The sequence below is a fragment of the Tenacibaculum amylolyticum genome (assembly GCF_964511145.1).
In the GTDB taxonomy this organism is placed as follows: domain Bacteria; phylum Bacteroidota; class Bacteroidia; order Flavobacteriales; family Flavobacteriaceae; genus Polaribacter; species Polaribacter amylolyticum.
In genome coordinates this window covers 115,343-173,013 of sequence record NZ_CAZEFZ010000066.1, presented here as the reverse complement: position 1 = coordinate 173,013, position 57,671 = coordinate 115,343, and the positions used below count along the sequence as shown (strand labels likewise).

Genomic DNA, 57,671 nt, shown 5'->3' with positions numbered 1-57,671 from the left:
GTTCATGGGAATTATAGGTGTATTCATGTCAATGTTATTCCGTTTACAACTTGCGTGGCCAGAAAAGTCATTCTCTATTATTGAGGCTTTCTTAGGAGATCACCAACAAACTGATGGAATAATGAATCCAGATACCTATTTAGCATTAGTTACTATTCACGGTACAATCATGGTATTCTTTGTACTTACAGCTGGATTAAGTGGTACATTCTCTAACTTATTAATTCCATTACAAATTGGAGCAAGAGATATGGCGTCAGGATTCATGAATATGATTTCATACTGGTTATTCTTTATATCTTCTATCGTAATGGTAATTTCTTTATTCGTTGAAGCAGGGCCTGCATCAGCTGGATGGACAATTTACCCACCGTTATCTGCTTTACCACAAGCAATTCCAGGTTCAGGTATGGGAATGACATTATGGTTAGTTTCGATGGCTATATTTATCGCATCTTCTTTAATTGGTTCATTAAACTATATCGTAACGGTATTAAACTTAAGAACAAAAGGAATGAAGATGACAAGATTGCCATTAACAATGTGGGCATTCTTTGTAACAGCAATTATCGGTGTAATCTCTTTCCCAGTATTATTATCTGCGGCTTTATTATTAATTTTCGATAGAAGCTTTGGAACATCGTTCTATTTATCAGACATATTCATTTCTGGAGAAGTATTACATTATCAAGGTGGTTCACCAGTATTATTTGAGCACTTATTCTGGTTCTTAGGACACCCTGAAGTATATATTATCTTATTACCTGCATTAGGTATTTCATCTGAAGTAATTTCAACTAACGCTCGTAAACCAATTTTTGGTTACCGTGCAATGATTGGGTCTATTTTAGGAATTGCATTCTTATCAACAATTGTATGGGGACACCACATGTTCGTTTCAGGAATGAATCCTTTCTTAGGTTCTGTGTTTACATTTACAACAGTATTAATTGCAATTCCGTCTGCAGTAAAGGCATTTAACTATGTAACTACTTTATGGAAAGGTAATCTACAATTAAATCCAGCAATGTTATTCTCTATAGGATTAGTTTCTACATTCGTTTCAGGAGGTTTAACAGGATTAGTACTAGGAGATTCTGCATTAGATATTAATATTCACGATACATATTTTGTAGTGGCACACTTCCACTTAGTAATGGGGGTTTCTGCATTATTAGGAATGTTTGCTGGTGTTTATCATTGGTATCCTAAGATGTATGGAAGAATGATGAATAAAGTTATGGGGTACTGGCATTTCTGGTTAACAATTATTGCTGCTTATGGAGTATTCTTCCCAATGCACTTTATTGGATTAGCTGGTTTACCACGTCGTTATTATACAAACTCAAACTTCCCAATGTTTGATGACTTAGTAGATATTAATGTATTTATTACAGTAATGGCAATCATTGGAGGTTTAGCACAGTTAATATTCTTAGCAAACTTCTTTATTTCGATGTATAGAGGACCAAAGGCTTCGCAAAACCCATGGAGATCAAATACATTAGAATGGACTACACCAGTTGAGCATATTCACGGTAACTGGCCAGGAAAAATACCAGAAGTTCATCGTTGGGCGTACGATTATAGTAAAACAGATGAAAATGGAAATTATATTCACGGACAAGATTTTGTTTTACAAACAACACCTTTAAAAGACGGAGAAGAGCCTTCTTAAGGAAACATAGCATAAAAAATTAAAAGCCTTTCATTTAGAAAGGCTTTTTTATTTATATTGATGCTACTTAAAAACAATATTCAAATGAACCGACCTTTAAATTATGTAGTACTATTTTGCTTTTTTGTTTGTTTGCTAAGTTGCCATACAAATAAAAAGGTTTCAGATAAAGAAAACTCACTTAGTAGTATATCTGAGAATTTGACTAAAAAAGGCTTTAAAAAGGCTGTTATAATCAAAAATAAGGGGGAATCTAATTGTGCTTTATTAGTAAGCTTAACAGATTCAAAAGAAATGCTAGACCCTATAGGTATCGATCAAAATAACTTTACAAATGAAGAAAAAATCTGGTTAAAATTTACTTCTCTAAGAATGAAAAATAGATGTAAAGAAGCTAGACCTGTAAATGTTATAGAAATAAAAAAAAGAGATGATTAATTCATCTCTTTTTTTTATTTAAAAGGAATAAACTAGATAGTTATGAATTAATCAGATAAATAGAGGCAGTCATACAGAAAAAGAGAATTAAAAGTATCTATAAAGAATAAAAAAAGGGGACTAAAAGTCCCCAATATAAATTAACTTCAATACTTAAAGTATCAAGTGTAGTTTGTTACTGATAAATTATTTAATGATTAATTTAACTGTTTTAAACTTTCTTGTACCACCCATTCTCACGATATATACACCTGGATCAGCATAAGACATATCTAATGAATAGTTGTATTTGTTACCTTGCTTTTCTATGTTATTAAAAACAACTTGTTTCCCAAGTATATCATAAACTCTAAAGCTTATCATATCTTCATAATCTGTCGTTAATTCAATTTGGAATTGCTTATTAGCAAGTGTAAGTACTTTGATTTGGGCATTATCTAAAATAATATCATCAGTACTTAAAGTACCATCTACAACTTTAACAGTATAATCATGTACTTCACCATAATCAAAGTTAGAACAAGCATCATTAATATCTCCATTAGATGTATTATCTATTGCTTTTAATCTTAGAATATGATTACCAAGTGGAGCAGTTTGAGGAATATCTAAATTAAAGTCTTGTAAAGCATTTGCTACATTAAATGTTTCTCCGGTAATTAATTGTTCATTAGCTTCAAATGTACCATTGTCATTAAAATCAATCCATGCAGAAATACTCTCACCATCAGGATCATCAGTCCAGTTATGCTGTGCTTTTAAAACATAAGGTTCGGTAAGTGATCTGTCTAAATCTGTTGATAAGTTTCTTCTATCTACATAACCACTCACATTTCCTGTTGAATTACAACCATTATTTCCATCGTCAGTGTCTATAGTTCCTAAAACAAATCTTTTAATACCATCTAAGTTACATCCTTCAGTAGCAGCTGGAGTACATAAATTTAAAGAGTTTGTTACCTGAATTGTAGCTTTATCATTTGATGTATTGGCGTCATCAACTAACGCGGTAGCAACTTCAATAGAATACGTTTGATTTGTAATAGATAAATCAGCTGTTGTAGCAAAAGTATAAGTAGCTATTTGAGCTTGGTTTAACGTACCAGTATATGTTTCTGTAATAGTAGTTCCCCCATCTATAGTGTAACTTACAGGGAAGTTAGATTGACTTTCCTTACCAAAGTTTTTAATAGATATTGTAATGTTTTCAGAATTAGTTAATTCTCCACTAGTTGGATTTTGAAGAGTAATAATACCAACATCTTTATTAGGAGGAGCAGTTAATTGAAATACTCCCACCATATTACTTCTTGCTCCATTATTAAAATATTCACTAACAAACCAGAAATCTGCATTGTTAGAAGGATCAACAGTAAGATGAGAATAATCTGCATATCTATTAGCTGTATTGTCACTATTACTTTGAACAATTAATTCTTCTACAGCAGTCATTGCATTTAAAGGATCGTCTTTAAACCTTCCTGTGTATCTAAGAGAAATACTTTCTGTAGAACTAACAGATGAGTATCCCATACCAATATTTCCTTCGCCATCCATTGCCATACTAGCACCAAATGCATGTCTACCATCTGGAGCAATGTAAGTTCCTTCTTGATAAATAGACCATGGCTGACCATCACCATTTTGTCTTAATTCATACCACCTTACTCCTGCTAATTTATTTTCAGTATCTGTATTTACAACAAAGTTAAATACAACAGAGTTATGAGTTGGGAATTTTCTGAATTGCGCTTGGTTCATTATAGTAGCCTGCATTGCGTCAATATTTGGTCCACTAGGTTGAGGAAGATTAGAAAAACCACCTCCGTCAAATACTCCTGTAAAAGGAGCTGTTGGTATTTCAGTAGCCGCAGAAATAGTTGAGTTAGCAGGTGTAGCCCAATCAACATCAATTGTCCATAATTTTAAATGATCTGAACTTACTCCAGACCATGCGTCATCTTGCATGTAAACAATAGTTGCATTTCCAGTAGCAGGTAAATTGCCATCAGTAACATTAAAAGCTTGAGGACTATAGAATCCATTTGTAGCCATGCCAGGAAGAGAAAATGCTTGAATACTAGCAGAAGCGTCCCCAGCTAACATTTTATCTCTTTCAAGTGCCCAAACTTGGCCATTTCGTACATTTCCACTTAGATCTGTAGCGCTAATATTTGCAGTCACATAATATCCATCAGACCAAATAGAAAATTTAGTATAATCTGGGAAAGTACCTGTTTGAAAAGAATTAGCACTATAAATATGCCATCCTCCATTAATAGGATCGTTGGTTTGTGAAATTGCAACGTGAAATCCATTAGGATCGTCTTCAAATTCAGTAACAATATAGCGGTCAGCTTGTGCATCATAAAGCACAATAGGATCCCCGTCTGCTCCTCCAGGGAAAAGAGTTGCTAAACTAGCAGCAGGAGTAGCAGGAGTACCATCTTTATTAAAGATTCTAAAAGCGGTGTTCCATGAAGCAATATAATAGTCTCTACCAACTGCACCTGTTGGGTCAGATGGAGTAGAAGTACTATTTGTTGTTTCAAAAGTTAAGCTAGTAGATTTGACACGTCTGCTAATAGCATTTTTTTGGGCATTAAGTAACGGATCAAGTCTTTTAGGTAATCCTTTACCCGGAACTACTTTATTTCCTTTAGTTCTTTTATCTCTCCCGTAAAAATTATCCTTGTTAATTGAGGCAGGAATAAAAGTTCCTTTAGAAATTTGTTCTTTTATACTAGGTACAAATTGATAATTTAATTTTCCTTTCCAAATTGATTTTTGAGCTTGATTAGGTACTTTATCTTGTCCATAAATATTCGTTATAAAACAAAATGATAGTACGTAAAATAGTTTTTTTAGTTTTGGTTCCATATGATTTTGGGAATGATTAAGTCAGTAAATATACAGTATAGAAATGACATTTAACAGATTAGGTTTTTTTTGTTTAATTTTAAACAAATTGATTGAAATTAAAGAAAAATTTTTAGCATGTAGTTGAGTGTTAAAAACGTTTATATTTGTTGTTGAGATGAATGAACATTTAAACCCAGAAAATACAAACTATTCCAAAGATGAAATGGATGTAGAAAAAAAACTACGTCCGCTTTCTTTTGATGATTTTACTGGACAAGATCAGGCGATTGAGAACTTAAAAATATTTGTTGAAGCAGCAAATCAGAGGGATGAAGCTTTAGATCACGCGTTATTCCATGGACCTCCAGGTTTAGGAAAAACAACACTTGCAAATATTCTAGCAAATGAATTAGGAGTTGGTATAAAAATAACTTCAGGACCAGTTTTAGATAAACCAGGAGATTTAGCAGGTTTACTAACAAACTTAGATGAAAGAGATGTACTGTTTATAGATGAGATTCATAGATTGAGTCCAGTAGTTGAAGAGTATTTATATTCTGCAATGGAAGATTATAAGATCGATATTATGATTGAATCTGGGCCAAATGCAAGAACTGTACAAATCAATTTAGAGCCATTTACTTTAGTTGGAGCAACAACGAGATCAGGACTTTTAACAGCTCCAATGAGAGCGCGTTTTGGGATTAGTAGTCGTTTACATTATTATTCAACAGAGTTACTAACAACAATTATTCAACGTAGTGCGATGATTTTAGGAGTGCCTATTTCTATGGAAGCAGCAATAGAAATTGCGGGTAGAAGTAGAGGAACACCTAGGATTGCCAATGCATTATTACGTAGAGTACGAGATTTTGCGCAAATAAAAGGAAATGGAAGCATTACTTTAGAGATAGCAAGATATGCGTTAAAAGCATTAAATGTAGATGCACATGGGTTAGATGAAATGGATAATAAAATCCTAATTACAATTATAGAAAAATTTAAAGGAGGCCCAGTTGGACTTACAACTTTAGCTACAGCTGTTGCTGAAAATGCAGAAACTATTGAAGAAGTATATGAACCATTTTTAATCCAACAAGGGTTCATCATGAGAACTCCACGCGGTAGAGAAGTGACAGATTTAGCTTATAAACATTTAGGAAAAATTAAAGGAAGTAGTCAAGGAGAATTATTTTAAGTGGGAATTCAAAAACACATACCGTTATTAGAATGGCTGCCAAAGTATAAAAAGAATCAGCTAAGAGGAGATGTTATTGCAGGGCTTACTGTAGCTACTGTGTTAATACCTCAAGGGATTGCTTATGCTTTAATTGCAGGTTTGCCTCCTATATATGGTTTGTATTCAGCACTAATTCCGCAAGTAATTTATGCCATTTTTGGTTCTTCAAGACAAGTAGCGATAGGACCAGTAGCTATGGATTCTTTAATCGTAGCAACAGGAGTTTCTACAATAGCTTTAACAGGATCCGAAAGTTATATTGCCATTGCAATTTTCTTAGCATTTTTAGTTGGAGTAATTCAATTATTAATGGGGATTTTTAGATTAGGTTTTATAGTGAATTTCCTATCAAGACCAGTAATTACTGGTTTTACTTCTGCAGTAGCATTAACTATTGGGTTAAATCAATTAAGAAATCTTTTCGGAGTAGATTTTTTACAAAGCGATCAAATACATATTTTGTTAGAAGATGTATTTTCTAGAATAACAGAACTAAATGTACACACTACACTTATTGGATTAATTACCTGTGCAATAATTTTAATTCTTAGAAAAGTAAACAAGAAAATCCCGAATGCTCTAGTTGTAGTTACTTTGGGGATTTTGATAATGTATTTCTTCGGAAAACAATTTTCAGATGTGGCTATTGTAAATAGTATTCCGTCAGGATTACCATCGTTTTCTGTACCAGAACTAGATTTTGGTTTAGCAAAAGATTTATTATCTATTGCTTTTACACTAGTTATGGTAGGGTATTTAGAAACAATTTCCATAGGAAAATCATTAGAAGCACATCAAGATGAGTATAGAATAGAACCCAATCAAGAATTAATAGCTTTAGGTTTGAGTAATATTGCAGGTTCGTTTTTTAAATCGTATCCATCTACTTCTAGTTTTTCCCGATCTGCAATCAACGCAGAAACAGGAGGAACTACAGGAATATCAGCAATTATATCTGCTATTATGGTAGTTTTAACACTACTTTTTTTAACGCCCGTTTTTTATTTCTTGCCTAAAACAGTATTAGCAGCAATTATTATCGTAGCTGTTTTTAGATTGGTAAATGTAAAAGATGCGAATTTTCTATGGAGAGCAAATAATTTAGACTTTTGGCTTTTAATAGCTACTTTTCTTTCTACACTTATTTTAGGAATTGAGTATGGAATTTTAGTAGGAGTAGGTTTGTCTTTAGTTGTACTAATTTATAGAACTTCTAGACCACACGTAGCAGAGTTAGGAAAAGTACCAAATTCTGATTTTTATAGAAATAAAAATAGATTTAGTGAAGTTATTTTAGAAGAAGATGTTTTAGTTTTCCGTTTTGATGCGCAATTGTTTTACGCAAATGCAAGTTACTTTAGAGAGCAATTAGAAAACATGGTAGCTGCAAAAGGAAATTCTTTAAAATTGATAGTTTTAGATGGGGAAAGTATTAATAGAGTAGATAGTACAGGAGTAGAGATGCTAAAACAGCAAATAATATACTATCATAAGCGAGGAATTATTTTTTACTTTGCAGGTATAAAAGGTCCGGTAAGAGATGCATTGTTTAAAGCAGGAATGTTAGATATAGTAACAATTCATCATTTCTTTATGCGAGCAAATGGAGCCGTAACATTTTATAAAACAGGAGATAATAAAAATCAAATAAAATACGCACAATATATTCACCAAGCGTACAATTAAGAATAGAAATATGAAGATAGAGCAAATTTACACTGGCTGTTTATCACAAGGAGCTTACTATATAGAAAGTAACGGAGAAGTTGCCATCATAGATCCTTTAAGAGAAGTGCAACCTTATTTAGATAGAGCAAAAGAAGATGATGCGAAAATAACTTATATTTTCGAAACACATTTTCATGCTGATTTTGTAAGTGGACATATTACATTGGCTGAAAAAACAGGAGCAAAAATTGTATATGGTCCAAATGCAGAGATGAATTATGATGCTTATATAGCAAAAGATGGAGAGTCTTTTAAAATTGGAAATATAGAAATAGTAGCTTTACATACACCTGGTCATACGATGGAAAGTACTACGTATTTACTAAAAGATGAACAAGGTAAAGATCATGCTATTTTTAGTGGAGATACATTATTTATAGGTGATGTAGGTAGGCCAGATTTAGCGCAAAAAGGAAGCATTACACAAGACGATTTAGCAGGCTTTTTATTTGATAGCTTACGAAATAAAATCATGAATTTAAATGATGATGTTATTGTATATCCAGCACATGGAGCAGGTTCTGCATGTGGTAAAAAACTAAGTAAAGAAACCTTTAGTACTATTGGAGAGCAAAAGCAAACAAACTATGCTTTAAGAGCAGATATGACGAAAGAAGAGTTTGTTAAAGAAGTAACTGATGGGTTATTACCTCCACCAGATTATTTCCCTTTAAATGTTAAATTAAATAAAGAAGGATACGATTCAATAGATGCTATTATAGAGAAAGGGACTAAAGCTTTGTCTGTAGAGGATTTTATAACAAAGTATGAAACTCATAATGCATTAATTTTAGATGTACGCCATCAATTCGACTTTATAAAAGGATTTATACCAAATGCAATGTTTATTGGTTTAAACGGAACGTTTGCACCATGGGTAGGAGCATTGATAAAAGATATTAATCAGCCAATTCTTTTAATAACTCCAGAAGGAAAAGAAGAGGAAACAATTACAAGATTGGCAAGAGTTGGTTTTGATAATGTTCTTGGGTATTTAGCAGGAGGTTTTGAAAGCTGGAAACAAGCAAACAAAGAAATAGATACATTAACATCTGTTTCTGCAGAAGCTTTAGAAAAAGCGATTCAAGAAAATGCTATTGTTTTCGATGTTAGAAAGCCAGGAGAATATGAAAATGAACATATAAAAGATGTAGAAAATACACCTTTAGATTATTTAAATGATTATCTTAGTGTATTCCCTCATAATAATACAAACTTCTATATTCATTGTGCGGGAGGTTACAGATCTGTAATTGCTGCATCAATCTTAAAACGTAATGGAATTCATAATGTCATCGATGTAGCAGGAGGATATGGCGCTATTAAAAAGACAGGTATTGTAAGAACAATGCCAACCTGTCTTTCATCGTAGAATAATACATAATGAAGAGAATAATTTTAAGTTTGATAGTATTAATAAGCTTAGCTTCTTGCGTAACAGAGGACAAACGAGTTACGAATATTACTGTTGAAGACTTAAAATCGATTTTAAAAGAAAATAAAAACATTCAATTGTTAGATGTTCGTACTTCTACAGAAGCCAAAGACGGTATTATCTTTGATGCTATGCAAGTAAATCTTATTTCTAATGATTTTGAAACTAGAGCTATTGAAATACTAGATAAAACAAAACCAGTGTATGTGTATTGTAGGTCTGGAGGAAGAAGTAAAATAGCTTCTTCTGTTTTGGTAGATAATGGTTTTAGAGTTTATAACGTAAAAGGCGGATATAAAGAATGGATTAAGAAAACTAAAGTAAGTGAATAAAGAGAAATTTATTAAAAAATTAGAAGCTCTCTTATTTTAGGCTGTTAAATCAAAGCCTCTTAATTATACAATATAGCATAAAAAAACCGAGTTTAATAACTCGGTTTTTTTATTTAACTAGATTAAAACTTCAGGGTGACTCCTGCTAAGAAATTTATAGTTGCTTGTGGATAAAAACCAGCGCCATCTACAGTTGTAGTTACACCAGGATTTGTCCAAGTATCATCAAAGAAGAAATAATAACCTCTATCTACATATTCTCTATTAAAAATGTTATTAATTAACCCTGTAAATACAATAGAATCGAAGATTTTCTTCGTTTTTAATTCGTAAACAATATTTAAATCACTTGTAAAATAGCTGTCTAATTTTTCTATTGAAGAAATACGACCGCTTAAGTTCCCCATAAATTGCTCTCCAACATATTTTGATAAAAACGCAATTTGTAAATTATCTATAGGAGCATAAATTAAAGAATTCCCTACAATAACATTTGGAGAAAAAGAAATATCTGTATTTCCTAGGTTTTCAATAACTCCATCAATTGGAACTTTAAAATCACGGTTTTTATTTGTACTGAAAGCAGCATTTGGTCGTAAAGAGATTTTTTCAGTAAGTTTAATATCAGCGTCAATTTCTAATCCTAATCTAAAACTACTTCCACTCGTTTCTCTTAAAGGTTCACCTACATTATTAATAGCACCAGATAATACTAACTGATTTTTATAATCCATGTAAAATACATTGGTGTTTAATTTTATATTATCTGTAAGTAAACGCCAACCTAATTCAAAATCATCTAAAGTTTCATGTTGTGTATTTCCTCCCTCAAAATCATTTCTGTTAGGCTCCCTATTTGCTCTTGCATATGAAAGATATAGGCTATTTACATCATTTACTTGATATGTTAGTCCAGCTTTAGGATTAAAGAAGTTAAAATCTTTATTTATATCTAAAGGATTTCTATCAGAAGTTAATCCATTCGTTCTATAATTTACAAACCTTCCTTGTAAATCAACATACGCATTCATTTTATCATTTAATCTAATGTTTGCTTTTATAAATGAACTTAAATCGTGCTTTTTAGCATCACTAAAATAATAACGATCTCTAATATTTGTATTAGGAGCTAAATCGCTTCCCCAAATTACTTCTCCATAATGATCGTTTGTGTAGTTACTATAAGATCCACCAGCAATAACTTCTAATCCATCTATTGTATAGGTCGCAGCAGCATTAAAAACATAAAAATGATTGTCTAACCAACGACGTACAATTACATCACTACCATCAACTATTAAACCATCGTAATCGGCAGCAGATTCACCTTGTTTAAATTGCTCAAAATATCCTTTTCCTCTTGTATAATTTAAACCAATATTAGTTGAAAGTTTATCACTAAACTTTTCATTCCAGTGTAATTGATAATGATCTTGCCAATAATTGTCTGTTTCATTATCGTATAAGTAGTGGTTGTATCTTCTGTCAGAATTTCTAAGATTTTCAGCTTGTTCTGGAGTTAAACCATTATTAACGATAAAATCTTCAATTCCTTGAGCATCTCCAGTTAAACGAGCAAGTGGAGTACCAAACCAAGCTTGATACGTTTTCTCAGAACCACCAAAAACTAATGCTTTAATTAAGGTGTTTTCATCAGTATAACTTCCTTGTAAGAAATATGATTTTAAATCCGTAGAAGCTCTATCTATGTAGCCATCAGAATAAATATTCGATAAACGACCAGATAATTCAAAATGATCGTGTAATTTACCTGTTGTGAATTTTACAGTGTGCTTACGAGTTCCAAAAGAACCAAAAGCATTAGAAATTTCTCCACCAGCTTCTTCTGAAATAGCATCAGTTAAAATATTTAAACTAGCACCAAAAGCTCCAGAACCATTAGTAGAAGTTCCAACTCCACGTTGTAATTGTAAACTTTGTGTAGAAGAAGCGAAATCTCCTAAGTTTACCCAAAAAGTACCTTGACTTTCAGCATCGTTGTATGGAATTCCATTAATAGTAACATTAATTCTAGAAGCATCAGAACCACGAACACGCATGTATGTATATCCAACACCAGCTCCTGCATCTGAAGAAGAAATAACCGAAGGTAAGTAGTTTAAAAGTACAGGAATATCTTGTCCTAAATTACGTTTAGCGATTTCCTTTTTAGATAAATTTGAGTGCGTTACAGGAGCGTCTGCTTTTACACGTACAGATGAAACTAATACTTCATCTAATACATTGTCTTCAGAAACTAATGTAATTACTAAATCTTTAGCATTAGAAGAAACTTCCTTTTTTATAGTATTATAACCAACATAAGAAACCTCTAGAAGATGTTTTCCTTCAGACACTCTTATTTTAAAGTTTCCTTCGGCATCAGTTGTAGAACCTTTTTTAAGATCTCGAATAACTACAGTAGCACCAATTAAAGGTTTTTTATTATTATCTACTACTTTTCCAGATAAAATCACCGATTGTGCCTGAATAGATAATGAGATTGCAAAAAATAAAAGAGATACTAATATCTTCACTCTTTTAAAAGTGTTTAAAAACGTCATTAAAAGTAAATGAATAAAAAGAGGTAATTATTCGTATGTAATTTGAATAATTAATAATTATGAAACTTTCATGTGCGAAAGTTTAACATACAATTCCCTAAACAGCATTACCTGTTCTAGGTTCAATGGGTATGATCTCAGCCTCGTTAATTAATTATGAATTCTAAACTTAGAATTCATAATTCAAAAAGGCACCCCTTTATGAGAACAGGGCAAAGGTAAGATGGTTTTTTGGAATAATGAATAGTAACTTCTATTAATCGATAGTAGGTTTTCGTCTCGATTGCTTTTTTTCTGATTGTCGTTTTTTATTTTTCGCTTTTTTAATAACAGAACTTCTAGTTGGTTTTGTAGCTTTACGAGTTTTAGAAATTATAAAGCATTGTTTTAATAAACGAAAAAGTTGAGTAATTACAAGTACCTTATTTTGATGTTGCGACCTGCGTTCTTGACATGTTAAGATGAGAAGATTGTCTTTTGAAATGCGGTTAGCAAGTTTTTGAAAAGCAAGTGCTTTTTCTTTTTCAGTTAATCCTGAAGAATTTGCAATATCAAAAACCAATTCAATTTTTGAAGCAACTTTATTTACATGTTGTCCACCGGGGCCAGAACTTCTAATTGCTTTAAATTGAAGTTCTTTTTCAATTATTGAAAAATTCACAACTTAGTGCATAAAGCTATTAGGATCTACTGTTTGATGCATGAAATGAAAGTCTAAATCAATCAAAGAATCAGAATATGAATAGAGGTTTTCTTTTTCTGCAATAATTTTATCAATTACACTTATTGCTTTCTTCAATCGGGTTTCTTTGTCACCTTTTAATAAAACATAAGGTCTGTTATATCGCTCTAATGCATTTTTAAAAGCATTAAACATTTCTTCTCGCTGTTCGGGACGATCTCGTAAATCATCTTCCTCCCAAGGAGTGTCTATATAAGTAAGAAAATAAATATCGTAGCTATTAGCAATGGCATGTTCATCCAATATCGGATCTACAAAACCTCCATAGTATTCTTCAGAATATACTTTGGTTTCTAATAAATCGGTATCACAAACTAATAATTTATCTGCTTTTTTAGCCAAGCTATTTTCTAAATTCATTTGCCCAACTGCAATCGGAATCAAATCGCTCTTTTCACAGATTTTACGCTCATTATTCCATTTATCTTGTAAATATTCACGAGCATATTCTGGTGCCCAAACAGTATTGTAGTGTCTGGCAAGTTGACGAGAAAGCGTTGTTTTACCAGTACTTTCTGGACCAAATAAAACGACTTTTACTAAGTTAATTTCAGATTGTCTAAGTTTTTCTTCCATGCTAAATATCCTGCAATTGCTATAAAGGTAAAGAATAAATACTGAAAACTAGTGAAGGTAAAACCTTTGTAAAAATATAAAGGAACAGAAATAATATCACCAATAATCCAGTAAATCCAATTTTCTATTTTTCGTCGCGCCATTAACCACATTCCAACAAAGAAAATAGCTGTAGTAACTGTATCTACATAGGCAGTCCAACTAGTCCATTTGTCGAAAACAACATAAACAACATACACAAAAATTAAAGTTGCTATAAAAATAAATAAGCTTATTTTTTTTTCAGTTGCCGTTGTTCTAGAAATCGGATGCGTCACTACGCCATCTTTTGTTTGTGTCCAAATATACCAACCATATACACTCATAATGAAGTAATATCCATTAATCATCATGTCTCCAAGAAGTCCCCATTTTAATAGTAAATACACAAAAATGGAAGTGCTAATCATACCCGTAGGGAATACCCAGATTTTATTCTGTTTCGAATACCAAACAGAAAGAAAGCCAAAAATAACCGCTATAATTTCTAAAGTAATATCGAGAGTACTGGAATCAGCATATTGCCCGAAAAGAAAATCAAAAATTTGGTTCATAGTCGCTGCGATCAGATTTTACAATTTTTAGTAATAACAAACCATTGTCTATTAATTCAAAAGCATTTTTAATTTCTGAAGTTAAGAGTTGCATCACAGTATCATAATCACCATAAATTTGAGTGCTTAAAGGATTTTCAAGAATTGTTAAACCAGAAGCTCTTAATTTTTTAATGAAGTTAATTATTGGTTCTTCAAAAGTGTCTTGAAGTGGGGTAAGTGTTAACTCAACTGATATTTTCATTGAATAAAATTTCCGACAAAAATAAAGACTATTATTCAAATAGTTTTTTCAGATCTTGTTTTGAAGTTTTTTTTAGATTCAGGTTCAATAATTTATTATTTAAACTTTGATTAAGTTTTATTTTATCTGAATAATAAACATTCTTTTTTCTGTCAATAACATAATCTTCTTTAATAACAATTAAGTAGGTTTTTCCGAAAAGAGGAATTTTTTTAAAGTTCAGAGGTTCATTAGGAAGTTTTGTTATTTCATCATATATTTTTAGATTTTCATAATAAATGAAAAAACGAGGTTGAAAATATTTATTTCCTTTCTTTTTTATATTGAAACTTACAGATTTTTCTACCTTAATAAAATTAGGGATAAAGACCTCTTTAAGGTTTTTTGGTATAAAAAAGTTATAGTTATAATTTGGGAATTGAGGATGTTTTTTATTGTATTCCTCTTTAGTAAGAAATTTTCTATTATTTGATTTTATTTTTTTTGCAATAGAGTCTTTGTGAAGCAGAATTGCTTTACTAATGCCACCTCTTAATAGAATTATGACTTCATCATATAAATGATTAGCTTCAGCCCAATCAACATTTTTTAATACTTTTTTAGAATGAAATATTCTATGCTCTTGATATTTTAAGTTATTCTTTGGAAGAAAAAGATCTAGTTTTTTTCCTTTCTTCAACATTATCTGTTTTCCATTATCTGATATAAATGAAAATTTTAGTGATTCAACTTTATTTTCTTTACCGTTATAATTTTCCTGTAATTCTAAAGTTAATTTTGAATTTGTATTAATATTTAAGTCCTCTTTGAAAAAGTAAATTACGGTACCTTTTTTACCAATTATTTCTTTCTCTATAATTGTGTCTAAATTAAAACGTTGTATTTCTTGACTTAATAAAGAGAATGAATGCCAGAACGAGATACAAATCAGTAGATACTTTTTTTTCATAGTAATTCAGTTTTTAAGTGATGAGCAGAATAAAATCAAAACTCATACCAAAACTTTGATGCTATTTAAAAATTTTAAAAAGCATACACACAAGTAAAATCTTCTATTTCTAAAAAATGAATATCGTATTGAGAAGTAGTTCCTTCGTATAAGATTTTTCCGGTTGTAGTATCAGAATCAAACGAAAAATCTTCAATATACATATGGTTTAAAAAGAGTAATTTTTTCTTTCCATAGATTTTATATAAACTTTCTTTAGCGCCCCAAACGATGGTAAGTTTACTAACCAAAGCATCATGGTTAGCAATTGATTTATATTCTTCAATAGGTGTGAATTTATGCGCAATTTTCACAATTTTATCACGTCTTTTTTCAATATCAATTCCTACTTTATTATCTTTAGAGATAATTAATCCAGAGAACGTAAACGAATGTGTAATAGAAATATGAGTGCCATCTTTTAAGTGCGGCTTTCCATATTCGTCATAATATAAATCGTTATCTGTATAGCCAGCTTCTTTTAATAAATGTCGCACACTTAAAAAGCCTCGCTGATGCAGTTCTGACTTCATACCCATAACTCTTTCATTGCTTTGTTGAGTAAGTGAAATTCCGTCAGATAAATCATTAAAAGATTCTTCAATCTTCCAAATCAAAACTTTAGAATTTTTATTAACAGTGATTGTTTTATACAGTGGCATGATTTCGAAAGTTATTTTGTAATTTTGCGACTCAAAAGTAAGATAAATAAATATACAAAAATATGAGCACAAAAGCCGCTACGTATGTTCCTTATAAAGTTAAAGATATTTCTTTAGCAGACTGGGGAAGAAAAGAGATTGAATTGGCAGAAGCAGAAATGCCAGGGTTAATGAGTTTACGTGAAGAGTATAAAGATGAGCAACCTTTAAAAGGAGCAAGAATTGCAGGATGTTTACACATGACGATTCAAACTGCGGTTTTAATTGAAACATTACAAGCTTTAGGCGCAGAAGTTACTTGGAGTTCTTGTAATATATTCTCTACACAAGATCAAGCTGCCGCTGCAATTGCTGCTGCAGGAACTCCAGTTTATGCTTGGAAAGGTATGAATGAAGAGGAATTTGATTGGTGTATAGAACAAACATTATTCTTTGGAGAAGATCGTAAGCCATTAAATATGATTTTAGATGATGGTGGAGATTTAACGAATATGGTATTAGATAAATATCCAGAATTAGCTGAAGGTATTAACGGATTATCTGAAGAGACTACTACAGGAGTTCACCGTTTATACGAAAGAGTAAAGAATGGAACATTACCAATGCCAGCTATTAATGTTAACGATTCTGTAACTAAATCTAAATTTGATAACAAATACGGATGTAAAGAATCTGCAGTAGATGCAATTCGTCGTGCAACAGATGTTATGTTAGCAGGAAAAAGAGTTGTAGTTTGTGGATATGGAGATGTTGGTAAAGGTACAGCTGCTTCTTTCCGTGGAGCGGGTTCTATTGTAACAGTTACTGAAATTGATCCAATTTGTGCATTACAAGCAGCAATGGACGGTTTTGAAGTGAAAAAACTAGAAACTGTTGTAGGAAATGCAGATATCGTAATTACAACTACAGGAAACAAAGATATCGTTCGTGGAGAGCATTTTGAAGCAATGAAAGATAAGACAATCGTTTGTAACATTGGGCATTTCGATAATGAAATTGATATGGCTTGGTTAAATGGTACTTATGGAGATTCTAAAGTTGAAATTAAACCACAAGTAGACAAGTATACTGTAAAAGGAAATGATATTATTGTTTTAGCAGAAGGACGTTTAGTAAACTTAGGATGTGCTACAGGTCACCCAAGTTTTGTAATGTCTAACTCATTTACAAATCAAACTTTAGCTCAAATCGAGTTATGGAATAATATTGAAGCTTATAAGAATGAAGTATACATGTTACCAAAGCACTTAGATGAGAAGGTAGCAAAATTACACTTAGCTAAAATTGGTGTTGAGTTAACAGAATTACGCCAAGATCAAGCAGAATATATTGGAGTAACTGTAGAAGGTCCATTTAAGCCAGAACATTACAGATACTAATATTTTCACTACTATGTAAATAGTTAGAAAATAAAAACTTATACTAGTAAAAACTCGCATTTTTTGCGAGTTTTTTTATTGGTTTTTAATAGTTTTGCATTCAAATTGCTAATTGAAAGGGGAACTTCTTTTAGCTATGTAATAAACAAAACATTAAACTTTATTAATTTTATGAGAAAGACAATTTTAACAGTTTTACTTTTAGGAGTTACTAGTATTGTAAACTCGCAAGATACGAATGTACAAATAGGCTTAAATGCTCCTGCAAACGGAGTAAAAATAAAAGCAAATTGGCCAGGAGCAAATGGCGGATGGACCAGAGGATATCAAATCGTGAATCAAAATGATTCCGAAACATTTATTTCATTTGGGTCTTATGGAAGTATTAATAACGGGGTTTCTTCATTAACATATAGTTACATTGGTAAAGCTTATAATAACGCTTATATGTTTTTCAAGCCTAATGGTAATATTGGAATTGGAACAAATGATCCCAAAGAAAAATTAGATGTAAATGGTAGTATTATAATCAAAGAAGGAAGTAATCTATCTTGGGGAGGTAAATATGGTGCTGGAATTCCAACAATAGCTTCAAATAATACTTCTGGTATTTTCTTTTACCCTAACGGAAGTACTCTTGGGGCTACTATGAATATTCACAAATCAGGGAATGTGGGTATAGGTAAAAGTGGTCCTTCTGAAAAATTAGAAGTAGTAGGTAATGTAAAAGCATCTTCATTTATAGTAAATAGCGGTTTATTTTCTTCGGATTTAAACTCTAATATGTTATCATTTTCTAGAGATGGTGTATCATATATAAATAATAGAAATAGTAATGGGTCTATAGCTATTAGAACTGGTGGAACAGCTAATGTTGATTTATTAGTAGATGCTAAAGGTGATGTAGGTATTGGAACAACAAATCTAAGTTCTAAGCTGACTGTTAAAGGAGATATTGCTGTTGGGAACGGGAGCAATTATAAAGATATTATTTTAAAAACAGGAAATAATATTAGTGGCTATAATGGGGTTTTCGAAATTACGCCTAAAACAAAACCAGGAAGTGGAACAGCACAACAAGTAACTTATTTTAAAAATGCTGAACATCCTACTGGAAAAACAATTCATAATGTTCTTATAGATGGGAGAGTAGGAATAGGAACTACTACACCAGGTGAAAAGTTAGCAGTTAATGGTACTGTTCATGCAAAAGAAGTTCGAGTAGATTTAAATGGTTGGCCAGATTATGTATTTACAGATGAGTACACTTTACCTACATTAGAGGAAGTAGAACAACATATTTCAGAAAAAGGACATTTAGTAAATATACCATCTGCAAAAGAGGTAACAAAAAATGGTGTACAACTGGGAGAAATGAATAAAAAGTTGTTAGAAAAAATTGAAGAATTAACCTTGTACACGATTCAGCAAGAAAAAGAAATTAAAAATTTACAGAAGCAAAAGGGCGACATACAGGTTTTGAAAGAAGAAAACCGAGAATTAAAAGAACGTCTTAATAAAATAGAAGAGCTTCTTCAAAAAAACAGATAATTTTAAAACTCGCATTTTTTGCGAGTTTTTTTATGAGCTTTAATATTTTTGTGTAAAATATGCTAATTGAAAAAGAAATTTCATTTAGCAATCATATATATCCAATTTAAAACTTATTAATTTATGAAAAAGGTAATTTTATTAATTACATTCTCTTTATGTGCGCTTTTCTCTTTTTCTCAAGAGAAAAATATTGAATGGTCCGGTGAAACAGCATACTTCCCTAATCATCAAGAAAATCAAGTTAGTTATATCAATTTTGGAGATGCTCAGCTCTGGGGATGGATTGAAGTAACGATAACTAGTAGCTATAGTTATAGATTGTCTACAGGGAAGTACACTAAAAGATTTCAAATAGGGAAAAATCAAGGAGCAACAGGGTATTTTACAAAAGCTTCAGAGATAGCAGCTAGTTTTGGCCCAATAGCAGATGAATGGAAGCTAGGTGAATTTGAATTTGTAAATGGAAATTTACGTATTCCTATTTACCATTTATTAACTACACAGAATAAGTTAGATATAAGGATTACAGGAATGACTGTAACAGCTTATGATACAAGTAATATATCAATATCACCAGTAACTACTTTAGTCAATGATGAAACAGCAGATATTGTAAGCTTAGAAAGAGGAGTAAGCTTACGAAAAATTGATTTAAAACCCATACAAGGAAATTGGCTAACAGGTAAAAATGATACAAGAGGTATAAGTGCTACTCAACAAAAACACGATAATTACCAATCGTTAATTCGTCAGAAAACAGCAAACGGACATGTGATCAATCTTGGTGGTATTGGAGATGTATTTGGTTTTTTCGGATACGATAAAAATAGAACAGTAAATGGTACCGACTACCAAATGGTGATGAATCTTAATAATGGCTATGTAGGTATTGGAGAACTTTCACCACAAGCAAAACTAGTTCTTAAAGAAAATAATCAAGTTTTAAATTTCCTAGTAAATAAAAAATTAACAGGAACTTGGCCAGCTACAAATGAACATACTACAATGACAATACAATCTTCAGGAGTTTCTTCAGGAAATTTAGCTTTTGCTAATGGAAATAGAGAGAGTATGAGAATCACAGCATCAGGAAATGTAGGTATAGGAACTACAAATGTTCCTTCTAGTTATAAATTAGCAGTCGCGGGGAAAGTAATTTCAGAAGAGGTAACAGTTAAATTACAGTCTAATTGGCCAGATTATGTATTTACAGACAATTATAAATTACCAACATTAGAAGAAGTAGAGAAACATATTTTGGAGAAAGGGCATTTAGTAAATATTCCATCGGCAAAAGAAGTTGAAAAGAAAGGTGTTGAGTTAGGGGAAATGAATAAAAAATTATTGGAAAAAATTGAAGAATTAACTTTATATACTATAGAACAAGAGAAAAAAATAATCAATCAAGAAAGAAAACTTAAAAAAGAAGAAGAAAAAAATAAAAAATTAGAAGAGAGATTGACAAAAATAGAAGAGTTTCTTCAACAAAATAGATAATTTTAAAACTCGCGTTTTTTGCGAGTTTTTTTATTGATTTTAATACATTTGCATCAAATTTGCTAATTGAAAAGGGAACTTCTTTTAGCTATGTATTACATTTAACTTAAAATTTATTTTATTATGAAGAAGATAGTTGTATTAATTACAGTACTCTTAAGTATAAGCTTTTCTTACGCACAAGAAAACTATTTTGAATGGACAGGAAGTCGATCATTTCAAAACGGAATAGATAATCAGGTAGCATATCTTAATTTTGGAGATGCAAAGCTTTGGGGATATGTTGAGGTGACTATAACTGGAGGGTATGGACATAGATTAACTTCGGGAACATATACCAAAAGAATAAGAATTGTGAAGAATTTTTCTTCCGAAGGAAATTATTTTAACCAATCTTCTGAGGTTCCAGCAAATTTTGGGCCAATAGGAGATGAATGGAAAATAGGAGAGTTTGAATTCGTTAACAATAATTTACGTATTCCTATTTACCATCTTTCAAATAAAGGGAATACAATTCGTGTTTTGGTAAAGGGCTTAAGTGTGCAATCTTACAATGTGAATAATTTATCTATAACCAATCCAGTAGTAATTACTAATAATGAAGATAGAGATAATGTTAGTATTTTGGATAGTAAAGTTGGAATTGGAACAACTACTCCAAGTGGAAAATTAACTATTAAGCACCCATCACAAGATTCTAATGGTATTGGTGCATTAAAAATAGAAGGTAGCGGATCAGCAAGTTTAAGAATAGGAGCAAATAATGATTATTCATGGATTCAAAGTCATGGCTCAAGACCTTTATATATTAATGAACTAGGAAATAATACGATATTGAATAAAAATGGGGGAAATGTAGGAATAGGAACAGTTATGCCAGGAGAGAAGCTAGAAGTAAAAGGAAATATGAAAGTTTCAAGTTCAACATATAATACTATTTATAAAAATATAGGTATTAATGGAAGTAATCATCTAATACTTCAAGCTGATGCTTCTTATTTAAGATTATCTGCACCAAACAATTATATTAATTTAAGAGGAGGAAATGGAACTAGAATACAAAATACTGATGGTTCTATTACTCATTTAATGGTTAATTCGTCAGGTGATGTAGGAATAGGTACGACAAGTCCAGATGAAACATTAACAGTATCTAAAAGAGGAGTTACTATAGGTATTTACGATACTAATCCATTGTCTAATGCAAATAATAGAATAGCTAGGTATGGAAATTCATTAGTTATTCAGAATGATTTAAATGGATCATGGTCTGATAATGTTAATTTTGTAGATAATGGTAGTGTTGGAATAGGAGTTAAAGATTTTTCATCAGATTATAAATTAGCAGTTGCAGGAAAGGTAATTTCAGAAGAAGTAACCGTACAATTACAATCTACTTGGCCAGACTATGTTTTTACAGATAATTACGAATTACCTACATTAGAGGAAGTAGAACAACATATTTCAGAAAAAGGACATTTAGTAAATATACCATCTGCAAAAGAAGTTGAAGAAAAAGGAATACAACTAGGAGAAATGAATAAAAAACTCTTAGAGAAAATAGAGGAGTTAACATTGTATATAATTCAGCAAGAAAAGAAATTGAAGAAGCAAGAAGAAAAAAATAAAAAGTTAGAAGCAAGATTAGCTAAAATAGAAGAGCTTCTTCAACAAAACAGATAATTTTAAAACTCGCATTTTTTGCGAGTTTTTTATTGATTTTAATACATTTGCATCAAATCTGCTAATTGAAAAGGGAACTTCATTTAGCTATGAAATTATATCAATAACTTAAATTTTATAAACTTATGAAAAAGGTAATTCTATCAATACTTTTTTTATGCATTGGAATTGCTACCAATGCACAATGGACAAATACAGGTAATAATACAACTACAGGAAGAGTAACAGCTAACGAGTATAATTTTCCAATCAATTATTATGATTTTTCAAAGTTGCCAAGAACTCAGATTAGTCCAATGAGTATTAAGCTTTTTGATGATTATAATACTTTACGACCAGGAGGAACTTCTCCGGATAATAATAATTATGGGACTTTATTGGCAATTTATGGGAGAAATAATCATTGGGAGTCTAATATCTATTTCGGAGCCACTACTAAAAAAATGTATTTTAGAACGAGCACATGGTCAGGATCAAATGGTAGTGAAAGTGGGGTGCAAGGTGATTTTCACCATTGGAGAACATTATTAGACTCTAGAAGTGATGTAAAAAGCACTGGGTTGTTAAAGCTTAGTGGAAATGGGAAACATTATGTATCTAAAGGAAGTTTTGGAATTGGTACAACAAATCCACAAGGAAAGTTTGAAGTGTATTCTATAGATGAGAGTAAAGAAATCTTTTTTAGAGCGCAGCATGATGCAAGGAATCAAAATAGTGACTCTCCAAGATTAAATTTTGTAGGATATGCACAAACTGCAGGTTTTGGTATTCAGGCTTTAAACTCTGGAGGATATGGAAAGAAAGATTTAGTTTTTTATGCGCATAAAGCAAGTGATTATACCACATATTATGAAGCTGCTAGGATAACGTATGATGGAAAACTAGGTATTAATACTACAGACCCTAAGGCAAAACTAGATGTTAAAGGAGATGGAATTTTTAGAGCGTTAGATAATGCTCAGGGATTAGCATTAAATTTAAGAAATATAAATGGAGCAAATTCTTTTACATTAAGGGCATATAATGATAGAGGAGAAATAAAAGGACAAAACTACCTTGATCTAGATATAAAAGATACAGCTGGGAATATATGGTTACATGGAGAAAATGGAGGAAATGTAGGTATAGGTACCAATATTCCAACATCAAGATTAAGCGTTGAAGGAACTACTAATGGGAGAGTCGCTGATTTTAAAATTAAAAATGTAAGTACTTCATGGAAGGATCAAATAAAAATTACAGGCGATTTAGATACGCCTTATGGTATTGCTTTTACAGGAAATGGTCATCATAGAGGAGGTTTGTATGCTAAAAACCATACAACAAGTGGGAGTGGAGATATTACGTTATGGTCAAGAGCTAATGGGTATATTATTTTAGATGGGAATAGAGTAGGAATAGGAACTACTACTCCAGATGAAAAATTAGCAGTGAATGGAACAATACATGCTAAAGAAGTAAGAATAGATTTAGTAGGCTGGCCAGATTATGTATTTACAAGCAATTATAAATTACCAACATTAGAAGAAGTTGAGCAACATATTTCTGAAAAAGGACACTTAGTAAATATTCCATCAGCAAAAGAAGTTGAAGAAAAAGGAATACAATTAGGAGAAATGAATAAAAAACTCCTAGAGAAAATTGAGGAGTTAACATTGTATACAATTCAGCAAGAAAAGCAGTTAAAAGATCAAGAAGCTGGTATAGAAAAGCAAGATGCTAAACTAGAGAAATTGGCAAAAGAAAATGAAGAGCTGAAAAATAGATTAGCAAAAATTGAAGAGTTACTAAATAAAATGTAATAACAAAATACGATACTATAATTAAAAAGACTCTACAGATTGTTATAATCTGTAGAGTCTTTTCTTTTTAAACTGAAAGTAAGCAGATTTCATTACATTTATAACAACCAAATTATAAATAAATGAAACCCTTTATTTTCGTAAGTATCGTAGCATTGCTGTTTGCTTGTAAACCTGAAGAAAGAAAAACTGAAAAAGTAGAAATACCTGTTGTAGAAATTGAGCAACTCAATTTGAAGCAAGCTAATAAATTAGCAACGCTCCCAGTACATTGTATTAATATTGAATATCCGAATAAATTAAACCAAACAATTGGAAGTAATGCAGATTTACAATCGCCTAAAGAATTGCATCCAACTTTTTACGGATGTTTCGATTGGCATTCTTCTGTGCACGGACATTGGAGTTTGGTTTCTTTATTAAAACAGTTTCCTGAGTTAGATGATTCAGAAACAATTAAAACACAATTATTACAGAATATTTCTAAAGAAAATATAGAAAAAGAAGTAGCTTACTTTCATGGAAAGTATAATAAAAGTTACGAAAGAACCTACGGTTGGGCATGGTTGTTAAAATTAGCAGAAGAGTTACACACATGGAACGATACTACAGCTAAGGAACTAAAGCAAAATTTACAACCGTTAACAGATTTAATAGTACAAAAGTATTTAGAATTCCTTCCAAAGTTAAGATATCCAATTAGAGTAGGAGAACATACAAACACAGCGTTTGGTTTAACCTTTGCATGGGATTATGCAAATACCGTTGGAAATACTGAATTAAAATCATTAATAGAAAAAAGAGCAAAAGATTTCTATTTAAAAGATGAAGATTGCCCAATTACATGGGAACCTAGTGGTTTTGATTTTTTATCACCTTGTTTGCAAGAAGCAGCTATTATGAAACGTGTACTACCTAAAGAAGAATTTGCGGTTTGGCTAGGAAATTTTCTTCCAGAATTGAAGAACTCAAATTTTAAATTACCTGTAGGAGAAGTTTCAGATAGAACAGATGGAAAACTAGTGCATTTAGATGGCGTAAACTTTTCTAGAGCTTGGGCGTTGTATACGATTATCGATGAACTTCCAGAATATAATCATTTAAAAAATGTAGCGAATACACATATTAACTACTCTTTGCCAAATTTGGTAGGAGATAGTTATGAAGGAGGACATTGGTTAGGAAGTTTTGCAATTTATGCATTAAATACAGCGAAACATGATTAAGAAATGGTTTAAAAATATTGGTCCAGGAACGCTTGTTGCAGCAGCATTTATTGGTCCAGGAACAGTAACATTATGTACATTAGCTGGAGTAAATTTCGGTTTTAGCTTGTTATGGGCAATGGTTATTTCTATTGCAGCAACAATAGTTTTACAAGAAATGGCTGCACGTTTAGGTATAATTTCTCAAAAAGGACTATCAGAAGTCATACGAGAAGAAATACAAAATCCATATATCAAACAATTTTTAATCATACTCATATTAATAGCAATTGTTATAGGAAATTCTTTATATGAAGCAGGAAATATTAGTGGAGGTGTGTTAGGAATAGAAACTGTTGTAGGAAAAAAAGTGATTGCATTTGGAAGTATATCTATTAACTTAATTAGTATACTTATTGGAGGTATAGCTTTTGTGTTGCTATATGTAGGAAATTATAAGTTTTTAGAGAAGATATTAGTAAGTATGGTATTACTTATGAGTATTTCATTTCTAGTGACAGCGATACTTACAAAACCGAACTTAGTAAATGTGTTTAAAGGAATGTTTATCCCGCAATTACCAGAGAACGGATTGTTAACTGTTATTGGATTAATAGGAACAACAGTAGTACCGTATAATTTGTTTTTGCATGCATCATTAGTAAAAGAAAAGTGGAAAAATGCATCTGATTTACCATTAGCAAGAAAAGATACTATGATTTCTATTGTACTAGGAGGAGTTGTTTCATTTGCCATTATTATTGCTGCAGCTGCAATTCCTTCAACACAAATACAAAACGTTTCCGATTTAGCAGTTGGATTAGAACCTTTATACGGAACAGCTTCTAAATATCTACTAGCAATCGGGTTGTTTGCAGCAGGAATTACTTCAGCAATTACAGCACCATTAGCTGCGGCTTATGTAGTAAAAGGTAGTTTAGGTTGGGATGTAAGTTTAAAAAACAGAAAATTTAGAATGGTTTGGGCAAGTATTTTAATCTTAGGAATTTTATTTTCTTCTCTAGGAGTAAAGCCGATTCAAATTATAAAAATAGCTCAAATTGCAAACGGATTATTGTTACCATTAATAGCAGGAATCTTAGTATGGGTAATGAATAGTAAAAAAATCTTAGGAAACTATACCAATACAAAAACACAAAACTTTATTGGATTGTGCATTTTAGCGTTTAGTATTTTCTTAGGATTAAAAAGTATTTTAAAAGTGATTAATGTTTTCTAAAAAGAATATAAATATCAATTGCGATGTAGGGGAAGGTTTAGGTAATGAACATTTACTAATGCCTTATATTTCTTCATGTAATATTGCTTGTGGAGGACATGCGGGTAGTTTAGAAATTATAGATAAGGTAATTAGTTTAGCAAAAGAAAATGAGGTTTTAGTTGGTGCGCATCCTTCATATCCAGATCGAGAGAGTTTTGGAAGGAAAATTATGAACATTTCCCTCTCTGAATTGCAAACTAGTATTGAAGAACAAATAACCTTACTAGAAGAAAGAGCAATAAAGCAAGATATACAATTGTATCATATAAAACCACATGGAGCTTTATATAATATAGTGGCTAAAAATGAAAAGCTAGCATCTATTGTTTTAGATGCAATAGAAAACACAATAAAGAATGTTTATATATATGCACCTTATAATTCCGTAATAGCTAACGCAGCTTTAGAAAGAGGAATAAAAGTGAAATACGAAGCTTTTATAGATAGAAATTATAATGATGATTTGTCTTTAGTTTCAAGAAACCAACCAAATGCTATTGTAACAGATAAAAAGGAAGCATTAGCACATCTTTTAAAAATGATTAATGAAGAAAAAATCATAACAATTAATAAAAAAGAAAGAGGAATAAAAGCAACAACATTTTGTGTGCATGGTGATCATGAAAATGCAGTGGAACTATTGCAATATTTAAATCAAGAATTAAAGCTAATCTAATGGAATGAAGAACGAGTTAATATTCAAACCATATGGAGTAAAGGCAATTCTTATAGAGTGGAGTCCTATTATTGATAAATCAATTATAAAAGACATCACTAATTTTAAAAATACTATTTTAAAGAAAGAAGAAGAAGTAATACAAGACTTTATAATAGGGTATAATTCTCTATTAGTTAATTATGTTGAAGAAGTAACTGATTTTGCTTCTAAAATTAAAAGACTGAAAGAATTATATAAACAAGAAAATACATTCTCAACTGAAACTAATTATCGTTGGGAAATTCCTGTATGTTACGATTTAGATTATGGGATCGATTTAGAAGCGGTAGCTCAAATAAAAGGACTTACTCCAGAAGTCATTATTCAATCACATACAGAAGCTATTTATACAGTTTATTTTATTGGTTTTTTACCAGGCTTTTTATATTTAGGAGGCTTACAATCACAATTGCATATTGATAGAAAAGCTATTCCGAATTTAAAAGTTCCTAAAGGAGCAGTAGCACTTGGAGGAGTACAAACTGGAATTTATCCTCAAGAAAGTGCAGGAGGATGGCATATTATTGGAAATACACCTATATCATTTTTTGATGTGACTCAAGAGAATCCTTGTTTTGTAAAATCAGGAGATGAAGTTTGTTTCAAATCAATTAATAAAGAAACATATCTTACGATTGAAGCAGCAATAGCAAAAGGAAGTTATCAGCTTATTAAAACAGAAATCGATGATTAAAGTAATTAAACCAGGAATTTATACAACAATACAAGATTTAGGAAGATTTGGGTTTAGTCATATAGGAGTTCCTGTATCTGGTGCTATGGATACTAATGCTTTTAAATTAGCCAATGCTATTTTACAAAATGAAGAAAATGCAGCAGTAATAGAAATTACTTTTGGAAATTGCGAGTTCGAGTTTTCTAAAAGCACATACATATGTATAACTGGAGCTGATTTTTCAGCAACTCTTAACGGTATAACGGTATCATTAAATAGTAAAATTTATACAGAAAAAGGAAGTACTTTAACTTTTGGAAAAAGAATATTTGGTGCAAGAACTTATCTAGCTATTTCTGGAGGAATAGAAATAGCTACAGTATTAAAAAGTAAAAGTTTTTATAAAGGAATTACAAAACAAACACACATTAAAAAAGGAGATACATTGCCTATAAAAAGTAATGTAAAAAGAAAAACAATATCAAATGCAAAGGTTAAGTTTGATTATAGCTTGTACGATAAAACAGATATAGAGTGTTTTCAAGGACCAGAGTTTTCTTTATTGTCTATTAAGCAACAACAAGAATTACTAACAAAGATCTTTACAATTTCATCAAATAACAGTAGGATGGGGTATATTCTCAACGAACCACTTATAAATAATATTCCATCTATGTTGTCTTCAGGAGTACTGCCTGGAACTGTTCAATTAACACCTTCTGGAAAGTTAATTATTTTAATGAGAGATTGCCAAGTAACGGGAGGATATCCTAGAGTATTGCAATTAACAGACGAAGTAATAAATATAATTGCACAAAAAGTTACTGGAGAAGAGGTGCGATTTAAAATAAAAATGCCACTCTGCTAAAAGAGTGGCGTTTTAAATATTATTTTTAAATCTCTTAGATATTTAAAGATTTAAATAATTCTACTAATTTAGGATCAGATGGTCTAGGAGCATCAGAGCTAACAATATTCCCTTCTGGATCTAATAAAATGAAACGAGGAATAGTGCTAATTTTATAAGCATCAGTAAATGCCTTATCTTCATTAGCATATAATTGTAAACCACCTAAGTTTTTCTCTTCGATCATATCTGTCCACGTAAAATAATCGTTTTTAGAATCTACAGAAATACTTACAAACTGAATATTCTTATCATGGAACTCTTTTTCAACTTTTTGTAAAAAAGGAATTTCGTATTTACATGGAGGACACCAAGTTGCCCAAACATCAATATATACATACTTACCTTTTAAATCATCTAAAGAAACAGTTTCTCTATCTGGCTTTTCATAATCAACAAATTTAGGAGAAGGCATTCCCTTAGCTAATTTTGTTTTCATGTATAACTTATCAGCATGCATTTGAGAAAGCTGACTTTCTAATCCTTTAATACTTTTCTTTTGTGAAGAAACAAAAGCAGTATCTAAAGCTTTATTTTCTAACCTCGATTTAAAAGTATCTGTATAAGCAGTAAGTTTAGTATTAAATTCTTCCTGTGGAAGATCTAATAATGCTTCTAAATCCTTAGTAAGCTCTTGTTGGTTTATAACAGACTTTATAATAAAGTTACTTTCAGCAGCTCCTTTTCCTGAAAATATGATAGTTTCATCAAAGTTTTTAGCGTCTAAATTCATAATGATTTCATCACCATTACGGAAATATACAGTAGCGTACTCAGTTCCGTCAAAAACAGAAAAGAAACCGTCATCAACTTTTAAAGTATCTTTAAAAACCCCATTTTCATCTACAGCTATTACTTTCTTATATCCTTTTTGAGGATTGGCAACAACAATAGAATCTGAATTTTTATTTTCAATTTTTCCAGAGAAATTTACAAAGTCGTTCTTTTTACATGATGTTATAATAGAGGCGAACATCAGTGTATAAATTAATTTTTTCATCCTTGTTAAATAAGTTTATGTAAGACAAAGCCAAATTACTAAAATATATGAGAATATGTAGAGGTAAATTTAGAATACTCTAGAGAATGCAGAAAAACGAAAAATATTAGAATATTTTTTATTGAAAACTCCATAAAAAGAAACAGGTATTTTCCCCCTAAATGCTTAAAATAAAGCACTTTTTACTTGCAGAAATCGTTTTTTTTGATATATTTGATTTATCGATAAAATTAAAAAATAAGAAGCATGAACCTTGTTTTTTAATTTCAGCTTGGATCCTTGTTGGTAAACCATAAACTATTCTTTAACTAAAGAATAGCTAAGTAATTTATGCTGTTTTTTAAGATAGTAGAAAATTACAAATACCCCGATTTTTAAACTTTAAAAAAACTACCAATGCAAGAAACGTTAACAGATTTAGTAAACAATGTAAAGGATAACATTCCAGGATACATTGCAATTAGTGTTTCAGAAATGGCTTCAGGAGAAGCGTTAATTTCAGACTCAAATGACTCAGATTTCGATCCAGCATTAGCTTCAGCGTACAATGTTGAAATAATTAATGCGAAAAGAAAAGCAATTAATGCACTAGAATTGGATGAAGAGTTAAGAGATATCCAATTTAATTTGAATTCACACTTACACCTTATCAATTTATCTCCAAGCGGAGAATACTTTATTTATTTGGCATTAGATTCAGGTAAAGCAAATATTGCACTTACCAGAACCCTATTAAACAAATACAAAGTAGAGTTGAATAAGCAGTTATAGATTTTTATATACTAAAAAGATAGTGGTTTAAAAGAAAAGCAATAAAAAACAAAGTTTACTATTGTTAATATAAATCGCACATCTTAGCATCATTATAGTATGGGAAAAATCAATACTTCAGAATTTTTAAAGCTAACCAAAGCTGATGGTGTTATTATATTGAACGAAAAGGGAGAACTATTAGAGGAAGCTGGCATAAGCAATAAAGATAATATAGGTGCAATGCTAGCAGTAATTCATCAAATGGTTAACGATTTTACTCAAGAAGCCAATATAGGAGGACTACATCAGCTTGTTGTTAAAGCAGAAAAAGGATTATTTATGTTTGGAAAGATGGATGATATAATCATTGGGATACACTCACAAGACATTTCAAAAACAGGACTCATAACTGCTTCCATGAATAAGCTTATAAATTCTACGTGATCTAATTCAAAAATGAATATCGTTGTATATGAATACAAAATGTATATCATAATGTAATCATGAACTATACTCGTATTGTTCATTAATATTTAGTTATTTTTTAATAAAGATAATTACTCCCCAATCATGGTTATCATAGATCAACTAAATATAGATTCAGGATTAAAAAAAATACTGAAATCTAGATTAGAACAATTTGAAGCAGCTAAAAATATGAATGTTATAATCAATCATTCAATGAATGAAGAAGTTGTAACTTCTAATGAAGAATTTACAGAAACGGCTTCAGATAATATAAGAAGGAAACTAAACGATTTTTTCAATAAATTCTTCTTTTCAGAATACGAAGAAGAACTGGTGTAAAGTTTATAAAAGTACTCTTATAGAATAGAGTTTTCTATAACAATATTGAGTGCATCGAAGTACATCAAAAAATAACTTTCGAAAAAATAAAAAGAAAATAAGAATGCCTTCATATTTTCAGATAAGAATTAATTTCTTTCGAAATATTTGAATTAGAACAACCAATTATGAAACTCATAATTGGTTGTTTTTGTTATACAGCATAGTTACTTTTAATATTGAAAAGCACAGTTTTTAGCTTGTTGAAAAGTCTACAGTAAGTACAATGGTTAAAACTCAAGAAAATCGTAACTTTACTGATTCAAAATCACAACAATTTTTTTAGCTGAATGTATTTAATATTCGATACCGAAACCACTGGATTACCAAAGAGTTGGAATGCTCCTATTACAGATACAGACAACTGGCCTAGAGCAATTCAAATAGCGTGGCAGTTGCACGATGAAATGGGGAATTTAGTAGAGCACAACGATTTCTTAATCCAACCAGAAGGATTTAATATTCCTTTTGATGCAGAAAGAATACATGGAATATCTACAGATTTAGCAAAAGAACAAGGAATTACCTTAAGTGAAAGTTTAGAACTTTTTAATGAAGCGCTAAAGAAAACAAAATTTGTCGTAGGACAAAATGTTGGGTTCGATGTAAATATCATGGGATGTGAATTCCACCGATTAGGAGTAGAAAATAATTTAACAGAACTTCCTGTATTAGATACTTGTACCGAAGCTACAGCTTCTATGTGTAAAATTCCTGGAGGTAGAGGAGGAAAATTCAAATTACCAACACTTACAGAATTACACGAACATTTATTTGGAGTAGGTTTTAATGAAGCGCATAATGCAACAGCCGATGTGGAAGCAACAACACGTTGTTTCTTAGAGTTATTACGTTTAAAACATTACCCAACAGAAGAATTAGATGTAGCAGACGATTACTACGCTAAGTATTCTGAAAAAAATCCAATGCCAATAAAACTCATTGGATTAAAGCACTTAAACCTAAAGGCAGAAAGTGATAAAATTCGACAACGAATTGCAAAAACTTCTGGTGATGCTACTGCAAAATCAACAGCAGAAGGATTAGCAGAATTAGCAGATGTACAGTTTGCTCATTTACATAATCACTCACAATTCTCCATATTACAATCTACCATTCAAATTAACGGATTGGTAAAAGCGGCAGCAAAAGATAATATGAGTGCTGTAGCGTTAACCGATACGGGGAATATGATGGCTGCTTTCCATTTTACATCAGCAGTAGCAAATCATAACAAATCAGCAGAAACTCCACTAAAACCCATAGTAGGTTGTGAGTTTTTCATCTGTGAAAATCATGCTGATAAATCAAGAAAAGATAATGGGTATCAAGTAGTCCTGTTAGCCAAGAATAAAAAAGGATATCACAACTTGGCTAAAATGTCTTCTAAAGCCTTTGTAGATGGATTTTATTACGTGCCGCGTATTGACAAAGAAATAGTTAAGCAGTATAAAGAAGATGTTATTGTTTTAACAGGAAACCTATATGGAGAGGTTCCTAACAAAATCCTAAATATTGGTGAAAAACAAGCAGAGGAAGCTTTGTTGTGGTGGAAAGAAGAGTTTGGAGATGACTTGTATATTGAGTTAATGCGTCATGGCCAAGAAGATGAAGATGCTGTAAATAGAACATTGTTAGAATTTTCTAAAAAGCACAATGTAAAAATTGTTGCCACTAACAATACATTTTACTTAGGAAAAGAAGAAGCCAATGCACACGATATTTTATTGTGTGTAAAAGATGGAGAAAAACAAGCTACACCTAAAGGAAGAGGTAGAGGATATCGTTATGGTTTGCCAAACGAAGAATATTACTTCAAATCATCTGAAGAGATGAAAAAATTGTTTGCAGATATTCCAGAAGCCATTAGTAATATTCAGGAAATTGTAGACAAAGTAGAAGGATTTACCTTAGCTAGAGATGTATTATTACCAGCCTTTGAAATAGGCGAAGAATTTCAAGATCCACAAGATGAAGTAGACGGAGGTAAACGAGGAGAAAATAATTATTTACGTCATATTACATACGAAGGAGCGAAGAAGAGATATGGAGAATTAACGGATGAAATAACAGAACGTTTAGATTTTGAGTTAGATGTAATTGCAAAAACAGGATATCCAGGTTACTTCTTAATTGTAGAAGACTTTATTCGAGCCGCTAGAAAAATGGACGTTTCTGTAGGACCCGGTCGTGGTTCGGCAGCAGGTTCTGTAGTAGCCTATTGTTTATGGATTACAAATATAGATCCAATTAAGTACGATTTACTTTTTGAGCGTTTCTTAAATCCTGAACGTGTATCCATGCCCGATATTGATATCGACTTTGATGATGAAGGAAGAGGTCGTGTAATGGACTATGTAATCGAAAAATATGGAGCGAATCAGGTAGCACAAATTATCACCTATGGTACAATGGCTGCAAAATCTTCGCTTAGAGATACAGCCAGAGTACTAGATTTACCATTATTTGAAGCAGATAGAATTGCGAAATTAGTTCCAGGAATTAAGCTAAAAAATATTTTTGGGGACGATGATAAAAGTCGAGGAAAAGTAGCAGGCTTACGTTCAGAAGAAAAGGAAAATGTAGAAGAATTACGTTCTATTGCACAAGGAAGTGGATTAGAAGCCAACACTATTAATCAAGCAGTAGTTTTAGAAGGATCTGTTCGTAACACAGGAATACATGCCTGTGGAGTAATTATTACTCCAGATGATATTACGAATTTCGTTCCAGTATCGGTAGCGAAAGATTCTGATATGTATGTTACCCAGTTTGATAACTCGGTAGTAGAAAGTGCAGGATTACTTAAAATGGATTTCTTGGGGTTAAAAACACTAACCCTGATTAAAGATACAGTTAAGATTGTAAAAGCTCGTCATAATGTCGATTTAGATCCTGAAAACTTCCCAATTGATGACGAAGAAACGTATGCATTGTTCCAAAGAGGAGAAACAGTCGGGATATTCCAATATGAATCTCCTGGGATGCAGAAATACATGCGTGAGTTAAAGCCAACAGTTTTTGCCGATTTAATTGCAATGAACGCATTATATCGTCCAGGACCACTAGAATACATCCCTTCCTTTATTCGAAGAAAGCACGGAGAAGAAGAAATTACTTATGATTTACCTGCACTAGAAGAGTACTTAGCAGAAACGTACGGAATTACTGTATATCAGGAGCAAGTAATGCTACTATCGCAAAAACTAGCAGATTTTACCAAAGGTGAGGCCGATGTACTTCGTAAAGCAATGGGTAAAAAACAAATTGCGGTACTAGAAAAAATGAAGCCAAAATTTGTTGAGCAAGCAAAAGCAAATGGACATGCAGAAGACAAGTTAGAAAAAATATGGAAAGACTGGGAAGCATTTGCATCCTATGCATTTAACAAATCGCACTCTACATGTTATGCTTGGGTTGCTTACCAAACGGCTTATTTAAAAGCACATTACCCAGCAGAATACATGGCAGCTGTACTTTCGAATAACATGAACGATATTAAATCGGTTACGTTTTTCATGGAAGAGTGTAAGCGAATGGGATTAGAAGTATTAGGACCAGATGTAAATGAATCGTATTCTAAATTCTCTGTAAATAAAGAAGGAGCTGTTCGTTTTGGAATGGCTGCAATTAAAGGAGTTGGTGGTTCAGCAGTAAAAGCAATTATTGAAGAACGTCAAGAAAACGGACCATATACTTCTATTTTTGATATGGCAAAACGTGTAGATTTACGTGTTGCTAATAAGAAAGCTTTTGAAGGATTAGTATTAGCAGGTGGTTTCGATTCTTTTTCAGAAACACATAGAGCTCAATATTATGTAAAAGATGAAAAAGAGCAAACGTTTTTAGAAAAAGCCCTTCGTTTTGGAAATAAATATCAAGAAAATTTAAATTCATCACAAGTTTCATTGTTTGGAGAAGCTAGTGAAGTAGATCTACCAGAACCAGAGATTCCGCAATGTGATACTTGGGGAACAATGGAGTTATTAGCAAAAGAGAAGGAGATGGTAGGAATGTATATTTCTGCACATCCATTAGATGATTTTAAAAATGAATTAAAATTCTGTAATGCTTCTGTAAGTCATTTTAAAGATATTAAGAAGTATGAAGGATTAAACCTTGCTTTTGCAGGAATTGTAACCAATGTAGAACATCGAATTTCAAAAGCAGGAAAAGGTTGGGCTTCTTTTACTATAGAAGATTATATGGATAGCTTTGAGTTTAGAATTTTTGGAGAAGAATACTTAAAGTTCAAGCATTTCTTAGTGCCAAATTCATTTTTATATGTAAAAACAGTTATTAAGCCAGGTTGGGTTAACAGAGAAGGTGTAAAAGGAGATCCTAGAGTTGGTTTTGTAGAGTTTTTACTGCTGCATGACATCATGGAGAAAATGTGTAAGAAAATTACTATTAAAATGGCTTTGAAAGATGTAAAAGAAGAACGAATAAAAGACTTGCAACACTTGTTTGTTACCAATTCAGGTTCGCATAGTCTACGATTTGTTATTTATGATGTAGAAGAAAAGTTAGAGTTAGACGTACCAAGTAGAACTACAAAAGTGAAAATATCTAATGAATTTTTAGCTGAATTAGACAAAGAGCATATTAACTATAAGTTGAATTAAGGACTTTATATTCATGCGAATTTTATTGCTATGGTTTTTCCTGTGCTTACAAGTTTTGTTTGCACAGGAAGTAAATGAAAAAGGAAAAAGAGAAACTATAAAAGGGCTTGAAGCTTATTATAGAAAAGATACTATTGTTTTACGTAAAGCAAATAAAAAACTAATTAAGCTTTATAAAAACCAGAGAGATTCTACATTGTTAGCGCAATACTATCAGTATAAAGCTAAGTATCATGAAGTGTTTTATACGCAAGATAGTGCATATTATTACTATTCTTTATCAAAAGAACTTTCGAAATCACTTAAAGATTCTTTAGAAGTAGGGAAATGCCTATTGCATATGGGAAATCTACAAAGAGAGGTTAAAGATTATCTAGGAAGCGAATTAAGTTCTTTAGAAGCACTAGAGTATCTAGTACCTTTGAGTTCTTATGAATATATAGAAAAAGCATACATCAATTTAGGTTTAGCGAGTTTAGAATTGAATGAGTCAGAAAAACCATATCAATATTTTAAAGAAGCGAGATTTTATAATAGTATGGTAAGTCATGGGAAACCATATTTTATATATAACTGTATTGGTTTGTATTTTCAAAAAAATAGTTTAGACAAAACTGCAGTTGATTTTTTTAGTTTGGGTATTGAAGGACTTTTTAGTGAAAATTATAAAGATAAAAACTCAAAACAAAGGTTTAATTGGCAATTAGGAATGTATGATGTTTCTGTTAAAGATTCAGAGCAATATGCAATTTTGTTAAATAATTTAGCCAGAAGTAATTTTAAATTAGGCAGGTTAGAGAAAGTTTTAGAGCAACTCTATGAAGTTGAAAGAATTCATGCAGCGAATAATAATTTATTTCAGTTATCAAAAAATCAGATTAATATAGCTGAGTACTTTATTTACTTTGAAGATTTTCCAAGTGCCAAGGTCTATGCTAAAAAAGCTCTCAAATATGCAATAGTATCACATAATAACAAATACTGGTTAGAAGCTTTAAAAATTCTATCAAAATTAACAGCGGGAAGAGAATCGCATATGTATTTAAAAGAATACACAACTTTAAACGATAGTTTGATAAAGAAAGAGCGTGAACTAACAAATCAATTTGCAAAAATAAAATTTGATAATACAAAAAAGGAGAGAGAAAACTTTATTTTAAAAAGAGAAAATGAAAATAGAAAAGTTGAAATAATTAAACAAAAACAGCGAAACTTAGTTATTGCCTTATTGGGAGTAATTAGTTTTTCAGGATTGTTAATTAGTATATTGTTTTTTCGTTTTAATAAGAAAAGACTTTTGTTAGAACGTGCCTTAGATAGTAAAAAAAGTAAAGAACAAGAACGTTCTAGAATCTCAAAAGAATTACATGACGGAGTGTTAGGGAAACTTTTTGGAATCCGGTTAGGTTTAGGTTTTTTAGATATACAATCAAACCAAAAAGAAAAAGAGAAGTATTCGGAATATTTAAATGAACTTCAAGAAATAGAAAAAGAAATTCGTGAAGTATCTCATAAATTAACAATAGATGTTGAAGGAGGTTACTTCCCTGAGTTAATAGAAAACCTAATAGAAAGTAAAAGTAAAGTAGGTAGCTTTAATTATTCCATAGTAATTGATTCTGAAATAAATTGGAGTATAATAACTAATGAGATTAAAATTAATATTCATAGAGTTATTCATGAGTTGTTGAATAACATTATTAAGCATGCTAAAGCTGACTTTGTTGAAATTAAAATAGACCAGAAAAACGAGTGGTTAATAATCTCTTTAGCAGATAATGGTATTGGTTTTAATGAAGAAAAAGTAATCGATGGTATTGGAATTAAAAATATTAAATCAAGAATAACTGCTCTTAATGGGAGTATTGAAATTCAATCGTACAAAGGAGTGAAAGTAATTATTGAAATTCCTATTAAAGAAACTACATAAAACTATGTAAGTGAAGAAACAAAACCACCTCTTTAAAAACTGAAGAGGTGGTTTTATATTTTAAAACTATTGATATTGTTATTCCGATAAATTATAGGTAACTCCTATAAAGAAGGCTCCTTTGTAAACATCGTTATATCGTATTTCCAAATCTTGAGTATTTGAAAAATCTAATTGATTGGTCATTTCATTAAGAGTTAAATTACCACGATCTAATCGTTGTACACTAGTTAAAGAATATCCAAAAGAAAGTGCTAATCTATTTTTTTCTGTAAACAAAACAGATCCCCCAAAGTAAAAGCCTAAAGTACCATTAGTATCTACACTTAATCCTGAAGAAATAGCAGGTTGAAAGCCGTTCCATAGATTTGGATAGGCATGAATCATACCTCCTAAAGCATGCGTGATTTTATTGGTGTTAGAGGGTTTTACTCCAACAATTCCCGTACTGTCTTTTCTGTAAGTATAATTATCATTTCCAATAAAACTTAGCAAATACCCTGTGCTAAAATTAACTTTCCATTTACATTTAGTTTTTAGTTTTATAGATTCAAATTCGTATACTACTTTACCCTTTGTATTTGTTAACTTAGGAGTTAAGGTTACTTCATCATCATTAAGTTGAAAAGCATCTGTGTAAACGTCAAAAGTTTCATTTTCAATTTTATTATACAAACTAGCTCCTGTTATAGCTTTTTCTTTTATTAATGATTGTGTTTCTGGTTTCGCAATTGAATCTCGTATTTTATTAGCAAAAGCCATTTCTTTTTCAAATAATTTCTCTCTATTAATTGCTACAGTAGCTTTTGTAATCTTAAAAGTAGTTTTTTTATCGCTGTCTTTTAACTCACCTTCTAAATTAAAAGTATCTTTTTCTAATGTTTTATTAAGAATATTATAGTTTACTTTCATTTGACTATAGCTATCTAATAAAGTTTCAATTGTAGCTGTAACCTCTTTTAAATCCTCTGTAGCTGAATCTTCAAATACAGCATCGTACAATTCTTTAGATGTTGCTTGTAAATTATCTTTATTCCTAATAAATATTGAATCTTTTAATTGTGAGTTTAGTTGTTTTTCAAGTGATAAATAATTATTGACTTTTTGAAGATAGTAAGTAAATATTTGCTGACTTTCTTTAAATTCTTTTTTAGAAGCTAAAAGCGTTTGTACTTCTTTTAATAATTTGTTGAGTTTTTCGATTTCTTTATCTTTTTCTGCTATTTTATTCTTCCATTTTAGCATATCTCTCCTAGATTTTCGCTCTTGCGCATTTTTTAAAGATTTTTCTAGCAATGATCTTTCACCGTATAACTCATAAATATTCTCTTGTATATATTGGGAGTTCTTAAAAAAAGAAGTAGAGTCTAAACTTTCAAGGTCAGGAGTACTATCATCACCACGATCATCAGCTGCTTGAGATTCTTGATCACTTTCATTTTTAAAAATTGAAGGAATTTCAAAAGTTTGGGTTTCGCCTTTTCCATTAATATTACCAGTTAGTTTAAATACATTTACATTAGTAATTTTAAATTTTACGGTACTCCCAATTTCAAGCCTTTTTTTGGGATATATATTTTTCCCAAACGGATCTATCGTAATAATAACATCTTCTTTTGTTTGAGAACAAAGAACTGTAGTTGTAAAAATGAGTAGTAAAAATAAATGTCTTTTCATGACAATAGCTTTAGTGATTAGTTATTGTCAAAATTAGATGGTAAAGCCTATGGTTTTTATACCTAGGTATAGGTATATTATTGAGTTAGCTCTCTAAATAAGCTTTCTAGATTTTTGTTTTCTGAATTTAATTCTAAGATTTTTAAACCATACTCTTGCGCAAAATCAAAGAGTTTAGGGCGCATGTCTTCTTCAGATTCAAAAGTGAGTGTCCAAGAATTATCGAAGTTGTTTTTAATTTCTGAAATATTAGCTAATCGCTGTAAAAACTGCTCTTCGATTTTATAATCAAATCCTACTTTTATAACTTGTTGATTGCTTTCTTTTAAATCCGTTAATTTTTTATCAATAACAATTTCACCGTTATTAATAATAATAACACGATCGCAAACAGCCTCTACTTCTTGCATAATATGTGTAGAGAATAGAACAGTTTTATCTTTTCCTAATTCTTTAATTAATGCTCTTATTTCAACTAATTGGTTTGGATCTAATCCGGTAGTGGGTTCATCTAAAATTAATACATCAGGGTTATGTAAAATAGCAGCAGCTAAACCAACACGTTGTCTGTATCCTTTAGATAATTGTCCTATTTTTTTATGTGCTTCTTTATCTAGTCCAACTTTGCTAATTGTTTCCTGAATTGTATCTGTAGCGATAGCATGGATTTCAGCATGAAAACGTAAGTATTCTTTTACGTACATATCTAAATACAAAGGGTTGTGCTCTGGTAAATAACCAATGTCTTTTCGAGTTGTTATGCTATCAGTAAGTACATCAATATCATTTACAAAAACAGTACCTTCTGTAGGTTGAATATATCCGGTAAGAATTTTCATGGTAGTAGATTTACCAGCACCATTAGGGCCTAAAAAGCCAACAATTTCCCCTTTCTTAGCAGTGAAAGAAATATTGTTAACTGCTTTTTGCTCTCCGTATACTTTAGTAATTGATGTAAGTTGAATCGACATTAGAAAGTTGTCATTTCCGTGTAAAGGAAATCTTTTTTAAATTAATAGTTAAATTAAAGTTTTTGACTTTGAAGAAATAATAGAATTATTTCTTCACATAAGAAACGAAGCTATAGTCGTGTTTATTTTTTTCGTCTGCTTTAAAATCTTCTCTAGCGATCTCTTTCCAAATAGAAGTATCTATTTTAGGGAAAAATACATCGGCATTAAATGTAGAATGAACAATAGTGATATCTAGCTTTTGAACTAAGTCTTTTTCTAAGGCTTGCTTATATATTTGTGCTCCTCCAATTATAAAGATTTCCTGATCATCTTTAGCCAGTGCAATAGCTTCTTCTATACTATTTGCTACTAAGCAACCATCCTTAAAATAATCATTATTTCTCGTAATGATTATTGTAGTTCTATTAGGCAATGGTTTACCAATACTTTCAAAAGTATTTCTGCCCATTAAAATATGATGACCTGTAGTGACTTTTTTAAAACGTTTTAAGTCCGCAGGTAAATGCCATATTAGATCGTTGTTTTTTCCTAGTTCGTTATGCTTGCCTATAGCAGCGATAATTGTAATCATATAAAATTATAAGCTAATAAAGAAATGAATTACATATTCTTTACCCATTCTTTAATATAGCCTGTTAAATCTCTTTTATCGGTAACATCATCATTAATAGAATTTGCATGGATATTAGAAATAATAGTTTTAATAGCTATTAAAACATTTTCATCTTCTATTTCTGCTACAATGTCATATATGTCTTCTTTAATAGTATCTATTTCTGCAATCATTATGTTTTAATTGTTGTTGTTACTAATTTAACTAGTTTTTTTTCAATGGAAAGTCAAAATTTGATAAAAGAACGTTAAATAAATTAAACAGCTACAACGCCTTTAATATGTGGGTGAGGATTGTAGTTTATAAGTTCAAAATCATCAAAAGTAAAATCTTCAATGTTTTTTATATCTGGATTAATTTTCATTGTTGGTAATGGTCTTGGATCTCTAGATAATTGAAGTTCTAATTGTTCTAAATGATTGTTGTAAATATGTGCATCGCCAAATGTATGAATGAATTCTCCAGCTTCGTAACCACAAACTTGTGCAACCATCATTGTAAATAATGCATAGCTAGCAATGTTAAAAGGCACTCCTAGAAAAATGTCTGCACTTCTTTGATATAATTGACATGAAAGTTTACCGTCTGCAACATAAAATTGGAAAAATGCATGACAAGGAGGTAAAGCAGCTTTACCATTAGCTACATTTTCTGAAAAAGATTTAGAAGTGTCTGGTAATACACTTGGATTCCAAGCAGAGACTAACATGCGTCTACTGTTTGGGTTGGTTTTTAATGTTTCAATAACATCTTTTAATTGATCTATTTCATCACTATTCCAATTTCTCCATTGGTGACCATAAACAGGACCTAAATCGCCATTTTCATCAGCCCATTCGTTCCATATTCTTACACCATTTTCTTGTAAGTATTTAACATTTGTATCTCCTTTAATAAACCATAAAAGCTCATAAATAATCGATTTTAAATGTAGTTTTTTAGTGGTAACCATAGGAAAGCCTTCGCTTAAATCGAAACGCATTTGATATCCAAAAACACTTTTTGTACCCGTTCCTGTTCGATCTCCTTTTTCATTACCGTTTGCTAAAACATGTTTTACTAAATCTAAATACTGTTGCATGCTATCCCTCTTTATTTTCTGTAAAAATAAAAAAGCATCAACATAAAAAGTTGATGCTTTTGAAATTGTTTTCAGCAAGTTATTAACGGTATGCTATGCCCACATACATCTTCCATGACCAAGACAATAGCCGTAGTCGCAAAACTCATTTCCATTAGCGATTCTAATACAACACATTCTGTTTCCTTTGCAGTAAGGTCTACTAATGGCTCCATTAATTTCGCTTAATTCTTTTTTCGATAAGACTTTTAATCCGTTAAGGCTTTTTAAATTTTTCATAATAAGTGAAATTGATTTTAAATAGTTGTAAAAAGCAATTCATGAATTTTACAACGAGGTGGTTAATTAAAATAGATTTAAAAAATTTTGACTTAATATAACAGACAGCTATAATAAGAACAACGTCCAGGCTCGCAATATTCTTTATTGCCTACAGTAAAACAGCATGTATAAGGACCTTTGCAATAGTAAGAACTAATTGCTCCTTTAATTTCTTGTAGCTGCTTTTTATTGAGTACCTGAAAGCCATTCAAATTTTTTAAATTTTTCATGATATTTGGGTTGATTAATAATAAGCCATAAATTTTTGAAAACTTTATAACTTATAGGAGATTAATAAAAATTGTTGGGAGTAAGTATGGTTGTTTTTAGAAGAATTGACAACCGTATCTTGTACAATGCCCAGGTTCGCAATACTCTGTACCATTGATAACAAAACAGCATCTGTTACCACCTTTACAGTAAACTCTTATTGAACCTTTAATTTGTTGTAATTGTTTTTTGTTGAGCACCTGAATGCCCTCTAAGTTTTTTAGATTTTTCATAATATATTTGGTTTTTCGAGGTATATAAATGTATTAAAAAAAATGTAAAAAAAGACTGTTGGTTTTAAGTTAAATGGTTTTTAATTAGAGTTTTATAGTGTTTTTTTAATAAATGTTTAATTTTTAAAACCATAAGTGAATAAATTTCTTGCACCTTTCATTCCACATTTTTGATATGCATGATATGCTTTAGCTGCACTCTCTTTAATAATACTTGCAGGTTTATTTTCAGACCAATTATTTATAGCAGCTTCTAAAGTATATGCTTCTGGAGCCATTAAATTAGTTGTCCATAAAATCGGGTTAGCATTGGCTTTTTTAATTTCATCAGAAAAATAATCTTGGCTAAAACAAGCTAGAACAATAATATCTTTTTTAGAGAGGTTTGAAGTCTTTTGATAGGAAATGTCAACATTAAAATCCATAAGGCCATCATGACCTATATATGCAAGTAAATTGGCTTTACCGCCTATATTAATTTGTTTGTTTTGAAAAGTTATAGCTTCAGAATTTTGATGATTACTGGCTCTTAGAAAATCTTCTGTACATTTTTTAATGTATTGTCCATCATAAGCATCAGCTACAAGAAAAATATCTTTTTTTGCATGTTTAAATAGTACTCGTTCAATAATAACATTGTTTCTTGTAGGAATAACTCCTTTAAAAACCCAATCTTTAGATTTACGCTTAAAATAAGATTTTACTCCGTAAATGGCTCCCCAATAAAGATTATTCTTAGGGTCTTTTCCATTACCTAATTTTGTTGGCACAGGAACAATTCCTTGAAATTGGTTATCACAAAGAGCTACAAAAACATGAATTGTCTTAGTTTGACAAGTTGTTTTCATAGCTAGAAAAAGAAAAAAGAAGTATATAAATTCCTTTCGCATAAACCATTTTTTAATTCTAATAATAAGAACGTTTATAATGATTTAAAATTACGTGGAATAATAAATTGAAGTTTTATGAAAAGAAGAAAAGTGTAATAACGCCTATTACTGTAGCAAGTGTTCCCATATAAAATATTAGGTTGGGAGTAATGTGAATTACATCTAAATCTTCTTCACGAATATTAGCTTTTAGCTTTTTAGCAATTAATATCCCTATGGTAGCATCAAATACTCCAATAAGGAAACTACCAACTAAAGCAATGGTGAAATTGCTATATCTTTCTAAATATAATGTTGTTAAACCATAAAGGATAAAAGACCCCAAGGCAAACCAAACATATTCGAAATGTAGCTTCCTAGATAGTATAGAACCCAATGCGTCATAAATCATAATGATAGTGCATCCAATTAAAATTATGACGATTGATTCCAAAATAACTCTTTTTTAAGTTGTTTTACCCTATAATCATTCCAGCAATAGTTGCAGACATTAAAGATGCAATTGTACCACCTATAAGTGCCTTCATACCAAATTCTGATAATGTTTTACGTTGCCCTGGAGCTAACGATCCAATTCCTCCGATTTGAATTCCGATAGATGCAAAATTTGCAAAACCACATAACATATATGTAGCCATAATTATAGATTTATTGTAGGTAAGGTGCGTAGCACTTGCAACATTTTTTAACTCTGCTAATTGTATATAACCAACAAATTCACTAGCGGCTAATTTAATACCAAGTAATTGTCCCATTAAGGCTGTGTCTTCACTAGCAACACCAATTAACCACATTAAAGGAGCAAAAATATATCCTAAAATAAATTCAAGAGAAAAGGTTTCGTATGATGTATTACCTGCAATCCATTCGTTTAATCCAGTTATGCCTCCTACAAGAAATAAACCATAATTTAACATAGCAATAAAAGCGATAAATACTAATAACATTGCAGCTACATTCATTGCTAAATTTAAACCTTCTGTAGTTCCGTTTGCTATTGCATCTAAAATGTTAGAACCTATTTTTTCTGAAGAAACTTTTACATCTGTATTAACTTCTTCCGTTTGTGGATATAAAATTTTAGAAATAATAATAGCTCCTGGAGCAGCCATTACAGAAGCAGCTAATAAGTGCTTTGCATACAATAAACGTAAAGCTTCATCGTCTCCTCCTAAGAAACCAATATAAGCAGCTAGTACAGCTCCTGCTACCGTAGCCATTCCTCCAATCATAACAAGTAAGATCTCAGAACGGTTCATTTTTTCTAAATAAGCTTTAATTAATAAAGGAGCTTCTGTTTGCCCTAAGAAAATATTTCCTGCTACCGATAAACTTTCAGCACCTGATATTTTTAATACTTTAGAAAGTAACCAAGCTAATCCTTTTACGATCCATTGAATAACCCCAAGATAAAATAGTAAGGAAGTTAATGCAGAGAAGAAAATAATAGTTGGTAATACTTGAAAAGCGAAAATAAACCCAAAAGAGCTCATGTCTGATACTAAACCACTAAATAAGAATTCACTACCTGCTCTTGTAAAATCAAGTACTTTTACAAAAATAGCTCCTACAAATTCAAACCCTTTTTGAACAAAAGGTATTTTTAAAACTCCTATTGCAATTATTAACTGAAAAGATAATCCTAAACCTACAGTTTTCCAATCGATCGCTTTACGGTTAGAGCTAAATAAAAAGGCAATGACTAATAAAACAATCATTCCTAAAGCACCTCTCCATAAACTTGTAAACGAAAAACCTTGGCTAGGTATAATTTCTTTAGTTTGTTCAACTTCAGCAGTTATAGTTTCTTCTATAACTGGAGTATTTTTTTGTGAAAAACTATACAAAACATCTCCTTCAGAAATGGTTAAGTTTTTGTCAGAAATAGTTACAATGTTATAATATCTAACAGTATCTTTAGGTTGTTTGTAATTAAAAATTAAAAGATTGTTCTGTAGAATATAATTTCCAGAAGCGGTTAAGCTATCTTTATTTGTTAAGAAGTAAGAAAACTCTCCATTATTAAGGTTAAAATAATCACCGTTATTAATTTCTACAAGTTGTTCTTTATTACTGTTTTGAATGGAAGAAAAGTTCCAATTTCGTTCAACACTTTGTGCAGATAATAGTACTGTAACAAATAATAGTACTAGTGAAAAGATTTTTTTCATGTTGTTACGCAAGTTTTAAGAGCGTTTGCTTATTTCGTCTCTAATTTTAGCTGCCAATTCATAATCTTCATTATGTACAGCATCATTTAATTGTTTTTCTAAATCTTTTAAAGAGAGTGTAGAGAAGTCACTACTGTCAATTACATCAGTATCAGGAATCAATTCTATTTTTTCCATGTCAGCATCGTCTTCAATTTCTAAACTTTCTTCAGTTTTTAAATAGATTCCTGCTTTATCTAGAATGTTTTCGTAAGTGAAAATAGGTGTTTGAAAGCGAACAGCTAAAGCAATTGCATCTGAAGTTCTGGCGTCTAAAGTCTCTTCTACACCATCTCTTTCGCATATTAGGCTAGAAAAGAAAACACCATCTACTAATTTATGAATAATAATTTGCTTAAGTTCGATTTGAAATCGCTCAGCAAATGTTTTGAATAAGTCGTGGGTTAGTGGTCTCGGTGGGCGAATTTCTTTCTCTAAAGCGATAGCTATAGATTGTGCTTCGAATGCACCGATAATAATTGGTAATGTACGAGTTCCTTCCATTTCGCTCAAAACCAAAGCGTAAGCACCACTTTGAGTTTGGCTGTATGAAATTCCTTTTATAGTTAATCTTACTAAGCTCATGTATCTATCTTCCTACAAAAAAAAGCCGCCTTTTATAGACTGCTTTAGGGTGCCACAATTTAATAAAAATATAAGAATAGGAAGTGTTTTTATAACAAAAAAACCTCAAAAGTATATAACTTTTGAGGTTTGTAAATATATTTAACTTTATTAAGCTTGTTTAAAAGCTTTTAATTTCTCAATTAATTGAGGAACAACTTCAAAAGCGTCTCCAACAATTCCGTAATCTGCAGCTTTAAAGAATGGTGCTTCTGGGTCGTTGTTGATAACTACTTTTACTTTTGAAGCATTCACTCCAGCTAAGTGCTGAATTGCTCCAGAAATACCTATAGCAATATATAAGTTAGAAGCAACAGGCTTTCCTGTTTGTCCAACGTGTTCGCTGTGTGGTCTCCATCCTAAATCAGAAACTGGTTTAGAACAAGCTGTAGCAGCACCTAAAATATCTGCTAACTCTTCTACCATTCCCCAGTTTTCAGGACCTTTTAAACCACGTCCAGCAGAAACTACTACATCAGCATCAGCAATAGTAACTTTACCAGTAGCTCTATCTATAGAAACAGAAGATACTCCTAATTCTGGTAATGAAGCATCAAAGCTTTCTGTTGTTCCAGATACAGGGTTTTCGTGTGCACCATATGAGTTTTTAGCTACACCTACTACTTTTTTAGCTGTAGTAATTTCAGTGTTATTAAATCCTTTATTAGAAAAAGCTTTACGTTTTACTGTAAAAGGATCTGTACTGCTTGGTAAAGCTACAACATTAGAAGCGTATCCTGCTTCTAAACCAACCGCTACTAATGGTCCTACTGTTAATCCATCTACACTAGAATCGATAACTACAACATCTGCTCCTTGAGCTTCGCTAGCTTGTGTAATGATGGCAGCATAAGCTTTTGCATTAAATGAAGCTAAATCATTTTTAACTTCTACAACTTTTTCTGCACCATAAGCATATAATTCAGATGCATCTCCACCATTTATAGTTAAAGCAACAACAGAAGTTCCTAACTGTTCTGCTACTTTTTTTCCGTATGAAACAACTTCAAAAGCTGTTTTTTTAAATTTTCCTTCCGATGAATCGGCAAAAACTAATACAGACATATTCTTAATTTTTTTAGAATTTTAGTGGATGTCTACATAAGAGAGCATCCACTAAAAAGTTGATTTTAAATTTAAATTGCTTTTGCTTCGTTGTGTAATAAGTTGATTAAATCATCAACGTTATCTACTAATTTAACATCTCCTTTTGGAGCTGGTTTTTCAAATGTCTTAGTAGTAGTAGCTGCACTTGTACCAGTAGGTTCAACTACATTTAAAGGCTTCTTACGAGCCATCATAATTCCTCTCATGTTTGGAATACGTAAATCTTTCTCTTCTACGATTCCTTTTTGCCCTGCAACAACCATTGGTAATGTAGAAGCTACTTTTTCTTCTCCACCATCTATTTCTCTTTCTAAAGTAACATTGTTTCCTTCAACCTCAATACCTACACATCCATTCACAAAGTTAAAGTCTAATAAAGAAGCTAACATACCTGGTACCATTTGACCATTATAATCTGCAGACTCTTTTCCAGCTAAAACTAAATCATAACCTCCATTTTTAACTACTTCAGCTAACTCTTTAGCAACTAAAAAACCATCAGTTGGCTCAACGTTTACACGAATTGCATCGTCTGCACCAATAGCTAATGCTTTACGTAATGTAGGTTCAGTTGCAGCACCTCCTACATTAACAACAGTAACAGAAGCTCCTTGCTTTTCTTTGAACCACATAGCACGGGTTAAACTAAATTCGTCATATGGATTAATTACAAACTGAACACCGTTAGTATCAAACTTAGTGTCATTGTCAGTGAAATTAATTTTTGAAGTGGTATCTGGCACATGGCTGATACAAACTAATATTTTCATATATATCGTTGTTTTTTTAGAACACTTATTTTTGTGCGACGAATTTAAGCATTTTTTTTGATTTATTATGCATGCATAATAAATTTATAGTGAAAAATATCCTGAAAATTAACGATTTTAACATTCTGTTTGTTTCTTGTTCTTAGCTTCTTTTTTCTTCTTGAAGAAAATTTTACGGCTATAAAGATACTGAAATAGATAAGGATATAATAATGATTAGAATCCCAGTTACGAATCATTTATTAAATAACTATTATTTTACTTATATAATAAGAGAATGCACAGTAATTTTACTGTGCATTCAAGGTCCCCATTAAAATACATTCTCTAATTGCTAGCACAATTGTAAGAAAGCAGAATTGTTGTAGTTTATTTTTTAATAAACTTTTTTACAGTTCTTTTTTGACCATTAGTAATTTCAAATAAATAAATCCCTTCTTGTAGATTACCAACATTAATAGGGGTATTGCTAATTTTTCCCAATCTAAATGTTTGCCCTAAAACATTTAGAATTCTAAAGCTTGACTCTTGTGTAAAATCTGTTTGTACATTTAAATAGTCCTTTACAGGGTTAGGGAAAAGTGTAAGTTCTAAATTGGTTAAATTAGTGCTTGTAGCTATTGTTTTACTAGCAGTCGAGGATATTGGAATAAATTTCCATTCTTGTGCCGGATTGCCTGTAAAACTTTTTACAACAATATTAGCTCCATTATTTGTTCCGGCATTATTTACTTCTAAGTATAATTTTTCTCCATTACGTCCTCTTAATTTGCTGATAACATAATAATAGCCATCTGATGCAGGTTCTAATGTCCAATCTTGAGCTTGATGACCATTAATATGCCAACGTTTAATATTAGCTCCAGAATATCCAGTACCACCTGATAAATCTAAAGCATAATTTCCATTGCCTTTAGCTATGAATGTATAGCTTTCTTTATTCGAATCGTATGTTGCTGTTATCTTTTGCTGTGGTACATCTGCATATTCCCATAAATGAACATTAGCTCCCGCTTGTGTTCCTCCGTTAGCGTCTAAATAATCTTGTGCATTTTTATTGAGAATTCGATAAGTTCCACCATTCACTAATTCTAAACTAGATGTTGTAAATGATATAGGTGAGCTATAACTAGAGCTTTTTCCATTATAAGCACATTTGCTATTAATTTGAACTTCATAAGTAGTCCCTGAGTTTAATCCGTTTAAACTAGTAGTGTTTTCATTAATAGTAAACTCTGACCAATTTGAAGTAGCTGTATCACGATATCTGATATTGTATTCTTCAGCACCTGAAGCATCCCAGTTAATAGTAGTATCAGCAGAAGTAATGTTGTTTATAGATATATTTGTTGGAGTTGTAGCAATACAGTTCGGGTTTGCTAAACCTGAAATAATTAAACTATAGTTTTGTGTACCTGTTTCTAAATTTCCTTTATGAGTAATGGTTACTGTATATCTTCCCGATGGATTGGTAATATCAATTCTTTCATAAGGGTCTACTGCGTTATCTTCTCTTCGATATGCATGTGGAGCAGTTAGTTTATAAGGGAAATATGTGTTGTCATCTTTAGAAATACGTATGTCTAAATCGTTTATTAAAGCTGCTTGACTTGAATTTAAACCATTATTAACAACTCCTGGTAAATCTGTCCAAGAAATTGAAGTCATTAAAGGTTCTTTTCCACTAGCAACAATATCAAAAGTATAAGTTTGTCCTGAATTTAAAGTTAATTCTTGAATTTTTGTTGTTCCTTCATTGTTACTAATTACTTCAGCAGCTCTTTTGGCGTTCAATAATCCCCAGCCAGATACAGCATCTGGTCCTTCAGAATTCATGTCGTCTGCAGTATGTAACGCTAAGCCTTTTAGAGTTGCTGCTTTCATATATGAGTTATTAAGATTTTTATAATGCTCTTGTAAAAGCATTAAAGCACCAGTCACATTGGGTGAAGACATAGAAGTCCCCGTTAAAGTAGCATAAGCATCATCACTAGTTGCAGCAGTTGAGTATACATTTGTTCCATTACCTGTAATATCTGGTTTAATACGGAAATCGTCTGTAGGTCCTTGAGAACTGGTATTATTTATTGATACTGAAATAAGGTCTCCGTTGGGATCTATATTTGCGTCTTGTGCATTGGCTACTACCAAGTTGTTTTTTGCAGTTTGTCTATCAATTAATTTGTCATAACCATTATATCCTCCAACAGGCGAATAACGTAATACTTCTCTTTGAATAAGCGAAGTAGCTAAATCTGGAAGACCATTCTTAAAAACAATCAAATCATTTCTTTCTCTTGCTAAGCCATCGTTTCCAGCAGAGATAACCATTAAGTAATTGGGAGCATTATACATGATTTCATCCCATTCTCTCGATAAGCTAGAATAGCTTCCATATCTGTAATCGTCTATTATATTGGGATAAATTACTTCCTCTGTAAAACAACCAGAAATGAGTCCAAAATAATATGAATAACCATTCGTACAAACTTTAAGAGGGACTCTACCTACGGTTCCGTAGGAGTGGTTTGAAAGTAGCATACCATTTAAGGTTTCACCGATAGCTTCAGCCGCATCATTTTCAAAATTATACCCTACCGCATTGGCTCCTGTTGCCATTCCTTTTGCTTTAGGATCGACACCAGCAGCAATAATAGTACCGGTTACATGCGTAGCGTGTAAATCACCAGCACCATTAAATCCATCAATTTCTCCTTCTAGCGCATTAACTCTACTTACACCATTATCTACAAATTCTTGGTGTGTTGCTCTAGCAGAAGAACCATCCCATACATAGGCTGTAATTCCACCTCCAGTTAAGTCTAATCCTAAAGAACCTCCGGGTTGTAAATGATCTACACGTGTAGAAACACCTGTTTCAGCATTGAATAAACCAGAGTTTTTAGTATTTGAGAAAAGTGCAGTATACGTAGGTTTACCATCTACAATTCTATCTAGGATAGCAGTAGTATTATCGTCAATCTTTTTCGTGGTTTCCCAACCTTTTTCTTTCGCAATACGAAGCATTTTTTGTCTTTTGTTTTGAAATTCCTTTTGCATTTTGACAAGTCTAGCTTTGTTATTGTCTTCTACAATTTTTTTTCGTTGTTTGGAATTTTGTGCGTAGGTATTTATGCTCATTATAAAAAGGAGACCTATAAACGCAAACACTTTAAAGTACATTTTCTTCATAATAAAATGATTAGTTGGTTAATAGTGTTGCTAAACTACAGAGGAGTATTCTGAACTTTATCTTTTTGATTTGTAAATAAGTACAGATATATTATTTTATCACAACTTCTTTTTATTATGCTCCTTAGTTTAAGGGGTGATTTTTGCCCTTTTTAAAAATTCTTAAGTAAATATTAAAAAACTTGAATAATTATTATTGTGTTGATTTTTAGCTTTTTGTGTTTTTAAAAAAGTATGGATATCTTATATCTGTACTTTTTGAAACAACATAAAAACCGATGAAATAGGAGAGCTCTTTTAAAAAAACATTAGATTTTAATTATATTTGAAAGAGTCGTATCTATTGATAATCAATATGAATGATAGTATTTATGTAGGTTTTTTAGTTTATAAATAATCCCCGATCTCACTATATGGCAGATACATTACTACACTTTATTAATATTTCTCAGATATTTCTATTTGTTATTTCAATACTATTTGGTCTTTTCTTTTTAATTAAAGGGTTAATAAAACAAACCCCTGTATTTCTTCTAGGTATTTTTATGTTAATCTATAATGGATCATTTTTTACAAGTATTGTAAGAGATAATAATCTTTTTGAATTTCAAGATCAATGGCGTTTATTACCCATATACTTTGGTTTTTTAGAAGTGCCATTACTACTTTTTTATTTAAGAAAGATTACATTTCCTAAGCTCAGTATTAAAGATTACTTATTGTTAATACCTGCAGTTCTCGAATTTTTTATGTTTTTGTTTTTCTTTTTAAACTTTGAATATTCAGAATTAAGGAAGCTCCCAGTTTTTAACATTATGTTATTTACTCATATATTTTTTAATCTTGTATTTTCATTATTGGGAGTCTATTTTTTATCAAAACATTATAAAAAGTATAAGCAGAAATATGCTCGTAGTGGAAAAAAACAGTTGCTATTTTTTAAAACAATGTTAGCATCGTTTTCAATTTATACGATTTTAATGTTGAATTTCATTCTTTTTGATTTTACAAATCAAGTTCGTTTTCTATTAGTAATTTTTCATGTTGCTATGACTTTTGCAGTTATTTATAGTGCGTTTTCTACTCAAAACATTACTTGCTTTCTTCGGACGACTAAAAATAGTAGGTCTCTAAGTAAAGACGAAATGGAAGTAATTGTTAATACAGCAATGTCGTTTTTAATTTCTTCTGAAAAATATTTAGAAAAGGATTTCTTATTGCCCGATCTATATAGCCACATTCAAATAGCTCCTCATAAAATTTCGCTAGCTTTTAATACAATCCTAAACAGAAGCTTTAATTCACTAATAAATTCTTTACGAGTAGAAAAAGCAAAAATCTATTTAAAAGATAATAAGTACGACCAATATAAAATTGAGGTTATAGGGAATGAAGTAGGGTTTAAATCGAAGAGTATTTTTTATAAAACATTTAAAGAAGAAACAGGTTTTACACCGTTAAAATATAAAACATCTAAAGAAGCTTCTTAATAAATGAATGATATCATGCAAATTAAAATTGCCACTACAACGATTTCATTATAAAAAAGAGGTCAAAAATCAACGATTTTAACATTCTATTAATTCCGTTCAATGTAAATTTTTTACTTTTGCAAATCAAATAAACAACTACTAGAATAAAACATATGAAAACAGTTCAGTTTAGAGAAGCTATTCAGCAGGCGATGAGCGAAGAGATGCGTCGTGATGAAAGCATCTATTTAATGGGAGAAGAAGTAGCAGAATATAATGGTGCTTACAAGGCGAGTAAAGGTATGTTAGATGAGTTCGGAGCAAAGCGTGTTATAGATACTCCTATTGCAGAATTAGGATTTGGAGGTATTGCTGTAGGATCTGCAATGAATGGAAATCGTCCTATAGTAGAATATATGACTTTTAACTTCTCATTAGTTGGAATTGATCAGATTATAAATAATGCAGCTAAAATACGCCAAATGAGTGGAGGACAATTTAATTGTCCAATCGTATTTAGAGGTCCAACAGCTTCGGCAGGACAATTAGCAGCTACACACTCACAAGCTTTTGAAAGCTGGTATGCAAACTGTCCAGGTTTAAAAGTAATTGTTCCTTCTAATCCATATGATGCGAAAGGTTTACTAAAAGCGGCAATTAGAGATGACGATCCTGTAATTTTTATGGAGTCTGAGCAAATGTACGGTGATAAGATGGAAATTCCAGAAGGAGAATATGTGTTACCAATTGGAGTTGCCGACATTAAAAGAGCAGGTACAGATGTAACAGTTGTTTCTTTTGGTAAAATTATAAAGGAAGCATACAAAGCTGCTGAAACATTAGAAAAAGAAGGAATTTCAATAGAAATTATAGATTTAAGAACAGTACGTCCAATGGATCATAATGCAATTCTTGAATCAGTAAGAAAAACAAATAGACTGGTAATTTTAGAAGAAGCATGGCCATTTGGAAGTGTAGCTTCAGAAATTACTTTTAGAGTACAAGATGAAGCATTTGATTATTTAGATGCTCCAATCAAGAGGATAACTACAGCAGACACACCAGCACCTTATTCACCAGTTTTATTAGAAGAGTGGTTGCCTAATGCAAACGATGTTGTAAAAGCTGTTAAAGAAGTAATGTATATTAAGTAATTAGGAATTAAGAACATACAAGTCGTTAAAATCCTTTTAGTTATCAAAAACTAAAAGGATTTTGATGTAAAATAGCCCTATGAAATTAAAATTTTTTGCGCTGCTCGTATTCTCGAGTCTAATTTTAAGTGCGCAGCTTACAATTAAAGGTAAAGTAGTAGACGAGTTTGATACGCCAATGCCATTTGTAAATGTAATTATTAAAGGAACTACAAATGGAACAACAACAGATGATGAAGGGAGATTTGCCTTTAGAACTAAGAAGAACAGAGGGGTCTTAGAAATTTCATTTGTAGGTTTTCAAACACAAACCATTAAAGTAAATCCTAAAACTAAATATTTAAATATAGTTTTAAAGGAAGGTACAGATGTATTAGAGGAAGTAATAGTAGTTACCAAACCCAAAAAACGTCTTAAAAAGAAAGAAAATCCTGCTTATAGAATTTTAAAAGAAATCTGGAAAAGGAAAAGAAGGAATGGTGTAGATCTAGTAAATTATTATCAATATAAAGAACATAAAACCATAGAAATTGGTTTAAATAATCTAGATACTGCTTTCATAAAAAATATCTTTAAGAAAGATTATAAAAAAGCAATTAAGGAAATACAATATGATAGTGATGGAATTAACTATTACATCCCTATTTTCTTAAGTGAAGAAGTAAAGAAAGTATATGGTGATAATAAAACTGGAAAAGTCAGAGAGGATATAGAAGCCGAAAAATCTGAAGGGTTAGGAGCCCAAGGATTTGTGTTTGATAGAATGTCGAATACTTTTCAGAATATCGATGTTTTCAGAAACAATATTACTTTATTAAGAAAATCTTTTGTAAGTCCACTTTCTACAGATGGTTTTGCAACCTACGATTATGTATTGTATGATAGTATTACGGATAATAATACGAAATTATATAATATTTATTTCTTCCCAATTAGAGATCAAGATTTAGCATTTAAGGGGAATTTTTGGGTAGCAGATAAAGCTTTTACAATTAAAAAACTAAGAATGCAGGTTGTAAAAGGAGCGAACTTAAACTTTGTAAGAGGATTAACTTTCGAAAAAGAATTCGAAGTACGAAATGATAGTGTTTATATTCCTACAAAAAATGCTTACGAAGGAGATTTTACTTTTTTAGATAAAAATGAAGCGAATAAAGGTCTAACAATTAAAAAAACAATTTATTATGATGATTATGTTTTAGATAGACCGCGCCCAAGTGGTTTTTATGATATAGAAAAGCAAAAAATCAGACCAGATCAGTACGAACGATCAGATGCTTATTGGAAGAAAGAAGAAAAAGAAAGTATTGAAGATACTTATAAGCTGATAGGAAGTGTTAAAAAGAAAAAACAGATTCGAAAGATAACTGGATTCATTAACACGGTTTCAAGTGGATATATAAATTTAAGAGGACTTAACTTACAATTAGGACCATTTTGGACTGCATTTGCGAATAATGAAGTTGAAGGATTTAGAACAAGATTAGGATTCAGGACATTTAAAACTAAAGATGATCGTTTTAGATTGTCAGGACATTTAGCATATGGTTTTAAAGACGAAGAATTTAAATATGGTTTAGAAGCTAGATACTTATTGTCTTATCAACCAAGAATAACAACAAGTGTTGCTTATCAAAAAGATATTGAACAATTAGGAAGTACGTTATTCAATACAACACAATTGTTAGGAAGAACTTTTGGTTCTACAGCATTATTTTCTAGAGGAAACAATTTCTTTTTATCAGATGTAGAAAAATATGCAACCAATTTCGATTATGCAATAAATAACAATTTCCATATAGGGTTTAATTTTACACATGCAACAATTAAGTCTGCAAGTCCAGAAAATTTCTCTATTAGTTATTTAGACGATGTAGGAAATTTAGCATCTACTGTAACAGATGTAGCATCAGATGTATACTTAACATTTACTCCAGGTAGATTTGTGTATGGGTTGGGAGTGGAGCAACGTTTTGGTAGAAACGTATTCCCAACAATTGTAATTAATTACCGTCATGGTTATAAAGGATTCTTAAACGGAACTCATGATTATGATAAAATTCAAATAAAATATAACCAACCTATTTTATTAGGGAAATTTGGATTATTGGATACGACAGTTGAAGGAGGAAAAACATTTGGAGAATTACCAGTTTCTTTACTGAGTGTAATTCCAGCAAACCAATCTTTTTCTTTAGTTCCTAATACATTTTCATTATTAAACTTCTACGATTTTGTTACAGATACATATGTATCTACGCATTTTGAACATCATTTTAATGGATTCATTTTGAATAGAATTCCATTGATAAGAAAGTTAAATTTAAGAAGTTTATTAACCTTTAGAGCAGCTTATGGAACTGTTTCAGATGCTAACAGAAGGTTGAATGATGGCGTAGTAAATAGCAATGGTATCGAAAATATTCAATACAATACCCCAAATAGAGTGTATTATGAATATGGATTTGGATTAGAAAACATAGGTTATGGAAACCTACGATTCCTAAGAGTAGATGCTATTTGGAGAAGTGATTATACACCACCAACAAATAGTATAGCAGTACCAACTCCTAAATTTGCGATTAGAATTGCCATAAGACCAGGTTTATAAATTTTAATTTAACCAAAAAATAACTTCTAAAAATTAGGCACAAACTGCAATTTATACGTAGTTTTGCAATCCGATTTTTGAAATGAAGTAAATAAATATGACAGCGAAAGAAAAACAAACTGTTGATGTATTAATAGAAATACCAAAAGGAAGTAGAAATAAATACGAGTACGATTTCGATCTTAAAAAGATACGCTTTGATAGAATGTTATTTTCTTCTATGATGTATCCTGGAGATTACGGATTTATTCCAGAAACATTAGCATTAGACGGAGATCCATTAGATGTATTAGTTTTAGGAGCAGAGCCTTGTTTCCCAATGTGTATGATGGAAGTAAGACCAATCGGTGTTTTCCACATGGCAGATGAAAAAGGACCAGATGAAAAATTAGTATGTGTACCTATTTCAGATCCTATTTGGAATAAATACAGAGATATTACAGATTTAAACCCACATCGTAAAGAAGAAATTACACACTTTTTCCAAGTATATAAAGATTTAGAAAAGAAACAAGTTGATGTAGGAGGTTGGG

The 57,671-nt window shown here is 31.1% G+C and carries 47 protein-coding genes (2 of these 47 running past the window's edge); 25 read left to right on the top strand and 22 right to left on the bottom strand.

Features of this window, described 5'->3' with window-relative positions; translation table 11 throughout:
* On the top strand, positions 1-1,678 hold the 3' portion of the coding sequence (locus ACKTTC_RS15985; protein ID WP_408040854.1) for a cytochrome c oxidase subunit I. 101 nt of this gene lie to the left of the window's left edge; only the last 1,678 of its 1,779 coding nucleotides appear in the window; its start codon lies off the left edge, out of view; it ends in the stop codon at positions 1,676-1,678.
* 84 nt (positions 1,679-1,762) lie between these two features.
* Positions 1,763-2,116, top strand: coding sequence for a hypothetical protein (locus ACKTTC_RS15980; RefSeq protein ID WP_408040853.1), 354 nt, complete (start codon positions 1,763-1,765; stop codon positions 2,114-2,116).
* A gap of 186 nt (positions 2,117-2,302) precedes the next feature.
* Here the strand turns inward: ACKTTC_RS15980 and ACKTTC_RS15975 are convergent, their stop codons facing one another.
* Positions 2,303-4,996, bottom strand: a complete 2,694-nt coding sequence (locus ACKTTC_RS15975) for a GEVED domain-containing protein (protein WP_408040852.1) — start codon at positions 4,994-4,996, stop codon at positions 2,303-2,305.
* 157 nt (positions 4,997-5,153) lie between these two features.
* On the opposite strand from ACKTTC_RS15975, the gene ruvB reads away from it, so the two are divergent.
* From ruvB to ACKTTC_RS15955, 4 genes are read left to right on the top strand one after another with little or no spacing between them, the layout of a single operon-like run.
* Positions 5,154-6,176: a Holliday junction branch migration DNA helicase RuvB gene (gene ruvB, locus ACKTTC_RS15970; protein WP_408040851.1), complete on the top strand. Its 1,023-nt coding sequence runs from the start codon at positions 5,154-5,156 to the stop codon at positions 6,174-6,176.
* Positions 6,177-7,904 (top strand): SulP family inorganic anion transporter, encoded by a 1,728-nt coding sequence (locus ACKTTC_RS15965; protein ID WP_408040850.1) that lies wholly within the window; start codon positions 6,177-6,179, stop codon positions 7,902-7,904.
* 10 nt (positions 7,905-7,914) lie between these two features.
* The gene (locus tag ACKTTC_RS15960; RefSeq protein ID WP_408040849.1) at positions 7,915-9,318 is read left to right on the top strand and encodes an MBL fold metallo-hydrolase; all 1,404 of its coding nucleotides are present in this window, start codon (positions 7,915-7,917) and stop codon (positions 9,316-9,318) included.
* 11 nt (positions 9,319-9,329) lie between these two features.
* Positions 9,330-9,713, top strand: coding sequence for a rhodanese-like domain-containing protein (locus ACKTTC_RS15955; RefSeq protein ID WP_408040848.1), 384 nt, complete (start codon positions 9,330-9,332; stop codon positions 9,711-9,713).
* Between the two features lie 122 nt (positions 9,714-9,835).
* Here the strand turns inward: ACKTTC_RS15955 and ACKTTC_RS15950 are convergent, their stop codons facing one another.
* From ACKTTC_RS15950 to ACKTTC_RS15920, 7 genes are all read right to left on the bottom strand, one after another.
* Entirely contained in the window at positions 9,836-12,250 is a 2,415-nt protein-coding gene (locus tag ACKTTC_RS15950) for a TonB-dependent receptor (protein WP_408040847.1), read from the bottom strand.
* A 283-nt stretch (positions 12,251-12,533) separates the two neighbouring features.
* On the bottom strand, positions 12,534-12,938 hold the full coding sequence (arfB, locus tag ACKTTC_RS15945; RefSeq protein WP_408040846.1) for an alternative ribosome rescue aminoacyl-tRNA hydrolase ArfB: 405 nt from the start codon (positions 12,936-12,938) through the stop codon (positions 12,534-12,536).
* Positions 12,939-12,941: 3 nt separating this feature from the next.
* Positions 12,942-13,595 (bottom strand): AAA family ATPase, encoded by a 654-nt coding sequence (locus ACKTTC_RS15940; RefSeq protein WP_408040845.1) that lies wholly within the window; start codon positions 13,593-13,595, stop codon positions 12,942-12,944.
* Positions 13,559-14,188 carry a nicotinamide riboside transporter PnuC gene (gene pnuC / locus ACKTTC_RS15935; RefSeq protein WP_408040844.1) on the bottom strand — a complete coding sequence of 210 codons (630 nt, stop codon included), beginning with the start codon at positions 14,186-14,188 and terminating at the stop codon, positions 13,559-13,561. Before pnuC ends, ACKTTC_RS15940 begins: the two co-directional genes overlap by 37 nt.
* The gene (locus ACKTTC_RS15930; RefSeq protein ID WP_408040843.1) at positions 14,172-14,432 is read right to left on the bottom strand and encodes a hypothetical protein; all 261 of its coding nucleotides are present in this window, start codon (positions 14,430-14,432) and stop codon (positions 14,172-14,174) included. Before ACKTTC_RS15930 ends, pnuC begins: the two co-directional genes overlap by 17 nt.
* A 31-nt stretch (positions 14,433-14,463) precedes the next feature.
* The gene (locus tag ACKTTC_RS15925) at positions 14,464-15,111 is read right to left on the bottom strand and encodes a hypothetical protein (RefSeq protein ID WP_408040842.1); all 648 of its coding nucleotides are present in this window, start codon (positions 15,109-15,111) and stop codon (positions 14,464-14,466) included.
* Between the two features lie 344 nt (positions 15,112-15,455).
* A complete protein-coding gene (locus ACKTTC_RS15920; RefSeq protein ID WP_408040841.1) occupies positions 15,456-16,082 on the bottom strand; it encodes a 4'-phosphopantetheinyl transferase family protein in 627 nt (208 codons plus the stop codon).
* Between the two features lie 62 nt (positions 16,083-16,144).
* Between ACKTTC_RS15920 and ahcY the strand changes: the two genes are divergently transcribed.
* The 10 genes from ahcY (at position 16,145) to ACKTTC_RS15870 (ending at position 28,746) form a co-directional block, all read left to right on the top strand.
* Complete coding sequence (gene ahcY / locus ACKTTC_RS15915) at positions 16,145-17,461, top strand: adenosylhomocysteinase (protein WP_408040840.1); 1,317 nt, start codon at positions 16,145-16,147, stop codon at positions 17,459-17,461.
* 171 nt (positions 17,462-17,632) lie between these two features.
* Positions 17,633-19,012, top strand: coding sequence for a hypothetical protein (locus ACKTTC_RS15910; RefSeq protein ID WP_408040839.1), 1,380 nt, complete (start codon positions 17,633-17,635; stop codon positions 19,010-19,012).
* Positions 19,013-19,135: 123 nt separating this feature from the next.
* The gene (locus ACKTTC_RS15905) at positions 19,136-20,512 is read left to right on the top strand and encodes a hypothetical protein (protein ID WP_408040838.1); all 1,377 of its coding nucleotides are present in this window, start codon (positions 19,136-19,138) and stop codon (positions 20,510-20,512) included.
* Between the two features lie 123 nt (positions 20,513-20,635).
* Positions 20,636-22,195, top strand: a complete 1,560-nt coding sequence (locus ACKTTC_RS15900) for a hypothetical protein (RefSeq protein ID WP_408040837.1) — start codon at positions 20,636-20,638, stop codon at positions 22,193-22,195.
* 125 nt (positions 22,196-22,320) lie between these two features.
* Entirely contained in the window at positions 22,321-23,997 is a 1,677-nt protein-coding gene (locus ACKTTC_RS15895; RefSeq protein ID WP_408040836.1) for a hypothetical protein, read from the top strand.
* 122 nt (positions 23,998-24,119) lie between these two features.
* Positions 24,120-25,223: a DUF2891 domain-containing protein gene (locus ACKTTC_RS15890; protein WP_408040835.1), complete on the top strand. Its 1,104-nt coding sequence runs from the start codon at positions 24,120-24,122 to the stop codon at positions 25,221-25,223.
* Positions 25,216-26,442: an Nramp family divalent metal transporter gene (locus tag ACKTTC_RS15885; protein WP_408040834.1), complete on the top strand. Its 1,227-nt coding sequence runs from the start codon at positions 25,216-25,218 to the stop codon at positions 26,440-26,442. The genes ACKTTC_RS15890 and ACKTTC_RS15885 overlap by 8 nt, the downstream gene beginning before the upstream one ends.
* Positions 26,432-27,160, top strand: a complete 729-nt coding sequence (gene pxpA / locus ACKTTC_RS15880; RefSeq protein ID WP_408040833.1) for a 5-oxoprolinase subunit PxpA — start codon at positions 26,432-26,434, stop codon at positions 27,158-27,160. The genes ACKTTC_RS15885 and pxpA overlap by 11 nt, the downstream gene beginning before the upstream one ends.
* 4 nt (positions 27,161-27,164) lie before the next feature.
* On the top strand, positions 27,165-27,896 hold the full coding sequence (pxpB, locus tag ACKTTC_RS15875) for a 5-oxoprolinase subunit PxpB (protein WP_408040832.1): 732 nt from the start codon (positions 27,165-27,167) through the stop codon (positions 27,894-27,896).
* On the top strand, positions 27,889-28,746 hold the full coding sequence (locus ACKTTC_RS15870; RefSeq protein WP_408040831.1) for a 5-oxoprolinase subunit C family protein: 858 nt from the start codon (positions 27,889-27,891) through the stop codon (positions 28,744-28,746). Before pxpB ends, ACKTTC_RS15870 begins: the two co-directional genes overlap by 8 nt.
* A gap of 34 nt (positions 28,747-28,780) precedes the next feature.
* Here the strand turns inward: ACKTTC_RS15870 and ACKTTC_RS15865 are convergent, their stop codons facing one another.
* Positions 28,781-29,785, bottom strand: coding sequence for a redoxin family protein (locus tag ACKTTC_RS15865; protein WP_408040830.1), 1,005 nt, complete (start codon positions 29,783-29,785; stop codon positions 28,781-28,783).
* A gap of 396 nt (positions 29,786-30,181) precedes the next feature.
* On the opposite strand from ACKTTC_RS15865, the gene ACKTTC_RS15860 reads away from it, so the two are divergent.
* The 5 genes from ACKTTC_RS15860 to ACKTTC_RS15840 all read left to right on the top strand — a co-directional run bounded on the left by ACKTTC_RS15860 (position 30,182) and on the right by ACKTTC_RS15840 (position 37,939).
* Entirely contained in the window at positions 30,182-30,556 is a 375-nt protein-coding gene (locus ACKTTC_RS15860; RefSeq protein WP_408040829.1) for a hypothetical protein, read from the top strand.
* A 99-nt stretch (positions 30,557-30,655) separates the two neighbouring features.
* Entirely contained in the window at positions 30,656-30,982 is a 327-nt protein-coding gene (locus ACKTTC_RS15855; RefSeq protein WP_408040828.1) for a roadblock/LC7 domain-containing protein, read from the top strand.
* A 126-nt stretch (positions 30,983-31,108) separates the two neighbouring features.
* A complete protein-coding gene (locus ACKTTC_RS15850; protein WP_408040827.1) occupies positions 31,109-31,345 on the top strand; it encodes a hypothetical protein in 237 nt (78 codons plus the stop codon).
* Positions 31,346-31,674: 329 nt separating this feature from the next.
* The gene (gene dnaE, locus ACKTTC_RS15845; RefSeq protein WP_408040826.1) at positions 31,675-36,009 is read left to right on the top strand and encodes a DNA polymerase III subunit alpha; all 4,335 of its coding nucleotides are present in this window, start codon (positions 31,675-31,677) and stop codon (positions 36,007-36,009) included.
* Between the two features lie 13 nt (positions 36,010-36,022).
* Positions 36,023-37,939 carry a sensor histidine kinase gene (locus tag ACKTTC_RS15840; RefSeq protein WP_408040825.1) on the top strand — a complete coding sequence of 639 codons (1,917 nt, stop codon included), beginning with the start codon at positions 36,023-36,025 and terminating at the stop codon, positions 37,937-37,939.
* Between the two features lie 78 nt (positions 37,940-38,017).
* Here the strand turns inward: ACKTTC_RS15840 and ACKTTC_RS15835 are convergent, their stop codons facing one another.
* The 13 genes from ACKTTC_RS15835 to ACKTTC_RS15775 form a co-directional block, all read right to left on the bottom strand.
* The gene (locus ACKTTC_RS15835; protein ID WP_408040824.1) at positions 38,018-39,616 is read right to left on the bottom strand and encodes a hypothetical protein; all 1,599 of its coding nucleotides are present in this window, start codon (positions 39,614-39,616) and stop codon (positions 38,018-38,020) included.
* Between the two features lie 77 nt (positions 39,617-39,693).
* Positions 39,694-40,587, bottom strand: coding sequence for a gliding motility-associated ABC transporter ATP-binding subunit GldA (gldA, locus tag ACKTTC_RS15830; protein ID WP_408040823.1), 894 nt, complete (start codon positions 40,585-40,587; stop codon positions 39,694-39,696).
* 85 nt (positions 40,588-40,672) lie between these two features.
* The gene (locus tag ACKTTC_RS15825) at positions 40,673-41,161 is read right to left on the bottom strand and encodes a dihydrofolate reductase (protein WP_408040822.1); all 489 of its coding nucleotides are present in this window, start codon (positions 41,159-41,161) and stop codon (positions 40,673-40,675) included.
* Positions 41,162-41,190: 29 nt separating this feature from the next.
* The gene (locus ACKTTC_RS15820; protein ID WP_408040821.1) at positions 41,191-41,376 is read right to left on the bottom strand and encodes a hypothetical protein; all 186 of its coding nucleotides are present in this window, start codon (positions 41,374-41,376) and stop codon (positions 41,191-41,193) included.
* 83 nt (positions 41,377-41,459) lie between these two features.
* On the bottom strand, positions 41,460-42,284 hold the full coding sequence (locus ACKTTC_RS15815) for a thymidylate synthase (protein ID WP_408040820.1): 825 nt from the start codon (positions 42,282-42,284) through the stop codon (positions 41,460-41,462).
* A gap of 71 nt (positions 42,285-42,355) precedes the next feature.
* On the bottom strand, positions 42,356-42,499 hold the full coding sequence (locus ACKTTC_RS15810; protein WP_408040819.1) for a hypothetical protein: 144 nt from the start codon (positions 42,497-42,499) through the stop codon (positions 42,356-42,358).
* A gap of 725 nt (positions 42,500-43,224) precedes the next feature.
* Positions 43,225-43,956 (bottom strand): hypothetical protein, encoded by a 732-nt coding sequence (locus tag ACKTTC_RS15805; protein WP_408040818.1) that lies wholly within the window; start codon positions 43,954-43,956, stop codon positions 43,225-43,227.
* A 115-nt stretch (positions 43,957-44,071) separates the two neighbouring features.
* Positions 44,072-44,431 carry a hypothetical protein gene (locus tag ACKTTC_RS15800; RefSeq protein WP_408040817.1) on the bottom strand — a complete coding sequence of 120 codons (360 nt, stop codon included), beginning with the start codon at positions 44,429-44,431 and terminating at the stop codon, positions 44,072-44,074.
* A gap of 22 nt (positions 44,432-44,453) precedes the next feature.
* Complete coding sequence (locus ACKTTC_RS15795) at positions 44,454-46,169, bottom strand: nucleoside transporter C-terminal domain-containing protein (RefSeq protein WP_408040816.1); 1,716 nt, start codon at positions 46,167-46,169, stop codon at positions 44,454-44,456.
* 15 nt (positions 46,170-46,184) lie between these two features.
* Positions 46,185-46,793, bottom strand: a complete 609-nt coding sequence (locus tag ACKTTC_RS15790) for a bifunctional nuclease family protein (protein ID WP_408040815.1) — start codon at positions 46,791-46,793, stop codon at positions 46,185-46,187.
* Between the two features lie 150 nt (positions 46,794-46,943).
* Positions 46,944-47,897 (bottom strand): electron transfer flavoprotein subunit alpha/FixB family protein, encoded by a 954-nt coding sequence (locus ACKTTC_RS15785; protein ID WP_408040814.1) that lies wholly within the window; start codon positions 47,895-47,897, stop codon positions 46,944-46,946.
* A 71-nt stretch (positions 47,898-47,968) separates the two neighbouring features.
* Complete coding sequence (locus ACKTTC_RS15780) at positions 47,969-48,709, bottom strand: electron transfer flavoprotein subunit beta/FixA family protein (protein ID WP_408040813.1); 741 nt, start codon at positions 48,707-48,709, stop codon at positions 47,969-47,971.
* Positions 48,710-49,078: 369 nt separating this feature from the next.
* The gene (locus tag ACKTTC_RS15775) at positions 49,079-51,901 is read right to left on the bottom strand and encodes a S8 family serine peptidase (protein ID WP_408040812.1); all 2,823 of its coding nucleotides are present in this window, start codon (positions 51,899-51,901) and stop codon (positions 49,079-49,081) included.
* Positions 51,902-52,314: 413 nt separating this feature from the next.
* On the opposite strand from ACKTTC_RS15775, the gene ACKTTC_RS15770 reads away from it, so the two are divergent.
* The 4 genes from ACKTTC_RS15770 to ACKTTC_RS15755 form a co-directional block, all read left to right on the top strand.
* Positions 52,315-53,391 (top strand): helix-turn-helix domain-containing protein, encoded by a 1,077-nt coding sequence (locus ACKTTC_RS15770; RefSeq protein ID WP_408040811.1) that lies wholly within the window; start codon positions 52,315-52,317, stop codon positions 53,389-53,391.
* Between the two features lie 155 nt (positions 53,392-53,546).
* Positions 53,547-54,527 (top strand): pyruvate dehydrogenase complex E1 component subunit beta, encoded by a 981-nt coding sequence (locus ACKTTC_RS15765; protein WP_408040810.1) that lies wholly within the window; start codon positions 53,547-53,549, stop codon positions 54,525-54,527.
* Positions 54,528-54,606: 79 nt separating this feature from the next.
* The gene (locus ACKTTC_RS15760) at positions 54,607-57,138 is read left to right on the top strand and encodes a DUF5686 family protein (protein ID WP_408040809.1); all 2,532 of its coding nucleotides are present in this window, start codon (positions 54,607-54,609) and stop codon (positions 57,136-57,138) included.
* A gap of 97 nt (positions 57,139-57,235) precedes the next feature.
* Positions 57,236-57,671, top strand: the 5' portion of a protein-coding gene (locus tag ACKTTC_RS15755; RefSeq protein WP_408040808.1) for an inorganic diphosphatase. 92 nt of this gene lie beyond the right edge of the window; 436 of the gene's 528 nt are visible here — the first part of the coding sequence; the start codon lies at positions 57,236-57,238; the stop codon falls past the right edge of the window.

Excerpts from the sequence above, each read along its gene's own strand:
- ACKTTC_RS15905 (WP_408040838.1), top strand. The coding sequence starts at position 19,136 with ATGAAAAAGGTAATTTTATTAATTACATTCTCTTTATGTGCGCTTTTC.
- ACKTTC_RS15855 (WP_408040828.1), top strand. The coding sequence starts at position 30,656 with ATGGGAAAAATCAATACTTCAGAATTTTTAAAGCTAACCAAAGCTGAT.
- ACKTTC_RS15980 (WP_408040853.1), top strand. The coding sequence starts at position 1,763 with ATGAACCGACCTTTAAATTATGTAGTACTATTTTGCTTTTTTGTTTGT.
- ACKTTC_RS15825 (WP_408040822.1), bottom strand. The coding sequence starts at position 41,161 with ATGATTACAATTATCGCTGCTATAGGCAAGCATAACGAACTAGGAAAA.
- ACKTTC_RS15795 (WP_408040816.1), bottom strand. The coding sequence starts at position 46,169 with ATGAAAAAAATCTTTTCACTAGTACTATTATTTGTTACAGTACTATTA.
- dnaE (WP_408040826.1), top strand. The coding sequence starts at position 31,675 with ATGTATTTAATATTCGATACCGAAACCACTGGATTACCAAAGAGTTGG.
- ACKTTC_RS15910 (WP_408040839.1), top strand. The coding sequence starts at position 17,633 with ATGAGAAAGACAATTTTAACAGTTTTACTTTTAGGAGTTACTAGTATT.
- ACKTTC_RS15975 (WP_408040852.1), bottom strand. The coding sequence starts at position 4,996 with ATGGAACCAAAACTAAAAAAACTATTTTACGTACTATCATTTTGTTTT.
- ahcY (WP_408040840.1), top strand. The coding sequence starts at position 16,145 with ATGAGCACAAAAGCCGCTACGTATGTTCCTTATAAAGTTAAAGATATT.
- ACKTTC_RS15890 (WP_408040835.1), top strand. The coding sequence starts at position 24,120 with ATGAAACCCTTTATTTTCGTAAGTATCGTAGCATTGCTGTTTGCTTGT.
- ACKTTC_RS15870 (WP_408040831.1), top strand. The coding sequence starts at position 27,889 with ATGATTAAAGTAATTAAACCAGGAATTTATACAACAATACAAGATTTA.
- ACKTTC_RS15815 (WP_408040820.1), bottom strand. The coding sequence starts at position 42,284 with ATGCAACAGTATTTAGATTTAGTAAAACATGTTTTAGCAAACGGTAAT.
- pxpA (WP_408040833.1), top strand. The coding sequence starts at position 26,432 with ATGTTTTCTAAAAAGAATATAAATATCAATTGCGATGTAGGGGAAGGT.
- ACKTTC_RS15835 (WP_408040824.1), bottom strand. The coding sequence starts at position 39,616 with ATGAAAAGACATTTATTTTTACTACTCATTTTTACAACTACAGTTCTT.
- ACKTTC_RS15895 (WP_408040836.1), top strand. The coding sequence starts at position 22,321 with ATGAAAAAGGTAATTCTATCAATACTTTTTTTATGCATTGGAATTGCT.
- ACKTTC_RS15805 (WP_408040818.1), bottom strand. The coding sequence starts at position 43,956 with ATGAAAACAACTTGTCAAACTAAGACAATTCATGTTTTTGTAGCTCTT.
- ACKTTC_RS15955 (WP_408040848.1), top strand. The coding sequence starts at position 9,330 with ATGAAGAGAATAATTTTAAGTTTGATAGTATTAATAAGCTTAGCTTCT.
- ACKTTC_RS15775 (WP_408040812.1), bottom strand. The coding sequence starts at position 51,901 with ATGAAGAAAATGTACTTTAAAGTGTTTGCGTTTATAGGTCTCCTTTTT.
- ACKTTC_RS15865 (WP_408040830.1), bottom strand. The coding sequence starts at position 29,785 with ATGAAAAAATTAATTTATACACTGATGTTCGCCTCTATTATAACATCA.
- ACKTTC_RS15940 (WP_408040845.1), bottom strand. The coding sequence starts at position 13,595 with ATGGAAGAAAAACTTAGACAATCTGAAATTAACTTAGTAAAAGTCGTT.
- ACKTTC_RS15850 (WP_408040827.1), top strand. The coding sequence starts at position 31,109 with ATGGTTATCATAGATCAACTAAATATAGATTCAGGATTAAAAAAAATA.
- ACKTTC_RS15765 (WP_408040810.1), top strand. The coding sequence starts at position 53,547 with ATGAAAACAGTTCAGTTTAGAGAAGCTATTCAGCAGGCGATGAGCGAA.
- pxpB (WP_408040832.1), top strand. The coding sequence starts at position 27,165 with ATGAAGAACGAGTTAATATTCAAACCATATGGAGTAAAGGCAATTCTT.
- ACKTTC_RS15840 (WP_408040825.1), top strand. The coding sequence starts at position 36,023 with ATGCGAATTTTATTGCTATGGTTTTTCCTGTGCTTACAAGTTTTGTTT.
- ACKTTC_RS15920 (WP_408040841.1), bottom strand. The coding sequence starts at position 16,082 with ATGCCACTGTATAAAACAATCACTGTTAATAAAAATTCTAAAGTTTTG.
- ACKTTC_RS15770 (WP_408040811.1), top strand. The coding sequence starts at position 52,315 with ATGGCAGATACATTACTACACTTTATTAATATTTCTCAGATATTTCTA.
- gldA (WP_408040823.1), bottom strand. The coding sequence starts at position 40,587 with ATGTCGATTCAACTTACATCAATTACTAAAGTATACGGAGAGCAAAAA.
- ACKTTC_RS15785 (WP_408040814.1), bottom strand. The coding sequence starts at position 47,897 with ATGTCTGTATTAGTTTTTGCCGATTCATCGGAAGGAAAATTTAAAAAA.
- ACKTTC_RS15820 (WP_408040821.1), bottom strand. The coding sequence starts at position 41,376 with ATGATTGCAGAAATAGATACTATTAAAGAAGACATATATGACATTGTA.
- ACKTTC_RS15900 (WP_408040837.1), top strand. The coding sequence starts at position 20,636 with ATGAAGAAGATAGTTGTATTAATTACAGTACTCTTAAGTATAAGCTTT.
- ACKTTC_RS15780 (WP_408040813.1), bottom strand. The coding sequence starts at position 48,709 with ATGAAAATATTAGTTTGTATCAGCCATGTGCCAGATACCACTTCAAAA.
- ACKTTC_RS15790 (WP_408040815.1), bottom strand. The coding sequence starts at position 46,793 with ATGAGCTTAGTAAGATTAACTATAAAAGGAATTTCATACAGCCAAACT.
- ACKTTC_RS15960 (WP_408040849.1), top strand. The coding sequence starts at position 7,915 with ATGAAGATAGAGCAAATTTACACTGGCTGTTTATCACAAGGAGCTTAC.
- ACKTTC_RS15810 (WP_408040819.1), bottom strand. The coding sequence starts at position 42,499 with ATGGAGCCATTAGTAGACCTTACTGCAAAGGAAACAGAATGTGTTGTA.
- ACKTTC_RS15885 (WP_408040834.1), top strand. The coding sequence starts at position 25,216 with ATGATTAAGAAATGGTTTAAAAATATTGGTCCAGGAACGCTTGTTGCA.
- ACKTTC_RS15760 (WP_408040809.1), top strand. The coding sequence starts at position 54,607 with ATGAAATTAAAATTTTTTGCGCTGCTCGTATTCTCGAGTCTAATTTTA.
- ACKTTC_RS15860 (WP_408040829.1), top strand. The coding sequence starts at position 30,182 with ATGCAAGAAACGTTAACAGATTTAGTAAACAATGTAAAGGATAACATT.
- ruvB (WP_408040851.1), top strand. The coding sequence starts at position 5,154 with ATGAATGAACATTTAAACCCAGAAAATACAAACTATTCCAAAGATGAA.
- pnuC (WP_408040844.1), bottom strand. The coding sequence starts at position 14,188 with ATGAACCAAATTTTTGATTTTCTTTTCGGGCAATATGCTGATTCCAGT.
- ACKTTC_RS15930 (WP_408040843.1), bottom strand. The coding sequence starts at position 14,432 with ATGAAAATATCAGTTGAGTTAACACTTACCCCACTTCAAGACACTTTT.